The 55,526-nt window shown below is 62.8% G+C and carries 54 protein-coding genes and 5 pseudogenes (1 of these 59 running past the window's edge); 38 read left to right on the forward strand and 21 right to left on the reverse strand.

Annotated elements, in window-relative coordinates; all coding sequences use genetic code 11:
- Positions 1–316, forward strand: a 316-nt coding sequence (locus BUE39_RS26050) for a transposase (protein ID WP_200799515.1), incomplete at its 5' end; no start/stop codon positions are given.
- A 110-nt stretch (positions 317–426) separates the two neighbouring features.
- On the opposite strand, the gene BUE39_RS26055 is transcribed toward BUE39_RS26050, so the two are convergent.
- Positions 427–1,392, reverse strand: coding sequence for an alpha/beta fold hydrolase (locus BUE39_RS26055; RefSeq protein WP_083086173.1), 966 nt, complete (start codon positions 1,390–1,392; stop codon positions 427–429).
- Positions 1,393–1,474: 82 nt separating this feature from the next.
- The gene (locus BUE39_RS26060) at positions 1,475–2,119 is read right to left on the reverse strand and encodes a glutathione S-transferase (RefSeq protein WP_073431595.1); all 645 of its coding nucleotides are present in this window, start codon (positions 2,117–2,119) and stop codon (positions 1,475–1,477) included.
- Positions 2,120–2,233: 114 nt separating this feature from the next.
- On the opposite strand from BUE39_RS26060, the gene BUE39_RS26065 reads away from it, so the two are divergent.
- On the forward strand, positions 2,234–2,797 hold the full coding sequence (locus BUE39_RS26065) for a TetR/AcrR family transcriptional regulator (protein WP_073431596.1): 564 nt from the start codon (positions 2,234–2,236) through the stop codon (positions 2,795–2,797).
- Positions 2,798–4,095: 1,298 nt separating this feature from the next.
- Here BUE39_RS26065 and BUE39_RS26075 read toward each other — a convergent pair.
- A complete protein-coding gene (locus BUE39_RS26075) occupies positions 4,096–5,079 on the reverse strand; it encodes a GlxA family transcriptional regulator (protein ID WP_073431597.1) in 984 nt (327 codons plus the stop codon).
- 110 nt (positions 5,080–5,189) lie between these two features.
- On the opposite strand from BUE39_RS26075, the gene BUE39_RS26080 reads away from it, so the two are divergent.
- Positions 5,190–5,828, forward strand: a complete 639-nt coding sequence (locus BUE39_RS26080) for an HD domain-containing protein (protein ID WP_073431598.1) — start codon at positions 5,190–5,192, stop codon at positions 5,826–5,828.
- 840 nt (positions 5,829–6,668) lie between these two features.
- On the opposite strand, the gene BUE39_RS35245 is transcribed toward BUE39_RS26080, so the two are convergent.
- Together BUE39_RS35245 and BUE39_RS26090 are read right to left on the reverse strand one after the other, a co-directional pair.
- On the reverse strand, positions 6,669–6,953 hold the full coding sequence (locus tag BUE39_RS35245; protein ID WP_073431599.1) for a hypothetical protein: 285 nt from the start codon (positions 6,951–6,953) through the stop codon (positions 6,669–6,671).
- Between the two features lie 21 nt (positions 6,954–6,974).
- A pseudogene (locus tag BUE39_RS26090) lies at positions 6,975–7,166 on the reverse strand (SDR family oxidoreductase); the annotation flags it as partial.
- On the opposite strand from BUE39_RS26090, the pseudogene BUE39_RS35670 reads away from it, so the two are divergent.
- Positions 7,113–7,359: pseudogene (locus tag BUE39_RS35670) on the forward strand (MFS transporter); the annotation flags it as partial. The pseudogenes BUE39_RS26090 and BUE39_RS35670 overlap by 54 nt on opposite strands.
- On the opposite strand, the gene BUE39_RS34480 reads toward BUE39_RS35670, so the two are convergent.
- The gene (locus tag BUE39_RS34480) at positions 7,318–7,668 is read right to left on the reverse strand and encodes a hypothetical protein (protein ID WP_073431600.1); all 351 of its coding nucleotides are present in this window, start codon (positions 7,666–7,668) and stop codon (positions 7,318–7,320) included. The pseudogene BUE39_RS35670 and the gene BUE39_RS34480 sit on opposite strands and share 42 nt — an antisense overlap.
- 541 nt (positions 7,669–8,209) lie before the next feature.
- Here BUE39_RS34480 and BUE39_RS26100 point away from each other — a divergent pair.
- From BUE39_RS26100 to BUE39_RS26120, 5 genes and pseudogenes are all read left to right on the forward strand, one after another.
- The gene (locus BUE39_RS26100; protein WP_073431601.1) at positions 8,210–8,482 is read left to right on the forward strand and encodes a hypothetical protein; all 273 of its coding nucleotides are present in this window, start codon (positions 8,210–8,212) and stop codon (positions 8,480–8,482) included.
- A gap of 417 nt (positions 8,483–8,899) precedes the next feature.
- Positions 8,900–9,469, forward strand: a pseudogene (locus BUE39_RS26105) (conjugal transfer protein TraC); the annotation flags it as partial.
- The gene (locus BUE39_RS26110) at positions 9,462–10,265 is read left to right on the forward strand and encodes a TrbJ/VirB5 family protein (RefSeq protein WP_227470926.1); all 804 of its coding nucleotides are present in this window, start codon (positions 9,462–9,464) and stop codon (positions 10,263–10,265) included. The pseudogene BUE39_RS26105 and the gene BUE39_RS26110, both read left to right, overlap by 8 nt.
- A gap of 13 nt (positions 10,266–10,278) precedes the next feature.
- Positions 10,279–10,563: a hypothetical protein gene (locus tag BUE39_RS26115; protein ID WP_073431602.1), complete on the forward strand. Its 285-nt coding sequence runs from the start codon at positions 10,279–10,281 to the stop codon at positions 10,561–10,563.
- An 18-nt stretch (positions 10,564–10,581) separates the two neighbouring features.
- Positions 10,582–11,610, forward strand: a complete 1,029-nt coding sequence (locus BUE39_RS26120; protein WP_073431603.1) for a type IV secretion system protein — start codon at positions 10,582–10,584, stop codon at positions 11,608–11,610.
- 2 nt (positions 11,611–11,612) lie between these two features.
- Here the strand turns inward: BUE39_RS26120 and BUE39_RS26125 are convergent, their stop codons facing one another.
- Positions 11,613–11,879: a hypothetical protein gene (locus BUE39_RS26125; RefSeq protein WP_073431604.1), complete on the reverse strand. Its 267-nt coding sequence runs from the start codon at positions 11,877–11,879 to the stop codon at positions 11,613–11,615.
- A 75-nt stretch (positions 11,880–11,954) separates the two neighbouring features.
- Here BUE39_RS26125 and BUE39_RS26130 point away from each other — a divergent pair, with 75 nt between their 5' ends.
- From BUE39_RS26130 to BUE39_RS26155, 6 genes are all read left to right on the forward strand, one after another.
- The gene (locus tag BUE39_RS26130; protein ID WP_073431605.1) at positions 11,955–12,710 is read left to right on the forward strand and encodes a VirB8/TrbF family protein; all 756 of its coding nucleotides are present in this window, start codon (positions 11,955–11,957) and stop codon (positions 12,708–12,710) included.
- Positions 12,707–13,738 carry a TrbG/VirB9 family P-type conjugative transfer protein gene (locus BUE39_RS26135; RefSeq protein WP_073431606.1) on the forward strand — a complete coding sequence of 344 codons (1,032 nt, stop codon included), beginning with the start codon at positions 12,707–12,709 and terminating at the stop codon, positions 13,736–13,738. The genes BUE39_RS26130 and BUE39_RS26135 overlap by 4 nt, the downstream gene beginning before the upstream one ends.
- A gap of 2 nt (positions 13,739–13,740) precedes the next feature.
- Complete coding sequence (locus BUE39_RS26140) at positions 13,741–15,081, forward strand: TraB/TrbI/VirB10 family type IV secretion system protein (protein WP_073431607.1); 1,341 nt, start codon at positions 13,741–13,743, stop codon at positions 15,079–15,081.
- On the forward strand, positions 15,078–15,548 hold the full coding sequence (locus BUE39_RS26145) for a TrbG/VirB9 family P-type conjugative transfer protein (RefSeq protein WP_073431608.1): 471 nt from the start codon (positions 15,078–15,080) through the stop codon (positions 15,546–15,548). The genes BUE39_RS26140 and BUE39_RS26145 overlap by 4 nt, the downstream gene beginning before the upstream one ends.
- A 197-nt stretch (positions 15,549–15,745) precedes the next feature.
- Positions 15,746–16,768 carry a type IV toxin-antitoxin system AbiEi family antitoxin gene (locus BUE39_RS26150; protein ID WP_073431609.1) on the forward strand — a complete coding sequence of 341 codons (1,023 nt, stop codon included), beginning with the start codon at positions 15,746–15,748 and terminating at the stop codon, positions 16,766–16,768.
- A gap of 31 nt (positions 16,769–16,799) precedes the next feature.
- Positions 16,800–17,648, forward strand: coding sequence for a nucleotidyl transferase AbiEii/AbiGii toxin family protein (locus BUE39_RS26155; protein ID WP_073431610.1), 849 nt, complete (start codon positions 16,800–16,802; stop codon positions 17,646–17,648).
- Positions 17,649–17,687: 39 nt separating this feature from the next.
- Here BUE39_RS26155 and BUE39_RS26160 read toward each other — a convergent pair whose 3' ends face one another.
- Positions 17,688–18,107 carry an ACT domain-containing protein gene (locus tag BUE39_RS26160; protein WP_073431611.1) on the reverse strand — a complete coding sequence of 140 codons (420 nt, stop codon included), beginning with the start codon at positions 18,105–18,107 and terminating at the stop codon, positions 17,688–17,690.
- A gap of 191 nt (positions 18,108–18,298) precedes the next feature.
- Between BUE39_RS26160 and BUE39_RS26165 the strand changes: the two genes are divergently transcribed.
- From BUE39_RS26165 to BUE39_RS26180, 4 genes and pseudogenes are all read left to right on the forward strand, one after another.
- Positions 18,299–18,523, forward strand: a complete 225-nt coding sequence (locus BUE39_RS26165) for a helix-turn-helix domain-containing protein (protein WP_073431612.1) — start codon at positions 18,299–18,301, stop codon at positions 18,521–18,523.
- Positions 18,524–18,926: 403 nt separating this feature from the next.
- The gene (locus tag BUE39_RS26170) at positions 18,927–19,607 is read left to right on the forward strand and encodes a DUF3577 domain-containing protein (RefSeq protein ID WP_073431613.1); all 681 of its coding nucleotides are present in this window, start codon (positions 18,927–18,929) and stop codon (positions 19,605–19,607) included.
- Between the two features lie 382 nt (positions 19,608–19,989).
- Positions 19,990–20,493 (forward strand): annotated as a pseudogene (locus BUE39_RS26175) (helicase); the annotation flags it as partial.
- A gap of 374 nt (positions 20,494–20,867) precedes the next feature.
- A pseudogene (locus BUE39_RS26180) lies at positions 20,868–21,200 on the forward strand (tyrosine-type recombinase/integrase); the annotation flags it as partial.
- Here the strand turns inward: BUE39_RS26180 and BUE39_RS26185 are convergent.
- A complete protein-coding gene (locus tag BUE39_RS26185; protein ID WP_327083070.1) occupies positions 21,142–21,546 on the reverse strand; it encodes a helix-turn-helix transcriptional regulator in 405 nt (134 codons plus the stop codon). The pseudogene BUE39_RS26180 and the gene BUE39_RS26185 sit on opposite strands and share 59 nt — an antisense overlap.
- Before the next feature lie 884 nt (positions 21,547–22,430).
- On the opposite strand from BUE39_RS26185, the gene BUE39_RS26190 reads away from it, so the two are divergent.
- Entirely contained in the window at positions 22,431–22,772 is a 342-nt protein-coding gene (locus BUE39_RS26190) for a hypothetical protein (protein WP_073431614.1), read from the forward strand.
- Positions 22,773–22,782: 10 nt separating this feature from the next.
- Here the strand turns inward: BUE39_RS26190 and BUE39_RS26195 are convergent, their stop codons facing one another.
- Positions 22,783–23,772 (reverse strand): tyrosine-type recombinase/integrase, encoded by a 990-nt coding sequence (locus tag BUE39_RS26195; protein WP_143031999.1) that lies wholly within the window; start codon positions 23,770–23,772, stop codon positions 22,783–22,785.
- A gap of 221 nt (positions 23,773–23,993) precedes the next feature.
- Positions 23,994–24,644, reverse strand: coding sequence for a GTP cyclohydrolase II (ribA, locus tag BUE39_RS26200; protein ID WP_073431615.1), 651 nt, complete (start codon positions 24,642–24,644; stop codon positions 23,994–23,996).
- A 268-nt stretch (positions 24,645–24,912) separates the two neighbouring features.
- Here ribA and BUE39_RS26205 point away from each other — a divergent pair, with 268 nt between their 5' ends.
- Positions 24,913–25,356, forward strand: coding sequence for a CBS domain-containing protein (locus tag BUE39_RS26205; protein ID WP_073431616.1), 444 nt, complete (start codon positions 24,913–24,915; stop codon positions 25,354–25,356).
- 259 nt (positions 25,357–25,615) lie between these two features.
- On the opposite strand, the gene BUE39_RS26210 is transcribed toward BUE39_RS26205, so the two are convergent.
- Both BUE39_RS26210 and BUE39_RS26215 read right to left on the reverse strand, forming a co-directional pair.
- Positions 25,616–25,960: a DUF4148 domain-containing protein gene (locus BUE39_RS26210; protein WP_073431617.1), complete on the reverse strand. Its 345-nt coding sequence runs from the start codon at positions 25,958–25,960 to the stop codon at positions 25,616–25,618.
- A gap of 273 nt (positions 25,961–26,233) precedes the next feature.
- Positions 26,234–26,881 (reverse strand): DNA-3-methyladenine glycosylase, encoded by a 648-nt coding sequence (locus BUE39_RS26215; RefSeq protein WP_073431654.1) that lies wholly within the window; start codon positions 26,879–26,881, stop codon positions 26,234–26,236.
- A 365-nt stretch (positions 26,882–27,246) separates the two neighbouring features.
- Between BUE39_RS26215 and BUE39_RS26220 the strand changes: the two genes are divergently transcribed.
- Both BUE39_RS26220 and BUE39_RS26225 read left to right on the forward strand, forming a co-directional pair.
- Positions 27,247–27,612 carry a BON domain-containing protein gene (locus BUE39_RS26220; protein WP_073431618.1) on the forward strand — a complete coding sequence of 122 codons (366 nt, stop codon included), beginning with the start codon at positions 27,247–27,249 and terminating at the stop codon, positions 27,610–27,612.
- A gap of 379 nt (positions 27,613–27,991) precedes the next feature.
- The gene (locus BUE39_RS26225; protein WP_073431619.1) at positions 27,992–29,074 is read left to right on the forward strand and encodes a calcium:cation antiporter; all 1,083 of its coding nucleotides are present in this window, start codon (positions 27,992–27,994) and stop codon (positions 29,072–29,074) included.
- Between the two features lie 16 nt (positions 29,075–29,090).
- Here the strand turns inward: BUE39_RS26225 and BUE39_RS26230 are convergent, their stop codons facing one another.
- Positions 29,091–29,984: a LysR substrate-binding domain-containing protein gene (locus BUE39_RS26230; RefSeq protein ID WP_073431620.1), complete on the reverse strand. Its 894-nt coding sequence runs from the start codon at positions 29,982–29,984 to the stop codon at positions 29,091–29,093.
- A 566-nt stretch (positions 29,985–30,550) separates the two neighbouring features.
- Here BUE39_RS26230 and BUE39_RS26235 point away from each other — a divergent pair.
- The 7 genes from BUE39_RS26235 (at position 30,551) to BUE39_RS26265 (ending at position 37,078) form a co-directional block, all read left to right on the forward strand.
- Positions 30,551–31,645 carry an ABC transporter substrate-binding protein gene (locus tag BUE39_RS26235; protein WP_073431621.1) on the forward strand — a complete coding sequence of 365 codons (1,095 nt, stop codon included), beginning with the start codon at positions 30,551–30,553 and terminating at the stop codon, positions 31,643–31,645.
- On the forward strand, positions 31,642–32,643 hold the full coding sequence (locus tag BUE39_RS26240; RefSeq protein WP_073431622.1) for an ABC transporter permease: 1,002 nt from the start codon (positions 31,642–31,644) through the stop codon (positions 32,641–32,643). Before BUE39_RS26235 ends, BUE39_RS26240 begins: the two co-directional genes overlap by 4 nt.
- Positions 32,640–33,521 carry an ABC transporter permease gene (locus BUE39_RS26245; RefSeq protein WP_073431623.1) on the forward strand — a complete coding sequence of 294 codons (882 nt, stop codon included), beginning with the start codon at positions 32,640–32,642 and terminating at the stop codon, positions 33,519–33,521. Before BUE39_RS26240 ends, BUE39_RS26245 begins: the two co-directional genes overlap by 4 nt.
- A gap of 34 nt (positions 33,522–33,555) precedes the next feature.
- Complete coding sequence (locus BUE39_RS26250; protein WP_073431624.1) at positions 33,556–34,629, forward strand: ABC transporter ATP-binding protein; 1,074 nt, start codon at positions 33,556–33,558, stop codon at positions 34,627–34,629.
- Positions 34,630–34,781: 152 nt separating this feature from the next.
- Entirely contained in the window at positions 34,782–35,606 is an 825-nt protein-coding gene (locus BUE39_RS26255; protein WP_073431625.1) for a transporter substrate-binding domain-containing protein, read from the forward strand.
- A 66-nt stretch (positions 35,607–35,672) separates the two neighbouring features.
- Positions 35,673–36,419 carry an amino acid ABC transporter permease gene (locus BUE39_RS26260; RefSeq protein ID WP_073431626.1) on the forward strand — a complete coding sequence of 249 codons (747 nt, stop codon included), beginning with the start codon at positions 35,673–35,675 and terminating at the stop codon, positions 36,417–36,419.
- Between the two features lie 2 nt (positions 36,420–36,421).
- Complete coding sequence (locus BUE39_RS26265; protein WP_073431627.1) at positions 36,422–37,078, forward strand: amino acid ABC transporter permease; 657 nt, start codon at positions 36,422–36,424, stop codon at positions 37,076–37,078.
- Between the two features lie 118 nt (positions 37,079–37,196).
- Here the strand turns inward: BUE39_RS26265 and BUE39_RS26270 are convergent, their stop codons facing one another.
- From BUE39_RS26270 to BUE39_RS26280, 3 genes are read right to left on the reverse strand one after another with little or no spacing between them, the layout of a single operon-like run.
- Positions 37,197–38,477: a c-type cytochrome gene (locus BUE39_RS26270; RefSeq protein WP_073431628.1), complete on the reverse strand. Its 1,281-nt coding sequence runs from the start codon at positions 38,475–38,477 to the stop codon at positions 37,197–37,199.
- Positions 38,478–38,489: 12 nt separating this feature from the next.
- Complete coding sequence (locus tag BUE39_RS26275) at positions 38,490–40,745, reverse strand: xanthine dehydrogenase family protein molybdopterin-binding subunit (protein ID WP_073431629.1); 2,256 nt, start codon at positions 40,743–40,745, stop codon at positions 38,490–38,492.
- A 1-nt stretch (position 40,746) separates the two neighbouring features.
- Positions 40,747–41,202, reverse strand: a complete 456-nt coding sequence (locus BUE39_RS26280) for a (2Fe-2S)-binding protein (protein ID WP_073431630.1) — start codon at positions 41,200–41,202, stop codon at positions 40,747–40,749.
- A 360-nt stretch (positions 41,203–41,562) separates the two neighbouring features.
- On the opposite strand from BUE39_RS26280, the gene BUE39_RS26285 reads away from it, so the two are divergent.
- Positions 41,563–41,961 carry a hypothetical protein gene (locus BUE39_RS26285; RefSeq protein WP_073431631.1) on the forward strand — a complete coding sequence of 133 codons (399 nt, stop codon included), beginning with the start codon at positions 41,563–41,565 and terminating at the stop codon, positions 41,959–41,961.
- Between the two features lie 358 nt (positions 41,962–42,319).
- Complete coding sequence (locus BUE39_RS26290; protein WP_073431655.1) at positions 42,320–43,138, forward strand: alpha/beta fold hydrolase; 819 nt, start codon at positions 42,320–42,322, stop codon at positions 43,136–43,138.
- A 64-nt stretch (positions 43,139–43,202) separates the two neighbouring features.
- Here BUE39_RS26290 and BUE39_RS26295 read toward each other — a convergent pair whose 3' ends face one another.
- Positions 43,203–44,150: a peptidoglycan DD-metalloendopeptidase family protein gene (locus BUE39_RS26295; RefSeq protein ID WP_073431632.1), complete on the reverse strand. Its 948-nt coding sequence runs from the start codon at positions 44,148–44,150 to the stop codon at positions 43,203–43,205.
- Between the two features lie 693 nt (positions 44,151–44,843).
- Here BUE39_RS26295 and BUE39_RS26300 point away from each other — a divergent pair.
- Entirely contained in the window at positions 44,844–45,182 is a 339-nt protein-coding gene (locus BUE39_RS26300; protein ID WP_073431633.1) for a hypothetical protein, read from the forward strand.
- A gap of 114 nt (positions 45,183–45,296) precedes the next feature.
- On the opposite strand, the gene BUE39_RS26305 is transcribed toward BUE39_RS26300, so the two are convergent.
- Positions 45,297–46,298 (reverse strand): aldo/keto reductase, encoded by a 1,002-nt coding sequence (locus BUE39_RS26305; protein WP_073431634.1) that lies wholly within the window; start codon positions 46,296–46,298, stop codon positions 45,297–45,299.
- Positions 46,299–46,533: 235 nt separating this feature from the next.
- Between BUE39_RS26305 and BUE39_RS26310 the strand changes: the two genes are divergently transcribed.
- Positions 46,534–47,481 (forward strand): LysR family transcriptional regulator, encoded by a 948-nt coding sequence (locus tag BUE39_RS26310; protein ID WP_073431635.1) that lies wholly within the window; start codon positions 46,534–46,536, stop codon positions 47,479–47,481.
- Positions 47,482–47,592: 111 nt separating this feature from the next.
- On the opposite strand, the gene BUE39_RS26315 is transcribed toward BUE39_RS26310, so the two are convergent.
- Positions 47,593–48,753, reverse strand: a complete 1,161-nt coding sequence (locus tag BUE39_RS26315; protein ID WP_073431636.1) for a porin — start codon at positions 48,751–48,753, stop codon at positions 47,593–47,595.
- Positions 48,754–49,262: 509 nt separating this feature from the next.
- On the opposite strand from BUE39_RS26315, the gene BUE39_RS26320 reads away from it, so the two are divergent.
- Positions 49,263–50,372: an OpgC domain-containing protein gene (locus BUE39_RS26320; RefSeq protein WP_073431637.1), complete on the forward strand. Its 1,110-nt coding sequence runs from the start codon at positions 49,263–49,265 to the stop codon at positions 50,370–50,372.
- A 72-nt stretch (positions 50,373–50,444) separates the two neighbouring features.
- Positions 50,445–51,320, forward strand: coding sequence for an alpha/beta hydrolase (locus BUE39_RS26325; RefSeq protein WP_073431638.1), 876 nt, complete (start codon positions 50,445–50,447; stop codon positions 51,318–51,320).
- A 78-nt stretch (positions 51,321–51,398) separates the two neighbouring features.
- Here the strand turns inward: BUE39_RS26325 and BUE39_RS26330 are convergent, their stop codons facing one another.
- Complete coding sequence (locus tag BUE39_RS26330; protein WP_073431639.1) at positions 51,399–52,526, reverse strand: AI-2E family transporter; 1,128 nt, start codon at positions 52,524–52,526, stop codon at positions 51,399–51,401.
- A gap of 347 nt (positions 52,527–52,873) precedes the next feature.
- Here BUE39_RS26330 and BUE39_RS26335 point away from each other — a divergent pair, with 347 nt between their 5' ends.
- Positions 52,874–53,158, forward strand: a complete 285-nt coding sequence (locus BUE39_RS26335) for a DUF3331 domain-containing protein (protein WP_073431656.1) — start codon at positions 52,874–52,876, stop codon at positions 53,156–53,158.
- 256 nt (positions 53,159–53,414) lie between these two features.
- Positions 53,415–55,526, forward strand: partial view of an adenosylcobalamin-dependent ribonucleoside-diphosphate reductase gene (locus BUE39_RS26340; RefSeq protein ID WP_073431640.1) — the 5' portion only. The gene runs 459 nt beyond the window's last position; 2,112 of the gene's 2,571 nt are visible here — the first part of the coding sequence; the start codon lies at positions 53,415–53,417; its stop codon lies off the right edge, out of view.

Genomic DNA, 55,526 nt, shown 5'->3' on the forward strand with positions numbered 1-55,526 from the left:
TGAGACGCTGAAGAAGGACCGGGAGAGTCTGCTGGCCTTTTACGACTTTCCGGCCGAACACTGGCAGCACCTGCGCACGACGAATGCGATTGAGTCGACGTTCGCGACCGTGCGTCATCGCACCACGCGCACGCGCAACTGCGTGTCGCGACCGACCTTCCTCGGTCTGGCATTCAAGCTGATCGAGGAAGCCGAGAAAACCTGGCGCCGCATCAACGGCCCTGAGCAGATCAAGCTGTTGCTGGAGGGCATTGCCTTCAGGGACGGCGAGCCGGTGCAAGGCGACCAACCGGTTCAGCAGAAACTCGCCGCTTGACGTCGCCGGCCATCAACCGCCCATACACCAGACTTGACCTTATCTCTTCTCCGTGGCTACCAGCTATGAGACGACGAACAGAAGCGCGCATCGGCTGCTGCATGAAGGTTTTAGTCTTCGCGATCGAGAAAGGCCGTGACATCGGCCACGAAGCGCTTGGGATACTGATACTGCGCCCCATGACTCGAGTCAGGGTACAGAATCAGCTGAGCGTTCGGCAGCTGCTCCTCCAAGGCAAACGAATTCACCGGATAGTGAACGATGTCGTGATTGCCGCCAACGATGAGCACAGGCTGCTTGATGTTTTTCAGGTATGTATCCGCATCAGCGTGAGGCGCGCCCCATGCCGCGAACGCCGCTACCTGCGCCGGTGCGACCTTATCATTCACGTCCGGGTCACGATCTCTCGAACGAGCATGAAGGCGATTGAGGAATTCACGCCCCGCAGCGCGACTCGCGTCTGATTGCGTGAAGAACACATCGAGCAGCAGTTGATCGTTGTTTCCGCTGTCCTTCTTGATCATTTCCTGGAACTCTGGCGTAAGCGTGGCCATTCCAGCCCCGCCGCGAGGTCCACTCCCCACCAACACCAGATGTCGAACAACTTCAGGGCGCTCAACGGCAACTTCCTGTACGACGAGACTTCCCAGAGAGAATCCGAGAAGATCAGCCCTTTTGATGTTGAGTGCGTGAAGCAAGTCGATGGCATGTCGTGCCATCCCCTCGACAGTGCTGGGAACTTCTCCCTCTGAACTGGCGACGCCTGCGTTGTCGAACAGAATTACCTCTCGATTTTTAGCAAAACCGTCGATGACCGCAGGATCCCAGTTGTCCATGTTGCCAACAAAATGCTGGAAAAAGACCAGCGGCACATTGCCGGGTTTTCCGAAACGCCGATAGGCGAGCTTCGTACCGTTTGCATCGATAAACCTCGTCGGCGCTGTCTGATGCGTGTAGACGGCGCGCAGGTTCTGCCCTTCCCCTGCTGCATTAGATGGCGTAGTTGCGAAAGCGGCAGCTGTAGCAAGTACTAGCACCCCCGCTTTGACCGTCGCGATTTTCATCGTTTTTCGCACTTCAGCACTCCTGAATTCAACACATTAAAAAATGTTCGTACTGCGTTCCGAGAACCGGCGTGGTTTTGCGGAGGAACGCTGCTTACGCCGGATTCTTGACGGAAGAGCGCTCGTCAACCGTCTGCCGCCAATTGAGCAGCGCGGTGCAATCCTCGGGGACCGGAATGTTTGCAAAACCAGCGAAGACAAGTCCCGCCCAAACTGTGATATCCGCCATTGAGAAGAATTCGCCTGCAACGTACGGTTGGGCCGCGACCACCTTGTCAAAGTAGCGCATCCCGGCAATAGCCTTGTCGCGTGAGCGTTCACCCCATTCTCGGCGGCCCTCCCAATCAGGGCTCTTGAACGCCTGAAGCGCCGGTCCAAGACCGGGTGTCGCATGGTGAAAGTAGATCCCTACCGCATCGATCAGTTCTGACTCAGCCCGCTTCTGCATCATATGAACCAACGCCTTCTCTTTGGGCGACTTGCCCGTCAGCACCGGATTGCCGTCAAGAGTGTCAAGATACTCAGTGATGGCCGTGCACTCCGAGATGTACGTTCCGTCATCCAACTGCAAAACAGGCACAGTCCCGGTGGGGTTGATGGCGAGGAAAGCGGCTTGCCTGTGTTCCGCAGCGGGGAGATCAACTTTGATGAACTCAACCTGGGAAGCGAGACTTTTCTCCGCCAGCACGATCCGAATGCGAAGCGGGTTGGGAAAACCTGGAATGTCGAAAATTTTCATGGTCGGCCTCAAAAAGGGTCATTACCTATCGATAGGTAGGTGACACGACTTTATCGAGGCGCCCTGTCCTTGTCAACACTTACTTATCGATAGGTAGCGTGTTATAGTCTCCCAATGACAACGGACACCAAACAGCGCATCCTTGCCGCCGCTCGACGTATGGTGCAGGCGCGTGGATACAACGCACTGAGTTTCAGGGATATCGCCAAAGAGGTCGGCATCAAGAGCGCAGGCGTGCATCACCACTTTCCTACAAAGGGTGATCTAGGCGCGGCTTTAGCGCGCCAGTACACGGAGGAAGCGGTCACTTTACTGCATGACCTGCTCGAAAGGTTCGATAACGAGCAGCTGACGCTGGAGCGCTATGCGAGCATCTTTCGTTCAGCACTCGTGCAAGACAATCGAATGTGTCTTTGCGGCATCATGGCGGCAGAGCATCATGACCTTCCCGCCGACGTCCGGGTAGAAGTCGATCGCTTCACAGAGGTGAACGTTGACTGGCTTTGTAAGGTTCTGTCTTTCAGGGAAGACGGAAGGGATGCCGAGTCTATCAAGCGCCAGGCACTTGCAATTTTCGCGGCTATTGAAGGCGCTCAACTGGTCGCTCGTGGACGCGGCGACGTGTCGGTGTTCGACGATACGGTCCAGGCATATCGAAGTGCCGGCCTTTTTGCGTGAACACTCCAGGCAGTCCGACTACATGAGGCCGTATCTGGGTTCATGGTGATATTGCCGGATCGGTGGGCGTTAAAAAGCCCCGAGTAGCGACTCGGACACCGTTCGGAAACTATTCGAAGGAATCAGCGAAGTCGATGGCGATTCCTTCCACGCGTCGCCCCAAAAGCGGCGGTCAGCCGTTTCCCGCACTCTCACACATCCCGCCTAATCTCGCCTCCTCTCGGACCGTAGACCGCATTAAATGTGCCACCGTCCGTACGTTGATAATTCGGGCGGAGGAACCGCAGTAGTGACTGCTTTGCTTGCAGTCCGAACGAAATAAAACCGGCAATTCGCAAAATCCGCGTTAAATTTGTCACTTCGCGTCATATACTTCGAAGCCCGTCCGTAAGACCCTTGAACTTATGGAAAATTCTCTGCGCATCGCAGAGCCGGTCGCGCTTGCTCGCCCGCGCGGCGCACACCGTCGCGCCAGCTTCAGTCCGAAGCTGCCGCGACGGCTGACGTCCTACAGACGCGACCTGCTTGAGCAGTGGATTCTGTTCGAGGCGGATCTCCTGCGGTGATCGTCTTCGAGCGGCCCGGTTGTGTGAATGTTAGCGGGAAGGAGCGTCTTGCCGACTTTTGGGTGCGTTACGTTGACCGCCAAACGTTAACTATCCCTGGTGATACGATTGATGGCGGACAAGCAAGCACATCCCATCGTCATCTCGATGGAGCAGCACTGCCCATCCGGAAAGTGTCGCCGGCTGCCCTCGCAGCTGCGCGGGTGTGGATCGACAACTGGCAGCGCATGCTGGCGTGCATCGTGGCGAACAAGAACCTTGTTTCGCCGTCCTTGCAGCGTGCGATCGAGCGCTTTCTGGTTCGTCCCCGGACGTTGCTTGTTGAGATCGAGCGGAATGTCTCCATGGGGACCCGGTTCTCGTCCGCACAGCCGTATTCCGCATGTTGTATGCCGGCCGGCTCAATGCGCCGGATCTGCATACGCAGGCGCTATCACTGCTCACTTCGTTTACCACTGCGGAGACGAACCCATGAACCACCGCAGGCCGGAGTTTCAGGCTATTGATCTCGCTGCATGGCCGACGGTTGCCTACACCGGATCGATCATCAGGCGCGGCGCGCTTTTGAAGCGCGGACGCAAGCGCTGGTACGCTACCCTCGCGGAGAATCGGAGAATCGCTCAAACAGATTGAACAATCGTTTGTTCGGCAAACGCCGGCGTTGCCAATCTGGTTCGTTGCCTGTCGGTTGAATGGAGCAAAGAAGGCATCCGCTGCAGATCCTGCGCCCGGTTATTGCTGAGGCACGAACGTCGCGAACCGTTTGCGGTATTCCGCTGGCGTCACGCCTACGTGTCGCGAAAATGCCCGCCGAAACACATCTGCATCGGCGAACCCGCAACACGCAGCGACCTGCTTCGGTGCTGCTTGCCCTTGCTCCAGCAAGCGACGCGCCGCGTTCACCCGTGCCTCCTCAACCCAGTTTGCGGGCGTGATGCCTATCTCGCTGCGAAAGAGCCGCGAAAAGTGCCGCCGACTGAGGTTCATGCGCTCGGCGAGGCTTGCGACGCTGTGGTCAAGCTCGGGATTGGCAGCGACCCAGCGCTGAAGCTCCTGCAACGCCGCTCGGCCTGCAGGTGCGGCTTCGCTCTTGCGGCTGAACTGCAGTTGGCCGCCGGGCCGCTTGAAGAACATGACGAGTTGGCCTGCGACTTTGAGGGCGATCTCACGCCCGAGATCTTCCTCCACCAAAGAAAGTGCCAGGTCGAGGCCGGCTGTCACGCCCGCAGCGGTACGCAGCGGCCCGTCCCTGACCTGAATCGCGTCCTCGTCGACCGTCACGTCTGGGAACTGTTGGGCGAGCCGCTCGGCAACCGCCCAGTGAGTCGTGACCCGTTTGCCACTCAGCAACCCTGCTGCTGCAAGAAAGAACGCCCCGCTGCACACGGACCCGAAGCGCCTCGCCTTTGGAGCGCGTTGCCTAAGCCAGTCGACCACCACGCTGCGAGCCGGTACCTCAGCCGCGTTCGGGCAGCCGGCGACGAGAAGTGTGTCGATAGTTTCGTCCATGTCACGGTCGATGATTCGGTCGGCCATCAACCGGACTCCGGATGAGCTGCGAATCGGACCGGGCCCGCCCGCTGCGACGAGCAGTCGATACACCTCACGCCCGGCCTGCACGTTCGCTTCGGCGAAGACGTCCAGCGGACCGGATACATCGAGTAGCTGCACACCTGGCAGCGCCATAACCACGATCGTTTTGACCTTACTGCGCATCGATGGCCGCCTTAATCTTTAAATGTCCTGAATCGACGTGTTACGCCTATTGAAGACATGCTATCACGGTCCTATCCTTGATAAATCTAACCCACCGAAGGAAGAACCCTATGTCCGTCATCCGCGAGGCCGCCATTCCCGATTCGAAGCTGGCGCGTGCCATCACTGAGTACATTCGCGACACCGAGACGCAACTGCTCTTCAACCATTCGAGCCGCGTCTATCATTTCGGCGCTTTGGCCGGCGTGAAGCGCGGCCTGAAGTTCGACCGCGAGCTTCTCTATGCCGGCGCAATGTTCCACGACATCGGGCTTATGCCGAGCCATAGCAGCAAGGACGAGCGCTTTGAGGTCGACGGCGCGCACGCCGCCCGCGCCTTCCTCAGGAGCCACGGAATCTCGGAAGAGGACGCTTACACGGTGTGGACCGCGATCGCGCTCCACACCACGCCCGGCGTGCCGCAGCACATGCACCCCGTCGTCGCCCTCGTGACCGCTGGCGTCGAGATGGACGTGCTTGGCCTCACCTACAACCAATACCCGGACGCAGAACGCGAGGCCGTCGTTCGTGCTTTCCCACGCACGACTCAGTTCAAGGAAGACATCATCCAGGCGTTCTATGACGGCATCAAGCACAAGCCGGACACTACCTTCGGCAACGTTAAGGCCGACGTGATCGCCGACAAGGAGCCGCACTTCCACCGCGGCAACTTCTGCAGCGTCATCCGTTGCTCGCACTGGCAGGGCTGAGCTGCTCGCCATCGCCCCCCGCGCTACCACCACTTCGTCAAGGTAGCGCCCTCGACAGGAATCTCGACGATGACCGACAAACTGACACATCTACCCGGAAGGCACTGCCTGGAGCTTCACACGCTTTTACGTGCCCGAGGCGTTTGACGCCGGCTATGGCATGGCGAGCGACACCCACCAGTTATGGCAGACGTTTGAGGCTGCACATCACAAGGCGAGCTTGCCCGGCAACCTCGATCATGCTCTTCGGCTTTCGATACGCCCGAAGGCCGGGATTATTTGATCGCCTTACGCCAAAAGAGCAAGTATGCGGATGCGCAGGATACGGCGAGCAAAATTGCCCACATGGGAGCCAAACTGATCAGGACAGCGGTGACGGATAGCATCTGGATTCCTAAAGCCAACGATTAACGATTTCGAACACGCGTCCGCTTCGCCCGGAATGACGATCTAACCGAACTTTGGGTGCCGGGTAGCGATGAATTAATGCTACATCGCTACCTGGGGCAAATCTGTGGCTTCCTGTCTCACCGCCATTGATTCATGTCAAGGATGAGTCACTACCGAATCTGAAGGCCCTGGGGCCTCTGATACCGAGACCATCGCTGGCAGCCACCGATCAATGTTTGGGTGGTTGAGGCACTGTGCAACACGCGAACAACCCATCATGGTGACAAGCGTCTGCCCAATGCCGCGAACCGCGGTCAGGAGCGCGTAGTCCGCGCGTAGCGCAAACTTTTCCTGAAGACGCTTTTCCATGATGGCGATCTGTGCGGAGAGCATCGTGATGACCGCAACGTTCGCGCGGGCCGCGAGCGCTATGTCGTCGGGGAGATGCAGCTAGTCGATAAGGGCCCGGTCCGGATGCTTGACCTGATTGCTCGTGATTCGCAAGCCGGACCGACGCGCCGTTGTGTTCTCGACGGCGAGGATATGGCTGGTACCGCTGCGCGCCAGTGACATGCGTTTGCGGGCCAGGCCGCGCACCTCACGGTGCTTCGCCGGCAGGTTGGCGCCGGTAGGAAGGATGCCCAGGCGTAGCAGACGGGCTAGGTAGCGCGCGTCGGTCTCGTCACCACTGTGCTTGAGCTCGTCGTATTTTTTGATCGCCGCGGTGTTGACCATCCTACGGGGCGATCTAGCACGTTACAGCGACGCTCCGCCGCAAACCACGATCTGTTGACCGGTGATCGATCCGCCATCCGGTCCGAGCAGGAACGCGGTCAAGCCGGCCACTTCAGACGGCTGAACGAAGCGGCCGAGCGGCGGTATTCTCGGCGGTGTGCCCGCCCGCGCGGGATCGCGCAGCAAGGGCGTATCGGTCGCATCGGACGCAAGGCCACGCTGATCGTGACGCTGTTACTGATGGGACTCGCCACGTTTGCCGTGGCCTTCGTTCCGACCTATGCGGCGATCGGCATCTGGGGCGCCGTCGCGCTGACGGTGCTGCGTTTCACGAGCCTCGGCCCTGTCAGTTGGCCGGGCCGCGTCAGGCTCCGTCGTACTCGCCCAGTTCTGGGTGCAAGTGAACGTACAGTAGTGCAAGCCAGCGGCCGGGAAAGGTCGGACAAATCCAGGTTATGTGGGGCGGGCTACCCTCCAGAACCAGATGGCGCTTTCTGACCGCTGCGCCAAATGCCCTGCGCGCGTCGAAAACAGTCCATCCGTAGACAAGTAATACCGCCGCCGCGCCATACAGAACCAGCGCGGTCGGAGAAACGGCGCCCGCGTTCAGGTCGGCAGTGACTGAAAGCAGCAGCGCGCTGGTCTGTGCGATGGCGCCTGCAATGAGGGCTACCGTCAACTGAGCCTTGAGTTTGACTATGAGAGATGATTTCAAATCGAGCCTCGCTGCCGCTTAACGAATTCACCGTTTGCGGTGTGCCCCCAACGCCAGAACGATTCGCAGCCTCAAAGCCGGTGAGAACACTGACATTTTTCTTCAGACGCGCATCGGCTAGACAGGCCGACGACGAGCATGCGTCTGCCGGCATCGCGCGCCTTTTTAAGATTGTCCCCTCAAAATGCTCGCTACACAGGAGTTATTTCGCATTTGACGGCAACGTCAAATCTGACCGTGAAGTTTCGAACGCGGACGAAATTGAACGACTCACTCGCGATGAGTCTTGCCTCCGGCTGCATCGCAAGAGCCGGCATGCGCCGCTGAACCGGTACCGAGCGCGCGCGAGTTCATTTTGCCTGGGGGCAACTTGCGCGATTCAGCACTGGATGTTGGGAACTGTGCTGGGTCCGTCTACCTTGAAATATTCCGTTTCAGAAGTCTGAAGCCTTGGGTCAACATTGCGGGCGTCTGGGGCGTTAAGGAGATGAGCGGTGAGAAACCGTCCCGTTAGCTGAGCGGGAACCTGATGGAGCGGAGCATGAAACACTCGAACGGGCAGTCCCTGCGCTGTCAGGTCGAAAAGTGGCTGGCCCCGACGACCACGACGGTCGTACACGTAACCAGGTTCAGTCGCACCGGGAAGCATGGGCGCCGCTACGTATGCGTCGAGGCGCGGTCACCGGCCGGAGCGCGCGCATTGTTCTTCTTCAGGCACGACGACGGCAACTGGTGCGTGTTCCCGCCGACTGCCAGCGAGCGCAAGTCAACCGCACGGGACCCGCTCGCGCAGACGACCGTCGCCACCTGTTGAGGGCAGTCGCAGTCCTCTGCGCTGAATCACCGCCCTCACGATTCAACCTGGCAGGTGGGCTCCTCAGGTGGCTGGCCAATGAGTCACGTTCATCTCATCGCTTTACAGTTTGAAGGTCACTGCGCGAACTTCCACGTCCGCATCGTATGGCGCCGCGATTTCTTCAACGGTCTGGGTCACATGCACTCAGGTGTCGGCTCCCGAGGTGACACACAAGCCCAAACGTTTGCCTGAAACCAACATCGAGCCGTCCTTTCGTCTGCTCGCGCCGGGCATCATCAAGGCAGGTGCCCGTTCATGGCCAAGGGAACACTGACTCCATTGGCACGGTCGTTGCAACTGATGGCTGGGCCAACCGGAGTTGCCATCATGAACCTCTTGCACGGTATCCGTGGTTCCAGTCCGACACGTGCGTTTTCACTTGAGCAGCGCCGCGCGAACGGCGTGATCGGCCCGACGCTCGTCATGCTGCCCGAGATCTGGAACCTGCTTGACGACGAATCGTTCGCCAGACAGATCGGCAACTGGATCGTCACGATGCGCAAGAAACTCGGCTGCGTGTGGATGGATGCGCAGTCGCCCGAGCAGGTGTCGTCCTCGGCGATCTGGCCGCAGATTCGCGACAACGTGCTCGTGCGCGTCTTTGTGCCCGTCGAGAACTTCACACCGTCCGCAAAGACCGCCTATCAGCGCGATTTCGGACTTTCCGACGGTCAGATCCGCACGATCCAGAAGCTCGTTGCAAAGCGCGACTATTTCATCGCCGAGCAGGGCGACGCGTCGCGGCGCATCTCGGTGCCCCTCGACCCCCGCACGATTGCAATCCTGCGCTCGGAAATGAGCGCGCAGATCATGTTCGACCGGCATCTGCATTCGGGGCTTCCGGACTGGAAGGAGCGTTACATCGAGGAAGCGACAGCGCAGGCGCGCGGCGATCCGGTTCCTGCGGTCGCTCCTGATGCCCATCCTGAAGTCGATCATGCGTGACACCCTGCTCTGGCGCGCTCGCGCTTTGCTCGCCGTCGGCGTGCTTTTGTCCATCAGCACCGCCCGGGCTGGTGGCGGCATGACCGGCGGCGCCACGGAGATCACGCAACTCCTGAACCATGCGGAGCTTGTCTCGTCGGTGGCCCAGCAAGCACAGATGGTGGAGCAGAATGTCCAGGCGCAGATCACGCGCCTGCAGCAGTACGTGACAATGGTCCAGAACCTGAAACAGGTACCGGCCTCCCTCATCGACCAGACGATCGCCCCCTACCGCACGCAGATTTCGAACTTCCAGTCGCTGTTCACGGCAATCACGCAGTTGCAGCAGGCGGCGAACGCCACGAGCGGCCTCTTCGGGCGCAGCCTGTCGGAGATGAACACAACCGGCATGTCACCCGCGCAGTGGCTGTCGGCCTACACGTCGCTTGCCTCGACGCGCAGAGGCATCTATCAGCAGCAGCTTACGCAGGACATGCAGAACCTCGACGCGCTCGCCGGGCGCGCGCAGAACCTGCAACAGATTCAGTCGCAGATTCCGGATGTCACCGGCACCGTGCAGGGCCTGCAGATACTGAACCAGCAATCCAACGTCCTGGCTGGCGAAATGGTCGACCTGCATGCCTTGATGCAGCGTCAGGTCGCGCAGCAAATGCAGGACCGCGTCTCCCAGGCGCAGGCCCAAGGTAATGCCGCGCAACTCGCTGCCGCGCGCGCCGCGGCGATGGGGCAAACCAACCAGCAGGAGCAGCAGACAACGCAGGGTGCGCCTGACTTTGACCTGCTGCAGGACCAGTAGCCCGGAGGCGACGATGCTGTTGCGCTGGATGATCCGTTCCCTCTGCATGACACCGGCCGAACTGCGCGTCGTGCTCAAGGGCATCCGTGCGTATCGCGAGCACGGCCTGAGCATCGACGACGAGCGCAACGAAATGTGGCGCTTTGACCGGCGGATCACGCGGAGCATCCGGCTGTCGCTGCTGACCGGACTGCTGATCGTGCAGGCGGACAGCCCACAGGTCTTCGCGGCCGGCTGGCTCGCCGTGCCACTGGCCACGGTGCTGGCAATGGCGCGGGTTGCCGGTGGCCTGCGCTGAACGCCAGGAAGCAGCGTCATGAACGATGTGATCTCTGTCCTCAACACCCTGTTCGCAATGATGCAGGCGAAGGGCATGAGTCTGCAGACGCTGTTTCTCTCCGATGGCTTTGACCTGCTTGCTGCATTGGGACTCGTCATGGCCACCTGGCACGTGTTCCTGTGGCTGCTCGAGGGCGACTTCCCCGGCTTCTTCTCGAACCTGTTCCGCCATCTGATCAGGTGCGCAGTCATTCTGGTGTTGCTCACCGCGTGGAGCAGCACGGTTCACAGCTATTTCGTCGACAACATGCAGACGATGGCATCACGGGTGTCCGGCGGCGACGGCAATCCGGGCGACCTGCTGCGTGCGCTCGTCAATGCAGCATCGACCATCATGCAGGGCGTGCGCACCGAAGCGGCGCAGATCTGCGAGGAAGTGCCCGACGTCACGCCTGAAGGCGTCGTGATTCCGAACGCCGAGCATCAGGAATGCGGCACGGCCAGTGACGCGGGCGCAAACTCGGCGGGCCTGAGCTCGGTCTGGACGCTCATCAGAAACCTGCCGCTAATTCTGCTCGCCTTCCTTGCGAAGGCGCTCGCGATCATCGCAATCACGCTGATGACATTGATCTTCGTCGTGGTTGTGCAGTTTGGCTCGTTCCTGCTGGACATTGCGTTTTGCCTCGGACCGGTCCTGATTCCCTGGTACGTGCTGCCTGCCGGCGAATTCCTCTTCGATGGATGGCTATGCTTCACGATTTCGGCTGGCCTCTTCAAGGTCGTGGCCTGGCTGATGATGGCGATCGTCTATAGCGGCGTGCTGCCCGGTATCCAGGGGCTCGTCCAGCAGACGGCGACGCAAAGCGGCGCGAACAGCGACGCCTATTACGCGACGAACTACCTCGCGATGCTGGCGCTTGCGCTGGTCTGCGGGGTCGGGGCTTTCATGATGTGGCAGGTACCCGACATTGCGAAATCGCTTGTGTCTGGCGGTGCCGGCGGCGGATTACGTGGCTTCGGAAAGGGTGTCATGGGGAACAAATTGACGCCCAACATTCTGAAATGAGGTCAGTGATGTTGACGCTCGTTGTGCTGACTCGCGAAGTACGCATTCCACGACGCATCGGCGTCCCGATAGTGCTGTTCATCGGCTTCGCGCGATTGCCCCCGATCCTTAGGCGTCCGGCTAAGCGCGGCACACGCGAGAAACACGACTGCGCCCACGAGCATCATTGCCACGCCGAAATGCTGCGCGCCAACCTGATACAGCACGAACGCCGCAAACAGGAAAATCGGCAGCACGAAATACAGCAGGATGATTTTGAGTCTGGCCATGGCTGCACCCTCGCAGCAGGTGAACTGCGTTTCAGTGTAGCACCGCACGAGTGCACCTGCGCGGAGGCATGAGCGATGGATAAAGAAACGCCACCCTCGCTTCCACCGCGTGCCGTTGCGGCCGCCGCTGCCGGCACTCATCTCTGCGCGCCGCCCAACACCGGAGAAGCCGTGGCCGCATGGTTCGCCGCATTCCAGCGCCCGTTGTGGGAAAAGCGTCTCGCGATCAAGATCGCCGCTGCCTTCGCGCTGATTGCCGCCGGCGAATGCGCGGCATTGATCGTTCAGAGCACGCACAGCGGTCCGCGCCCCTATTTTGTCGAGCATGACGAAAAGAGCGGCGCAGTGTGGGTCTCGGACCGTTACGCCGAAACGTATTCGGCGACTGCGGCGAACAAGCGCTATTTCCTGGTGAAATGGGCCTCGCGTGTTTTCACGATCGAGGCCGATAGCCAGGACACGCTCGCGCGGCAGATTCCGGCTGCGTTCGGATGGACGTCGGGTGCCGCGACGCGGGAACTCGAGACCTACATCACGGTGACTGATCCCGTCGCTCAACGTGTTGTGCAGACGCCCGGACTCACCCGCGAGTTCGTCGAGAACTCCACCTCATTTTCACCCGACGGCCAGGTCGCGTACCTGATCTTCACGCTGGTCGAGAGCGTGAACGGCAAGCCGTCGCGACCGAAACAGATGCTGCTCACGATCAGCTTCCTGCTCGCGCCCGAGACCCTCAAACCCGGCGAAGAGAAGGACAACCCGATCGGCCTGCGCATCACTCATTTCAGTCTCACGCCCTATCTCGGCGTCAATCCGGGAGCCACGCAATGAAGGTCATTGCATCCGCCACATGCGTCGCGATGCTGCTCGGTGCCAGCATGGTGAGCGCCCACGGGCAATCCGCATCGTCGGCCCCCCTTGCTTCGTCGCCCCTGCCGCCCAGCCTACCGTCCATGGCGCAGAAGCAGCCGGACGTGGCACCCCCACATCCTGCTCTTTCGTCAACACGCCACCGGCGCCCCACTGCACAGCGCGCCGCGATCAATGGTCCCTACGCCGCACCCGATGACGCGTCTCTCGTCGTGTACGACTACGATCCGGACTACTCCTACCCGGTGCTCGTGCGAACCAGTCAGGAAACACACCTCGTGTTCGCGCCGGATGAGGAAGTCGTCGGCGTCTATCTGTCCGATACCGGCAAGCGCTGGCTCGAACACACAGCCCTCACGAAGCGGGACGTATTCATCGAAGCGCGTCTGCCCGGCCTCGAGAATGCCACCACGATCATCACGACACGCCGCCGATACGAGCTCGACCTGCGCTCGTCGGACGACGGCAAGGTGTACCACCGCGTCGTGTGGCACTACCTGGATGGCGGGGCGCAGACAACGGCAGGAGAAGTCTCGCCATTCGGCATCGAATACCCTAAAAACGTGCCTGCGAACAACACTGCCGGAGGTTCGGACAGTGCAGCGGGCGGCGGGCAACCGGTAACGGTCATAGCCAGCTCGGTCGGCCCTCACATCGCACTCGATCATGCGAACTTCGACTACCGCGTCGAGGGGCATGCGCCGTTCGCCCCCATAATCGTGTTCGATGACGGGCGGTTCACTTACCTTCAGCTTCCGCATCAGGCGGAACTGCCTGCCATCCTGCTGATGGACGACAAGGGCGAAGCGGAGATTGCGAGCTTCATTCCGCTCGGCAACGACTTTTACGAAGTCCAGCAAACCGTTCCGTACGGTCTCCTGCTCAAGCGTGGGAAGCAGGAGGTGCGGGTCTTCAATGGCCAGGGCAAAGGCTGCGGGCTGTTCGGCTGCGATTCGGCGCGCATGAAGAACATCTACGGGAACCCCTGATCATGGCCGCCCCCGAAAACAGCGGTCACAGCAGTTCCCCGCTCACGCCCAATCCCGAGCGCCTGACCCGTGTGCGGCGCGATCTCGCGAAAATACTGCTGGTCGCGCTAGGCTCCGCACTGGTCGCGATTGTGCTCGTCCACGCACTGTCTCACCCGCACGAGACCGCCGCCGAACGACGCGCGAGGGAGCAACTCGATGCTGAGGCCCGGCAGCCCAGGGCATCACCGGATGCGCTCCGCAAACGGCTGGAGGACCAACGCAATCTCGCGATGGCTCGTGCGGGACGCGAAACGGCCAGCGCCCCGCTCGGGGGCACGCCGCTTGACGGTATCCCCAAGGGTGTGCCCGGCGATGACGCAGCTCCACTTCCTCCCAGGGATCACGCTTCCGGTCAGTCGTCGGCGAACCGCGATGCCGATCGCCTTGCCCTGCAACGGCAAATCGAAGCGATGCAAAGCCAGTCGCTCGTCGCGTACGAAGACACAACGCGCGACACCCGGGGCGCATCGGGACAGACATCCAACGTCCAGGATCCGAATCGAATTGCGGGGAGTCTCCCGAACCTCCCGGAGACGGCCCCCGAGGCCGCCACAACGGCCAACGGCGCGCCTGGTACAGCGTCGCCTCCATTACAGCAGGCGGGTGTCGCGAGCGCCATCGACCGGCGCAACGCCGACTGGCTGAATCAGCAAGGCAATGAGGCCGACGATGAAAAACCACTGGTTCCAGTCCCGCTCAAGTCACCGTATATGGTACTGGGCGGCACGCCAGTTCCGACCGTCATCCTGCAGGGCGCGAAAAGCGATATGCCCGGTAGCTTCCGCGCGATGGTTGACCGCGACATCTATGACAGCATCGATGGGCGCTGCAAGCTCATCCCGAAGGGCACGCGCATTCTCGGTCGGACGAACAACGATGTGGCGATCGGCCAGGACCTGATGCTGATGGCCGCCACCCGAATGACCTTCCGTCATGCGACGATGCGACTCGACGGACTGACGGGCAACGACCCTGACGGCGAGGCCGGTGTCAGTGCGGACGTCGACAACCACTTCTTCCGGATCTTCGGCTCGACGTTCCTTATCGCGGGCGTCGCCGCCTGGATCGGCCACAATCAGAGTCAGTCGAACGGTACGACGATCAACGTCAACGGCGGTGTGGCCACTGACCTGTCGTCGGCTGCGGCTCAATCACTGTCGCAGACAACGCAAACCATCCTCCAGCGCAACATGAATATCCAGCCGACGCTCAGGCTGGAGCCGGGTCAACGCATCACGTTCATCACGCAACGAGACATGATGCTGCCACCTGGCGTCACTGACGGGATCTGCCATCGATGAAACATGCGACCACCCTGCTTTCCGTGCCCGTCCTGTTCGCCAGTTGCCTGCTTCAGTCGGCCTGCGCCGAACCGCCCGTCGTGACGGGACCGGTCTACAACTTCGACTGGCGTCTGACCGGCGCCGCCGAAATCGAGCCATACCAGGTGTTCGACGACGGACAGAAGATCTATCTGCAATTCGCCGATCCAAAACACGTCCCCGCCGTTTTCGCCGACACCCCGGGTGGGCTCGTGCTCCTGCACTGGCGTCCCGATCCGCCGTACATCGTTGTCAACCAGATGGAAAACGCACTGGTGTTTCGCGCCGCTGGTGGGGAAGCCCGGGCTGTTCGGGCCGAGCCCGGCGGTCCGCCGCGGATGGCACGCTTCGGGGCAGCCCGACCATCCGAGGAAAGCGCGGTCAGCCCGCCCCAAGTCGTCGGCGGTGTTCGCACCGGCGTCAACCCAGGTTCCGGGGATAAATAGGGAGGGACAAGATGGACACCGGCAGTCGTGGTTCCTCGTGCGAATCATCCATTCGCACACAGCTATGTCCAAATAATAAGGTTGTCCACGTTACGTGAACACAGAATTTTTCTGGACAAGTATCCGGCTATATCCAAAATCTCTTCGTGTCCACGGAACGTGTACAATCAGAATAACTGGACAAACTTGGACACGCCATGCCCACCGCCGCTCAAGATTTGTCTGCTCTGGTGCAAGCTGCCGCGACGGCATTTGGCGAGGCGACCGGCATTCCTGCCCATGCGCGCAAGGCACCAGCCGGGTCAGGAGCCGATGCCGCACTGGAATTTCACGTCGGCGCGCGCCGCTTCAAACGTCCGGCGCACGTCAAGCAGACGATCGACCGGTACGGCACGGTCGCCGCATTTCGCGCGCACGCCGCGCCCGGCAATGACGAGAGGCTGTTGCTCGTCACGTCGTATCTGTCGCCGAACATGATCAACGCGTGCCGCGACATGCAGGTCGATGCGCTCGATCTGGCCGGCAATGCCAGCCTCCTTCTCGGCGACAATGTCATTCTCGTCTCTGGCCGGCCGCGCCTCGACAGTGCGCCCATGCAGAGATCGTCCTGGACCCGGTCGACGCTGCGGGTTGCCCTCGCGCTGCTCATGGATCCTTCGTTGCTGGTAAAGACCTATCGTGACATTGCACAGGTCGCGGGCGTCAGTCACGGAACCGTGCAGAATGCCATTCACGGCATGCGGGAGCGTCGCGATCTCATTGAACGGCGCGGCGAGCCTGGCTTGCAGTTCACAGACAAAGACAGGATGATCGACGAATGGACCACGCTGTACCCGTCGCTCCTGCGCGGATCACTTGAGCTGGGGCGATTCCGCACCGACATGGCCGACTGGTGGCAAGACGTTCCGGACATGCGCGACCGGTGCTGGTTTGGAGGAGAGCCGGCGGCAGCGATGCTCACCGGTTACCTGAAACCAGCCACGTTCACCCTATACTGCGCGAACGAGGTACCGAGGGAGTGGATCGCCAAGGCTCGCCTGCGCCCTGATCGGGATGGCAACATCGAATTCCTGAAGTCTCCGATCCGGTTCACGACTGCGGCCGGGTACCCGCAGAACGTTGTACCTCCGCTGCTCGTCTACGCCGATCTCGTCGCGAGTGGTGATTCCCGCAACCTCGAAACCGCCCGGTTACTGCGTGAACAATATCTCTCCGCTTGATCCGCGTCCCCATCGCGCCTTTCCACCGGAAATGATCGCGCTTCTGCGAGAGGTGGCCGTTGCGGCCACTGCCAGGGGCATCCCCTGGTTCGTCGGCGGGGCAAGCGCGCGTGACATGCTGTTCACGCATGTTCACGACATTGAACCGACGCGGGCCACGGCGGACGTCGATATCGGTATCTCCATCGAAAGCTGGGCCGGGCATGAGGCGCTCAGAGCGGAACTGCTTGCGTCAGGTCACTTCGAGCAGCGGGGTAACGCGACGCACCGGCTCCATTACCGCGTACCGGCCACAGGCGTCAGGACATGGCTCGACGTCGTCCCATTCGGGGGCATCGCGGACGGCAGCGGCGAGATAGCCTGGCCTCCGGACCAGGCGATCCGCATGAACGTAGCTGGCTTTAAAGAAGCGCTACGCGCGGCGGTGCCGGTGCGCATGGATGCCGACCTCGTCGTGCCCGTCGCTTCGCTCCCGGCCCAGGCGATGCTCAAGGTCATCGCCTGGCAGGATCGTCACGGCGTCGATCGCAAGGACGCGAGCGATCTGCTTTTTCTGCTTGCGTGGTACGGCGAAGCGGGAAACCTCGAAAGGCTGTACGCCGACGATGGCTTCGATCTGATCGAACAGCATGACCATGACCCCGACATCGCAGGTGCAGCGCTCCTCGGTCGGGACATGGCAGATATCGTTACGCCGGAAGTGAACGCGCAGATCCTCGCCGTTCTCGCGCCGGACAACCCGTCACCGCTGATACTCACGCACATGATGGCAAGCCGCATGCGGATTCCCGGAGGCGATTCGGCTGAGCGGACCGGTCAGCTGTTCGATGCGTTCCGCCAGGAATTTCTCGCGGCGGTTCAGCGCCGCAGCGGCGCATGACCGCCGGAGACCACGGCAGACCTCCCTGCCCGTGCGCGGCTAACCGGCCGCGCCCTGTGCTGCCCTCGACTGGAGGTCCGTTAATTGAGCAATCGCATCCGTTGCGCGCTCGACGGGCACAAAAATGTGATCGTGGAAGGCCGCAGCAACGACGTTGCAACTGATACTGGCCTTCGTCAGCGCCTCAGCCACCGCAGCAGTGAGCCCCACTGCCTGCAGGTCCGAGTGAACGCTCAACGTGATCCACGCCGCCCGGAAAAGCACCGGCAGATCCTCACGCACGGCCGTCGGCTCATCGATGATGACGGTCAGCCCTTCGCGCTCTCGAAACGTTGCCAGCGGTGCGAGCTGCGACACATCTCTATCCGCCCGCACGCACGAGAAGACATAGGCACCTTCATTCAGTTCTGGCTGCATGGACGCAAGCAGCTCTGCGAGATCCGAAACCGGTTGGCTCACTGGGTTTCCTGTCGGAGAGAAGTCAATCGGGCAGGACACCGGCAACTACGATTGCGAGCGGCGCCCGCGTCGCTTTCACAGCGCCATTGTGACTGACGCGAAAATTGTCACTCATAGTGCGTCCTATCATAGAGCGTGGTCTCAAACAGGTCAAATCCGTACGCTTCGATATCCTTCCGCTTGAGATATTGATGCAGTACGACCCGCTTGCCCTGTTTGGAAAACGCCTGATTGCGCTTCGCAAGGCGCGCGGCTGGTCGCAGGAGCGCCTGGCGCTCGAAAGTGGCCTCGCCCGGTCATACATCGGCGGCATCGAGCGGGGCCAGCGCAACATCGCCCTCTATAACATCTGCGTGCTGGCCTCCACACTCGGGGTTTCACCCGCTTCAATGCTCGAATTTGATGAGCTTGCGTGACGGCTCGAATTCCTTCGCGGCTGTTCACGAAGCCATCGTGGCCGATCGTTGGTGACCGTGTATCGACCGCGGCGACAATGTGCAGATCGTGAGACATCGTGACGCGTCGTGAGCTCAACATTAATCCCGTTATACCGGCCTCGTACGAAAAAAATATGGCACGGTTATCGACTTGATTTTTGGATTTCGCCGACTATGATTCGCGATTGAAGTTGCCCGCTGGAGCCCTTCCAGCATCCTTGCAACAACGTCGCCCTGCGACACCTTTCGCGGTCGTGCTTCGTCCCACTGTCTGGACCACCGCAGGTCGTTTGACCGGAAGCTTCCTTTGTGCCCGTCTGGGGAATTGCCATTCCCCGCCACGGGCCCTGGCGATTCCCCTTTTTCGTTCTGGAGAATCGTCATGAATCAGGCTGTCGAATCCCGTAAGTATTTCGATCTTCATCTGCGCGGTCTCGGGTATCTGTCCCGTGTACGTGATGTCACCACCAAAGGCAATGGTCGCAGCAAAGCCAGGCCTTTCCTCGCATGCGCCATCTCCGCGTTCCATGGCGACCCGAATGTCGAGAACGGCATCGTCTATCTCCCGCTCGATCTGATCGTCGCTGGCGAAAAGGCCAGAGAAGCGGTCCGTTCCGTGATGGACGACGCGAACGATCCCGATGTGAAAGTCCTCGTTTCATTCCGCGCGGGTGATCACTACATCCGGACGTTCGAGCGCACCGGCAACCGCGCTGGCGAAACCGGCGCAGTGCTCAAGGGGCGCCTGCTGAAGCTCTTCTGGATCAAGGTTGACGGCCAGGAGGTCTACCGTGACGCAGGCGACGAAAGCGAAGAACGCGACGACGCCGACGCCGGAAACGACCAGGCGCCGGAGCGTGTCAACGGACAGGTGCCGTCGACAGACGGTCGTGATCAGCACGACACGAACGGCGTCGATGAGCCCGACAGCGGTCGCAACACACCGGAACCACGCAAAGTTTCAGCTTTGCCTGAGCGCACTGGGCCGCGTACCAATCGCTATCCGCCACTGCGCCGTCACGGCAACGCGAATACCCGTCGAACCGATACCAGCGCCGAGTGAACGGCGATCTCTCGTCCCCCGCCACGCGCGGGGGGTCTTCTCGCATGACTGGTTTACCGGTTTTCCCGAGCGACGCACACGAAACGCTCTGGAAAGCCGGCACCGGCCACACTGCGCCCTGGGTTCACGGTGGCCCGACCACGCCGTGCCGTTTGTGCCGGAATGATTTCCCCGGCCCAGACACGCGCCTGGCAGATTCAACTGCCAGGCGTCATGCGTCATTCGCTTCTCATGGGCAGCCACGGCCAATGAAGGCCAATGACGCATGACGGTTTCACTGCTGGCCTGCCAGTTTGCAGGCCCGTCCGTCGCCGCGCGAGGCGACACCTTTACAGCCCCCTTCCGGTGTCACTGTCTGCACGGCTGTTCCCGCGTCACGTGACGCGGGCTCCGGAATCACCTCCTGTCACGCCTTCGGACCTCACCTTGTCCAACCCTCGCGGGGATGAAGAATCTTCTCGATGCAATGGGCGTCAAGGCATCGGTTCTTCGTGCGAGCGTCCCTGCGGAAAAGCGCGAGGACTGGGTCGCCGACCAACTCGAACGCGGTGCCGAGGTCATCATCACGAACCCGGAACTCGTCAAGACCGGACTCGATCTGCTCGAATTCCCGACGATTGCGTTTCTTCAGTCGGGCTTTAACACCTACACGCTGCAACAGGCTGCACGCCGTAGCTGGCGTATTGGTCAGACGCACGACGTCACGGTGCGATTTCTTGCTTACGAGGCCACCACGCAGATGCGGTGTCTGAAGCTGATGGGACAGAAGATCGCCGTCTCGCAGTCCACTTCCGGCGATATGCCGGACTCCGGTCTCGACATCCTGAACCAGGGCGGAGAAAGCATCGAAGTCGCGCTCGCGCGACAACTCGTGAATCAGGAGTAGCCCGGAATGATCAGTTGGACTCCTGATCGCTTGTTCAGACCGCGTCCATCACATCGGATGGCGGAGCTGCCAATGCCCGCTCTTTGGGTCGGCAACCCAACTTCGCATTTTCCTGAAACCTATGGAGGTATATACCATGATTCAGTTTCTTGCTTCGGACTTACGCCCGGTGCTCGTTGAAGCCCGCCTGCACGCCTGCCACGTCCTGCTGGTCATCCGCTCGCGGCTTCGACCTCGATGGTTTCCTTCGTTCAGGTGCCGAAGCGCGGCCATGGGTACTCCAACAGACGCGTACTTTGCGGAAAGTCGCTGCCCGATTCCGGTAGCCGATACAAACGTGTAACGGTCACTTTCATCGCCTCTTCCGGGGATCGTTTCCTTCGTCGCGCGGAACGTCGATGAATCAGACCGTGATACAGCACGGCGTCTACTATCATCAGCCGTATTGCAAGATCGCTCCGAAGCATGACCGGCCGCGATTGCCGGTTACGCACTGGTCAGCCCACGATCTTAGACGCACGACCCGGACGCTGCTGGCAACGCTGGGATGTCCCAATGATATCGCCGAGGCAGTCCTCGGCCATGTACAGCCTGGAATCGTCGGCATCTACAACCGTCACACGTACGACAGGGAACGGCGCGAGTGGCTCACGAAGCTGTCGCATCGCCTTGAGGAGATCGCTGCGACGTATCCGGCGAAGAAGTAGGCCGGCGACGCCGATTGCTGTGGCCAGTGTTCGGCGGTGGGAGCAGATCCGATATGGGGCGCTTCTCAGCCCAGTCCTCAACCTCGCGTGTGAGCCATGCGACGCGTCGGCCGGACAGCATCCGGGGCTTAGGGAACTGGTTCTCGCGAACTAGCTTCTGGACGCTCGCCTCGGAGAGGGAGACAGTTGCCGCCACGGTCGGAAGATCTAGGTAGAGCGGTTTCATACTCGTCGGTGCGGGCATGCTGCGGTCCTCTAGTTTGAAGGTGGCGCTGACCAGTGAACCTCTTTTAGTTGGGTTTCCTGCGAACCGCATCATTGGCGCCGGCTGCGCCCCCCGGATCATGATGCTCCGTCGAAGAGTTCTCTGCTTGTTCGAGGCGTCGCCCTGTGCGACACGACACTGATTCGACAGGCGAAACCGTCAGTATCAGTGGGCTTGTCGGAAGTTAGTCCTCGGTAGCCAGTACGAGACGACCGCTACCATGTGCGGTACGTTGCCGACAGCTTGTGGTGCGTCGTCAGGCCAAGAGTAATCGCCCGGGGCAACCCCGGTTTCTCAGGGCGGGAAGGAAAGAACGCTTCCGGTCAAAAAAGACCCGCGGTGGTCCAGACACAGAGACGAAGCATGACCGCGAAAGCTACCGAATGAGCGCCGGTACTGAAACGAGAATGGACACGCTTAAGCATGCGGCTCCAACCGCTTATGATAGCGGCTCGATTCGGAAAGACAAGGAACAATACGCACACTGATTTTTCGGATGACCGAAGCAAACTGGTTGAATGCAAGATCCAAGTTCACGGCATTTCACGATACCTCACGATTTAAAATAGGACGCTTTGTATTGCCAGTCGGGTTATTGGCGTAGCCCCTCGAGCAGGGCATCGATAGTTTGTCGGTCTGCGAGTGCTAGGCGAGTACCGTTCTTGACCTCGAACTTTCGGTGTACTCGCAAAGGTGCTCACCGGCACACGGCTCGCCTTATTCCGGGATAGACGCCAACGGACAAAAAGCTCGGCAAGTTTCGGTCGTCGATTTTGGCTATTTGATTCCTTTGTACCGCTGTGGTCAATACTTCGAGGACCAGGAGAGGACTCGAATGGAAATCATAACCGTATGATCTACAAAACAAGTATGAAGTTTTTGTCCGGTGAGTGTACTCATTAACGTACTCAGCTGTGGCGCGTTTTAAAATTTTCGTTTGGCCGTCGCGAAAACGCGACGTTTGCTTGCGCGACTTCTGCTTTCTCCAAAAATATATGGATAGGGCGAAGGTGGCTGGAGGCTCAAATCCTCTCGCCTGGACCGAAGAAATCAAGGCCTCATGGATGGTGGCCTCAAGCAAAGTGCAACACCAACCAGCGCCGGGGGACCTGGCCGCAGTCGAGACCCGACTGCGCGACGAGCTGGAGGTATGGACGTGCGCCTGGTATGACGAAGCCGTGGCAGCGAATTTCGTGCGCCCGCCGTATCACCCGGACGCGACGATCATAAAACGTCTCCAGGGCTACTTCCACGCCGGCCTGGCGCCGGCTGAAGCTGCAGTGGCATGCTTCGGAAGAAACCACTGAAACGGCGCGGTCATTGCGTCCTCGCTGGGCACGGATAAATCATGCGCAAGGCAGGCAACAGGAATGTTCCCTTGGCCTGATCGAGGCGTCGTCGAACAACGACCTCAGCTCGGCCTATGAGCGGTACACGCAGATCCGTCGCTCTCTCGTTATGAAGCCCCTTGGTCTTTTGCTTCGGGATCGTCCACCAGAGGCCATCGGCTTCCTCCGCAATCTCCGTGTTCTCCATAGTGACGATCTCGCCGCCCCTCGTGCCGGTCCAGAGGTAGAGCGTCAACGCGTCAGCAACAGTCAAACTGAAGTTTGGCGACCAGCGGATCAATGTGCCAAGTTCCTCTACCGAGAGGACGCGCTTCTGAGTCCCGGTGTATTTCCCCTCTACCTTGCGCCCTTTACTTTTCAGCCGCCCCCGGAGAACCTCCCTCCACCAGTTTGCGGTCTGTTCCGGCAGGCGACCAGCATCAAGCGCGTAATGCCATGCACTACCAAGCTCCATGCGGAGCCGCGCCGCTAGCATAGGCGTCGCCCGATATGATTCGAGGAAATCGAACGCCTGGGCGCGTGTGATCGTGGCCGCCGGCACGTCGGCAATTGGCTCCAGCATTGCCTTGAATATACGTCTGACTTCCACCGCGCCCTTCGTCTTCCGGGTAACGTCCACGTAACCCTCGAGGTAGTCGCGGCAGAGTTGCCTAACGGTGTAATCGGCGGGCGACGGGCGCGCATCTGGCTTTTCCCTTTTTCGGCGCAGCGCTGAGGGTTCGGCGCCAGAATCCCGCGAGACCCGATGCTTTTCCCATGCGGCGATCGCTGCCGCAAACGCCATCGCCGGCCACTCCCCGAGCTTGATCTGCCGCATACGGCCGTCGACGGGCGACTTGTAGCGATACGTCCAAGACTTGCGGCTCATCGAAGCCTGCAGGCGAAGTCCCGGAAATCCCTCAAAGGTCATGTGCTCGCCGCTCGGCAGCTTGGCCGCGACACGTGCATCAAAGCGCATTCTTCTCTCGGCGTAGGTTTTTCCGAAAGAAGAATACACGGCGTAGGTTTTCGGCACAACGCCACGAAAACCTACGCCGACTCACTAAGTTTAGGCAAGTGACGACAAGCGGAGATCGGCAAGGCGAGGAGGCAGGGATCGTTAAATTTCAATTAAAATTCAGTGACTTACGACCACTACTAGACTAGTTCGGACGACTCCAGATAGGTTTGGAAATTCCACTATTCGTTCTCGTCGAAGTAATGACCGAACTTCAACTGCTTGGTGCGGATGTAGCGCTCGTTTTCCTCGCGCATCGGAATCGCCAGCGCAACCCGCTCGCACACCGGAATGCCGTGCTTGGAGAGCGTGTCGAACTTCTCCGGATTGTTGCTCATCAGACGCACCGAGGTCACCTTCAGCGTGCGCAAAATGCCCGCCGCCGAATCGTATTCGCGCGAGTCGTCGGGCAAGCCGAGGTCGAGATTGGCCTCGACGGTATCGCGCCCCTGCTCCTGCAGCGCATACGCGCGGATCTTGTTCGACAGGCCGATGCCGCGCCCTTCGTGGCCGCGCAGATACAACAGCACGCCGCAGCCTTCGGCTGCGATATAGCGCAGTGCGAGATCGAGCTGCTCGCCGCAATCGCAGCGATAGGAGCCAAGCACGTCGCCCGTGAGGCATTCCGAATGCAGGCGCGTGAGTACCGACGACTGGTTCGCGACCTCGCCCATCACGAGCGCGAGATGTTCGGCGCCACTGTCGACCACGCGAAACACATAGGACGTGAACGTGCCGTAGCGCGTGGGAAGCGTGGCGGTAGCGTCGAGAACGACGCATTCTTCGCTGATGGCGCCGTCTGCCGTGGGCGACGGATCGTGAGACGTGAGCATGGCGTTGGACAGTGGTGCTGACATGAACCCGATCAAACCGGGGATAAGGTACGGACTGGGAGTTTACCGCTAATCGGCACGGTGCACCCGATGCCCTTGCGCGGTGCATGGAGCCGCCCGGTGCCGCGCCGCTACCCGAACTCGGCTTGCGGCGCGCCCCAGGTATTCCCGAAGTACCGCGGCGGCGCGTCGCGCCTATACTGGAATGGCCTGTCCCTCACGACAACGCGCCGTGCCGGCGCGCCGCATAGCGAAACGGAGCCGCTCCATGACAAGCGTTGCACAGCTTCTTAAAACGAAACCGAACAACACCACCGTCTATACGATCGGGGTCGACGATTCCGTCTACGAGGCGATCCGGCTGATGGCCGAAAAAGGCATCGGCGCGCTCGTGGTGACGGATGGCGACAGCATCGCCGGCATCGTCACGGAGCGCGACTACGCGCGCAAGGTCGTGCTGATGGACCGTTCGTCCAAGGCCACGCCGGTGCGCGACATCATGAGCAAGGCCGTGCGCTTCGTGCGCCCCGATCAGAGCACCGACGACTGCATGGCCCTCATGACCGAACGCCGCATGCGCCATTTGCCGGTCATCGAAAACGACAGGCTGGTGGGCATGGTGTCGATCGGCGACCTGGTGAAGAACATCATCGCTGAACAGCAGTTCACCATTCAGCAACTCGAGTTCTATATTCACGGCGAGCGTCCTTGACGCACGGCGGCGCCTCGCGCGCCGCGCGATTCGACGCGAACACGCAGACGCAAAAAAAGCCCAATCCTTGACCGGGCTGGGCGAAGCTACCTTGCGGCAGCGGAGGTTCCTTGTATCGTGGACCGGGACCGCGCCGCGGCGGGCTGGCTACCCAGCGTGCCGCGCACGAGTCTCACGCCGGAACAAAGACACCGTGTCGTGATGCGTGCCGCATCGAGCGGCGCGCGGATTTCTGCTTTTCCAATACCGCGCTACCGCGTTAGTTACCGAAATAAACCGACTTCGGACCCGAGGTCGGCTGGACCGTGCCGCCCGACTGCGACGAACCGCTCATCGGCGCGCCGTAACCACTGGTGTCGGCGACCGGCTGCTGGGTTTGTGCGATGGCCGGGTTCTGTTCCTGCACGCGGCGCTCGGCGGCCTGGATATCGGCCGGATAAGCCGGATCGCTGGCGGTGGCCGGGTTATAGCCGGCGCGCTCCAACTGAATCAGTTCGTTACGGACTTCCGCGCGGGTCACGGGTTGCTGGCTCGATTGAGCGAACGAGGCGACCGGGGCCGCGAGAACGGCTGCGAGGGCAACTGCCTTGATAAACGAGTTCATGATGACTTACCTCCAGATTGGTTTTTTGCTTCGCTTGCCACACACCGTGAGCAGCGAGTGATTCCAGTCTAGTCACCGGCACGCCAAGGGAAAACCCTTAATTGAGAGATACATAATTGCCCTAATCGCAACAGTGCAGCGGAATTTACCGTCGCATGCGAATTGGGTCGAGGGTTCCCCGTAATAATGCGCGGCTTCGTAAGCCTTTGTGTCTGAGGTTTCCAAAACGCATCCTGTCCCGGCGGATTTTGCCGGCGCCCGTGCGCTTGCCGGTCAGATTTTCGCGCGAGCCTCGGGTCCGGCATGCGCGCTCAACAACAGCTTTCGCGGTCCGCTCACGAACGCGCTGCCCGGTTCGAAAAATCGCAACGGTCGATGCATTTCGCGCGACAGACCGATGCGCGTCGTCACGCCGACCGGCAACTCGCCTCGTTCGATCACGCCGATCCAAAGACCACGCCCAGTGCAAAGATCGCGGCCGTCGAACGCCTGGCCGATGCCGAGCGCGGTGGTCAAGCGGCCGGGTCCACGCGCGAGATCGCGCAGCGGCACGCCGGGGCGCCGCGCTTCCATCAACGGCAAACCTTCGAGCGGCTCGATCGCGCGAAACAGAATGCCCGCGCCGACCTCCTCCGCTTCCGCCGACATGTTCAGCATGTAGGACAAGCCATACGTGAGGCGCACATAGGCGTGACCTCGCGCGAGAAACATCGAGCCGTTATGCGGACGTCGGCCGATAAACGCATGGCTGGTCGAATCGCCGACCGGATACGCCTCGGTCTCGACGATCCGTCCGCTGATGCGGCCTTCGGGCAGATCGTGCACGAGGTACTTGCCGATCATGAAGCGCGCCAGGCCGATCGTATCGACCGGCAAATCGTCACGATGCAACGGCAGGATGGGAAGCAACGGTTCGGGCATGCGTTCGGCCTTTTTTAAAGCGCGCAGCGCGCGGTTCGATGGATGCGCCATGCCACGCGGTATCGCGACATGGGTCGGTTGTCATCGGCCGATGCGTTGTAGCCACGCCTCATTTCGTGGCACCGTCGCAGTCGCCGCGGCATCGATTGGAGTATCGTGTGTTTCCGGTCCGCGGCACAGCCTTTGCCGGCTCGCATGCGCCTCGGCCCGCTCGTATCGCATCACCTCGCCTCGATCAGCAGTCAGCTTGCATGCACTCGCACGACCCGCGGCACAGTCCCGTTCAGATTCGTCCCGAAGTACCGCAGTTGCATTAAAGCGTCCCCACCCGGGGACCGAAGTATTCACGACAACAGGAGAGTTCAATGAAAGCATTCACGGCAATCAAGATGGTCGGCGGCGCGCTGATCGTTCTGGCATCGCTCAACGCCTACGCGCAAAGCAGCGATGCGGCGACCACGGCGGCCCCCGAGGCAGCCTCCGCGGCGCCGACCGCCAAGCAGGCCAAGGCCGCCAATCGTGCCTTGGGCCGCAAGGTGCGCAGCGCGCTGACGAAAACCAAAGGGCTGAGCGTGGCCAATATCTCGGTGCGTGCCCGTGGCGGCGCGGTGACGTTGGCCGGCTCCGTGCCGGAGCAGCCGCAAGTCGATCTGGCGACTCAGGCCGCGCAAAGCGTCGCCGGCGTGACTTCAGTGAAGAACGCGCTGACGATCCGCCCGGTCGGACAGTAATTCGGTCGGCCACGACCGTAGCGGCAGATCCGGGCGTCGCTGGGTTCGACAACGCAGCGACGCCCGACTATCAGATCACTCAGGTTCAACCGGCTCGCTCCGGCGCCGCGCGCCGCCCATTCTCGCGAAGCCGCACTACACTGCAATCCACCTGTTTCCCGCGCAAGCCCGCTTGACCGATCGTTCTGGTCAAGCGTCGCCGCTTGTACGGTGACCTGCGGGACGCCGTCTGCGAAAATCTCGGCCGCGGTCAAGTATCCCTTATAATTTAATACGTTAGAACGCATTTATGAGAAGCCGCATGAGCTTCCGCGCTCACTTCTAGCCCACGTGGAACCCCTCCGCGCCAGTCAAAACAAGCAACAAAAAGGAAGCCCGAATGACCTCGACCGCGACCGTTCTACCCCGCTGGACCATTGCCGCGCCGTTCGTCGCCTGGATCGTGCTGGGCGCCGCCTATCTGCTGCCGGGCAACGGGCTGCTGCTCGCGTTGGTCGGCGCGGCGCTGTGCGCGGCGGTGTTTACGGCCGTGCACCATGCGGAAGTGGTCGCGCATCGCGTCGGCGAGCCGTTCGGCACCCTGGTGCTGGCGGTGGCCGTCACCGTGATCGAGGTCGCGCTGATCGTCTCGGTGATGCTGACCTCCGGCCCCGAAAAGGCCGGCCTCGCGCGCGACACCGTGTTCGCCGCGGTCATGATCGTCTGCAACGGCATCGTGGGCATTTGCCTGCTGGTGGGCGGCATCCGGCATCGCGAGCAGGACTTTCAAAGCCGTGGCGCGGCCGCGGCGCTGGCGGTGCTCGCCTCGCTGTCCGTGCTCACGCTCGTCATGCCGAACTACACGACCACCCGCGCCGGCCCGGTGCTGTCGCCGTCGCAACTGGCGTTCGCGGGCGTTTCGTCATTGGTGCTGTACGGCGTGTTCGTGTTCGTGCAGACCGTGCGGCATCGCGATTACTTTCTCGCCGACGTGCCCGACGAAGACGTGCATGCCGCCCCGCCGAGCAGCCGCGTGGCGCTCGCGGCCGGCGGTTTGCTGCTGGTGTGCCTCGTCGCCGTGGTGCTGCTGGCGAAGGTGCTGTCGCCGGTCGTCGAAACCGCGGTGCAGAACGCGGGCGCGCCGGCGGCGGTGGTCGGCATCATCATCGCCGCGCTCGTTCTGCTGCCCGAGGGTCTCGCGGCGGTGCGCGCGGCCCGCGCCGATCGCTTGCAGAACAGCATGAATCTCGCGCTGGGTTCCGCGCTCGCCAGTATCGGGCTGACCATTCCGACCGTCGCCGCGGTGTTTCTCGCGACCGGTCAGTCGCTCGTGCTCGGCATCGACGGCAAGCAAACGGTGCTGTTGATCCTCACGCTGCTGGTCGGCACGCTCACGCTGAGCAGCGGGCGCACCACGATTCTGCAGGGCGCCGTGCACCTGTCGCTGTTCGCGGCGTATCTGTTTCTGTCGTTCGCGCCGTGACGCGAAGTTCGCGGCCTCACTCCTGCCAATGCGCGGCGATCCAGTCGCGAAACAGATTGAGCTTTTGCTGATGCGCGGCTGAATCCGGATAGATGAAGTAATAACGCCAGCCGGTCATGAGCACCGTATCGAACGGCCGCACCAGGCGCCTCGCCGCGACGTCCTCGTCGATCAGCGCAAGGTCGCTGATCGCCACGCCGAAGCCCTGCAACGCGGCGTTGGTCGCCATGTCGAGCGTGTCGAAACTCGGCCCGTGCTCGGCGTCGATCGCCTGGGCGTTCGCGGCATCCGCCTCGCTCACCTTGGCGAGCCACATTTTCCAGTCGCGATGATCGCGCGTGGGATGCAGCAACGTGTGGCGCGCCAGGTCCGCGATCTCGTCCAACGGCTTGTCTTTCAGAAGATCGGGCGCGCACACCGGCGTCAGACGCTCCTCGAACAAGGGCACCGCCTGCACGTCCGCACCCGGCGACGAACCGTAGATGATCGCCGCGTCGAACGGCTCCATCTGGAAGTCGACGTCATGCTGCCAGGTCGTGGTGATCTGCACGTGCAGATCGGGATACTCGGCCTGAAAGCGCATGATCTTCGGCAGCATCCAGCGCATCACGCAGGTCGGCACCTTCAGCGCGAGATCGGTGCGCTGCCGCGTGAGGCGCAGCGAAATCTCCTCGATGCGCGCGAAGCTTTCCTTCACGGCCGGCAGCAGCAGTTCGCCTTCGGCGGTAAGCGTCAAGCCCTTCGCGTGACGCTTGAAGAGCGGGAACTTGTAGTAATCCTCGAGCGCGATGATTTGCCGGCTCACCGCGCCTTGCGTCAGGCAAAGATGGTCCGCGGCGCGCGTGAAGCTGCGATGCCGCGCGACGGTTTCGAAAATCTGCAGCGCGTTGAGCGGCGGGAGACGGCGCATCGAAAGAAGTCCAGTAGGGTCCAGTAAGGATCAGAAAAACTCATTGCGCGAGCGTGAAGCAATGGGCGTCGCGCAGCGCATGCGGCCCATCTGGCCGATAGGATACGCCATCGAAAATTCTCACAGGCGCTCGAACCTCGCTTGAACCCATGCGTGTTGCTCATGGCATGGCGCAGGACGCCGGGCTCGACCGCCGGTTTGCACCGGCACAGGGCGCGTACCGTTCGCAACCGCACCAGAACCGAGCTTTCCTCATACCTCCCCGCGCAGCCCGAGCGCGGAAAAAACGTGGACGTTAACCCGCACGCGCCACCGTCTCGGCGCTCCCGCTTGCCCGATCAATGCCGCCGGCACCACTACCTCAATGCCGACGCATGAGATTAGCTCATGCGCTCCATGCGCATATTTCGTTTGTTGAGGGATTTTGGCAAACCTAGAGTGCATCCACCGCGGCGCATCGGGCAACGCGCCCGGTCATGCCAGGCGGGCAGCGCCAACGAGCGATGCAGCGGCAGCGGTCACAGCGAATATCACCCAGCAACAGGCGCTCAACACAGGAGACCGCCATGCAAGACATCAAACGGGGTAGAAGGCAGGCCATCAAGACGATCGGCGCGGCGCTCGCGGCGTCCGCATTGCCGATGCCGTTCGTCAATCTCAAGGCTGAGGAGCACAACTTCTCCGGCAAAACGCTGCGCCTCCTGACATGGTCCGACGACACCGGCGCCGCAGCCTTGCGCAACATCGCCGCCACCTTCACGGCGAAGACCGGCGCGAAGGTGATCGCCGATCGCGCCGACGGCACCTCCGGCATGGTCGCCAAGGTCAAGGCCGCGGGCGAGCGGCCGACCTACGACGTGATCACGCTGGCGGGCGTGGGCGCGGCGGGTCTCGGCGACGCCGGCCTGCTGATGAAGCCCGATCTCGACAAGCTGCCGAATCTCAAGGACGTGGCCCCGCAATACCGCACCGGAGCGAACGGTTTCGGCATCGGCTATCTGCTGTGGTCGGACGGCCTGATCTACAACACGTCGACGTTCAAGGAAGCGCCGTCGTCGTATGAAGCGTTGTGGGACTCGAAGTACGCCGGCCGCCTGTTCCTGCCGCCGCCGGAATGGGCCGAAGCGGTGGACCTCGCGATCATCGCCGCGAAGATGAACGGCGGCTCGCAGCAGAACATCGAGCCGGGCTTCAGGAAACTGATGCAACTGAAAGACCACGTGATGACGCTCGGGGAGAACCCGAACCAGGTGGCCGACCTGTTCCGCACCGGCTCGCTCGATATCGGCGGCATCTATTCGCCGGCCTTTTTCCCCGCGCAGATCCGCAAGCCCGAGTACAAGATGGGCGTGACCTACGGCATGAAGGAAGGCTTCGCCACGCAACTCATGTTCACGGTGATCCCGAAGTCGCATCCCGGCGACAGCGATCTGATCCACGCCTTCATCAACCATTCGCTCGATGCCGGCGTGCAAGGCCGCATGGCGGCGGACGTGCTGAACGGCCCGGTCAATTCGAAAGCGGTGATTCCCGCCGAGAGCCGCGCGTTCGTACCGAGCCCGCGGCAGATCGCCGAAAAGGCCGTATTGCACGACGACAAGGCGCTCGCCGTCGTGCAGCCGGCGTGGATCAAGCGCTACACCGAAATTTTCTCGGCATGACGGCGATGCTCGCGCGCTTTTCGCGGCGAGCCGGATCGGCGTCGAATGCGGCGCGGGGTTCGGCCGCGGCATCCGGCAGCGCGGCGGGCGCGGTGGGTGGCACGCCCAGTCCCGCATCCGCCGCGCCGGACCAACCCGCCGCAAGCGCGTTGGACAAAGCGCGCCCCTGGCTCCTGCTCGCGCCGATCCTGACGTTTCTCGCGGTGCTCGGCGCGGCGGCGCTCGTCGTGCTGCGCATGAGCTTCGGCACGCAAGGCGACGAGTGGCGCGGCTTCACGCTGCAAAATTACGCGGACCTGCTCGACGGCTACTTCCTCAAGTCTTTATGGCTCACGCTGAAGCTGGCGTTTCAAAGCATGATCTGCGCGATCGTGCTGGCGATTCCCGTCGCGCTCGCGATGGCTCGCACGCAATCGCGGCTCGCGCGGCGTCTGCTGCTCGCGGGTGTGCTTCTGCCGCTGCTCGTCAATTTGCTGCTGCAAGGTTATGGCTGGCTGATCATTCTCGGTCCGGCCGGTTTGCTCAATCATGCCCTGCTCGGCAGCGGGCTCGTGCAACGCCCGGTGATGTGGCTGTATCGCGAGCATGGCGTGTTGCTCGGCTTGATCCAGACGGCGTTTCCGCTCGCCGTGCTGCCGTTGTCGAGCGCGATGCGCGCGGTCTCGCGCTCGTATGAAGAGGCTGCGGCGACGCTCGGCGCGACGCGCTGGCAAACGCTGCGTCACATTCTGTTGCCGCTGGCGCTGCCCGGTCTCGTGTCGGGCGCGTTGCTGGTGTTCGCGTACAACGCCAGCGCGTTCGCCGTGCCTTTGCTGCTCGGCGGACGCCGCGTGCCGATGCTCGCCGTGCTGGTCCACGATCAGGTGGCGCCCTTGCTGAACTGGCCGGCGGCGTCCGCATCGGGCGTCGTGCTGATGCTCGCCACGCTCACGGTGATGGCGCTCTCGCAGCGCCTCGTGCGCCGCACGCAACGTCTTGCCGAGGAGCCGCGCGCATGAGCACGCCGATTCAAACCGCGCGGCTCGCGCGTTTGCCCCGTGTTTCCCGTTGGCCGGTCACGATGCCCGGCCGGCTCGGCAAGGCCGCCGCGCTGCTGGCCGCGCTCGTCCTGTTTCTCGCCGCGCTGCCGATCATCACGATGATCGTGATGTCGTTCAGCGCGGCCGATACGCTCGAATTCCCGCCGCACGCCTACGGCTTGCACTGGTATCGCGCCGCGTGGCACAGCTTCGTCGCGCCGGATGCGAGCGACTCGCTGTCGATGGGCGCGGCGTTGAGCACGAGCCTGATCGTCGCGCTTTGCACGATGGTCATCGCCACGCTCGTTTCGGTGCCCGCCGCCTATGCGCTCTGCCGCTACCGTTTTCGCGGCAAGCCCGCGGTCGAGCAACTGGTGGCGTTGCCGCTCGTCTATCCGCTCGTGATGCTCGGGCTCTCGCTGCTGCTGGTGTTCAACGTGCTGCCGGTCGAGCTCGGCGTGTTCCGCCTGATCATCGCGCATGTGATTCTGGCGCTGCCGTTTACCGTGAAGAATTGCGCGGCGTCGGTGGCCTCGATCGGCCCCGAGTTCGAGGAAGCCGCCGGCGTGATGGGCGCAAGTCCTGGCCGCGCGCTCGTCGACGTGATCCTGCCGCTGATGCGCCCCGGCATTCTCGCCGGCATGCTGTTCGCGTTCATCGTCTCGTTCAACGAATTCACGGTGACCTTCTTCCTGTACGGCATCGACACGATGACCCTGCCGGTGTGGCTGTACAGCCGCACGGTGTCGTCGCTCGATCCGACCGTGTTCTGTTTCGCCGTATTCATCGTCGCGATCGACTTCGCGCTGATCTGGCTGCTGGAAAAGCTGATCGGCGACGAAGGCGTTGCGCTTTGACCGCGCTTCTCACGCGTTGCCGCCGGAGCATTCGATGACCCATCTCACCTTGCAGGCCGTGACCCGGCGCTTCAACGCGGCGCATGCCGTCGACGGCGTCGATCTGAGCGTGCCCGACGGCAAGCTGGTCTGCTTTCTCGGCCCGTCCGGCTGCGGCAAGACCACGCTGCTGCGAATGATCGCCGGGCTCGAAACGCCGAGTTCGGGCAGCATCCACTTTGCCGGCCGCGACATCACGCGGCTGCCGGCGAACCAGCGCGACTTCGGCATGGTGTTCCAGTCGCTCGCGCTGTTCCCGCATATGACGGTCGCGCAGAACGTCGCCTATCCGCTGAAGCTGCGCAAGACCGTGAAGCACGAACAGGCGCGCCGCGTCGCCGAACTGCTCGACCTGATCCAGTTGCCGCACATGGCGAACCGGCCGGTCACGCAACTCTCCGGCGGTCAGCGCCAGCGCGTGGCGATTGCGCGCGCGATCGCCTCGCAACCGAAACTGCTGCTGCTCGACGAACCGCTCTCCGCACTCGACGCCAAGCTGCGCGAAGCGATGCAGGTCGAGATCCGTCTGCTGCAACAGCGCCTCGGCATCACGACGATCATGGTCACGCACGATCAGCGCGAAGCGATGACGATGGCCGACGAGATCGTCGTGATGGAGAAGGGCCGCATCGCGCAGGTGGGCAAGCCGCTCGATATCTATCGCGATCCGGTCAGCGAGTTCGTCGCCGACTTCATCGGCCTCGGCAATATCCTGCCGGTGACTTACGACGGCGCGCTCGGCGTGAGCCTGCCGGGCGGGCGGCGCATCGCCGTCGCTCAAACGGCGCGCGTGCCGGATTCGGGCGGCGACATCCGCCTGCTGATCCGCCCTGAGGACGTGTGCGTGAAACCCGCTTCGGCCGAAGCCGGCGCGAATCGGCTCGCGGGCACCGTCACGTTTATCCGTGACGTGGGGGCCTCGCTGGAAGCGACGATCGATTGCGCCGGCTTCACGCTGACCGCCACCACCACGCCCCGCGAAACGCCGGGGCTCACGCTCGGCATGCCGGTGCTCGCGGAATTGCCGCCGCACGCCTGCAAGCTGATCGCCGCGCGCGCCGCGCACTGAGCCGCCGAACCGAGTCACCGCACCGAACTACCGAACCGAGCTACCGAACTACCGAACCGAGCCACCTACCGAACCGCGCGACCACCGCGAGCGACATTCCAGCCAACCCCCAAAGCCATTCCAATACCACCGTTCTCGACAGAGGAAAGACCATGCACCAGCCGCAAGTTTCGAAATCGACCACCCGCCGCGGGTTCGCGGCGCTCGCCGCCGCCCTCGCCTTCACGAGCCTCGGCGCGCTATGCGCCTTTTCGTCCGCCGCGCGAGCCGACGCGCTCGACGACATCGCGAAGTCGGGCACGGTGCGCATCGGCGTGTTCATGGACTATCCGCCGTTCGGCTCGATCGGCCCGGACATGAAGCCGATGGGCTACGACATCGACGTCGCCGATCTGATCGGCAAGTCGCTCAACGTGAAAGTGGAACTCGTGCCGGTGACGGGCGACAACCGCATGGCCTACCTCGCCGGCCACAAAACCGACATGCTGCTTTCGGTGGGCCAGACGCCGGAGCGCGAAAAGGTGATCGACTTCTCGCAGCCTTACGCGCCCTACTACCTCGCCGTGTTCGGCCCGAAAGCGCTGCCCGTCAAGAACGCCGGCGACCTCGCGGGCAAGTCAGTGTCGGTCGCGCGCGGCACGCTGGAGGACCTGAGCGTCAGCAAAATCGCGCCGCCCACGGCGATCATAAAAAGATTCGACGATCCTAACGGCGCAATTTCGGCGTTCCTTTCTGGTCAGGTACAGTTGATGGTCGTCGGCAACGACGTCGGCGCCACGATTCTCGCGCGTCATCCCGCGAACGATCCCGAGCAGAAGTTTTCGCTCTTCAGCTCGCCGGATCACGTGGGTTTGAACAAGAACGAGCCGCGTCTGAAGCAGAAAGTCGACGAAACCATTGCCAAGGCCCGCAAGGACGGCACCATGAACGCGATTTCGCAGAAGTGGTTGCGCGCGCCGCTGCCGGCCGATCTCTGAACCTTGTTTGAGCGCGCCGGCATGCCGGTGCGCGCCGGAGTTTGACCTCACGATGAGCGCCACGCCATGACCTATGCGTTCGATTTCAGCGGCTTCGGCCTCTATGCGGGGATGCTCGCGCGCGGCGTCGCCGTGACCTTGGGGCTGACGGCCGTGTCCACCGTGCTGGGCGGTCTCGTCGGCATTGGCGGCGCGAGCGTCGCGGTGGCCGGGCCGAAATGGGCGCGCTGGGTGATCGCGAGCTATGTGGAGTTGATCCGCAATACGCCGTTCATCGTGCAGTTGTTCTTCATCTTCTTCGGCTTGCCGAGCCTCGGCATTCATATCGACGAAATACAGGCCGCGATTCTGGCCATGACCGTCAATCTCGGCGCGTACGCGATCGAGATCGTGCGCGCCGGCATCGATTCGATTCCGCGCGGCCAGGTGCAGGCGGCGCAGGCGCTGGGCCTGCATGGGCGGCAAGTGTTCCGCTACGTGGTGCTGCCGCAGGCGGTCGCCGCCGTGTTTCCCGCGCTGCTGAGCCAGGTGCTGATCGTGATGCTCGGCTCGGCGGTCGTCTCGCAGATCTCGGTGCCCGATCTCACGTATGCGGCGAACTTCATCCAGTCGCGCAACTTCCGGTCGTTCGAGAGCTACGCGATCATCACGGCCACTTATCTGTTGATGTCGATCCTGTTGCGGCAATTGCTGAACCGCTTCGGCCGTGGTCTGTTCGCCGGCCGCGCGGCGCGCGGCGCCGACAGCGCGCCGCGTGGCTGGCGCACTCGCCTGATGTGGCGCGCCCCGCGCACCCTGCCCACGGAGCGTTGATCATGGTCGAATTCACCCTGTGGGACATCGCCCGCAATCTGCTGCTCGCCGCACGCTGGACGGTGCTGTTGTCGCTGATCGCGTTTGTCGGCGGGGGCATGGTCGGGCTGATCTTGCTGGCGATGCGCGTCTCGCCGCTGCCGTGGCTGCGCCGGATCGTGGTCGTGTATGTGGAAGTGTTCCAGGGCACGCCGCTGCTGATGCAACTGTTTCTCGCGTTCTTCGGTTTGCCGTTGATGGGCGTCGAAGTATCGCCGTGGGTCGCGGCAGCCGTCACGTTGACGCTTTACACGAGCGCGTATCTGGTCGACATCTGGCGCGGCTGCGTCGAAGCCGTGCCGCGCGGTCAATGGGCGGCGGGCGCGAGTCTCGGCATGACGTTCGGCCAGCAACTGCGCTATATCGTGTGGCCGCAGGCGCTGAAAATCGCCGTCGCGCCGACGGTCGGTTTTCTCGTGCAGGTGGTGAAAAGCACCGCGCTCGCGTCGATCATCGGCTTCGTCGAGTTGACCAAGACCGGCACGATGATCACCAACGCCGCGTTCCGTCCGTTCCCGATCTACGGCATGGTCGCGATGATCTACTTCGCGATGTGCTTCCCGTTGACGTGGTACGCGCGTGTGCTGGAGAAGCGGCAGAAGGTCGGGCAGCATCGCTAGCTCGCGTTCGCAGCGAGCGTTTTGGCCGGGCGTTTTGGTTTGGACTTGCGTCCACGAATGAAAAAGCGGCAACCGTGAACAACAACGGTTGCCGCTTTTTTTGTGCCGCCCCGTATGACTAGCGAGCCGCCTGCGTCGACTTGCGGAGCTTCGCCACCTCCGCCGCGCTGACCGCCGGCGCACCGTTATTCCAGCCGGCCCGCACGAAGCTCAGCACGTCGGCGATCTGCTGGTCGTTCAACACCGGCGCGTACTTCGGCATCGGATACGGCGCGGGAATGCCGCCGATCACCAGATCCTCGGTGCCGTTCAAGGTCACGTTGATCAGCGACGACGGATTCGTCTCGAGCACATTCGGATTGCCCGCCAACGGCGCAAGCATCGGCGCGAAACCGCGTCCGTCGACGCCATGACAGTGCATGCAATACGCCGTGTACACGCGCGCGCCGGCATCGTTCGCGGGACGGTTCAACGACACCTTCGTCGCTTGCGGATCGAACGTATAAGGCGGCGCGCCATTGCCGCCCGCCGGCGGCAGCGACTTCAGATACGTCGTCATCGCCGCGATGTCGGTGTCGTTCATGGCCTGCGTGCTGTTGTTGATCACGCTGGTCATCGAGCCGAACGCCGAGGCGTGGCGATTCGCGCCGGTCTTGAGGAAGGTCTGCAGATCCTGATCGTTCCAGCGGCCCAGGCCGACGTTGTGCGCGCCGGTCAGATTCGCCGCGAACCAGCCGTCGAGCAGGCCGCCCGTGAGGAATGCGCTGCCGCTTTCATCGAGCGCCTTCTCCTGGAACGCGATGCCGCGCGGCGTATGACACGAGCCGCAGTGCCCGAGGCCTTGAATGAGGTATGCGCCGCGATTCCAGGCGACGTCCTTGCCCGGCTTGTCCTGATAGACGCCCTTCTCCAGGAAGACCATGTTCCAGAGCTTCAACGGCCAGCGCATGTTCAACGGCCACTTGATGTCAGGTTCGCGATTGGCCTGCTGCACCGGCGCGACGCCGCTCATGAAATACGCATACAGCGCTTTCATGTCGTCGTTGTTGACCTTCGCATACGACGGATACGGCATCGCCGGATACAGGTTGTGGCCGTCTCTCGCGACGCCTTCACGCATCGCGCGGGCAAAGTCCTCCTCGGTATAGCCGCCGATGCCGGTTTGCCGGTCGGGCGTGATGTTGGTGGTGTAGATGTGGCCCATCGGCGTGCTCATCGGCAGGCCGCCCGCGAACGGCTTGCCGCGCGGCGCCGTATGGCAGGCGGCGCAATCGCCGACCTTCGCCAGATACGCGCCGCGCTGCACCAGCGTTTGATCGGCGGCCTGCGCCGGCGCTTGCGTGACGAACGGCAGCGCGAGGCACAGCGCCGCGCCGAAACCCTTCAGTGTGTTTTTCATGTCGGGCTCCGGTCAGGCGGTTTGCAGTTGACTGCCGACCGGCAATTGCCGCAGCCGCTTGCCGGTGGCCGCGTAAATGGCGTTGGTCAGCGCGGGCGCGAGCGCCGCGGTGCCGGGTTCGCCGATGCCGCCCGGCGCCTCGCTGCTCTTCACGATATGCACGTTGATGGGCGGCGTCTGATCGATGCGCAGCATCCGGTAGTCGGTGAAGTTGTTCTGCTCGACGCGGCCGTTCTTGATCGTGATCTCGCTGTAGAGCGCGGCCGTGATGCCGAAGATGATGCCGCCCTGCACTTGCGCTTCGATCGTGTTCGGATTCACGACCATGCCGCAGTCGACCGCGCACACCACGCGCTTGACCGCGACCTCGCCCTGGTCCACCGCCACGTCGACGACGATCGCGAAGAAACTGCCGAACGCGTGCATCACCGAGACGCCGCGCCCCTGCCCCTTCGGCACCGCGCTGCCCCAGTTCGCCGCCTGCGCGGCGGTGTTGAGTACGTTCAGCGCGCGCGGCGTCTTGCCGAGCAGCTCCTGGCGATATTTGACCGGATCGATCTTGGCCTGCGCGGCGAGTTCGTCGATGAAACTCTCCACCACGAAGGTGCCGCGCGTCGGTCCTACGCCGCGCCAGAACGCGGTGGGGACCGCATGCGGCTCCTGGCGCACGTAGTCGACCAGTTGATTCGGCAAGTCGTACGGCAGGTCCGCGGCAACCTCCACCGCGTCGGGATCGATGCCGTTTCTGAACGCGGGCGGCGCGAAACGCGCCAGGATCGACGAGCCGACAATCCGATGCTGCCACGCGACCGGCTTGCCGTTCGCGTCGAGCCCCGCGGAAAGCTTGTCATAGTAGTACGGCCGGTACATGTCGTGCTGAATGTCCTCCTCGCGCGTCCACAGCACCTTGACCGGCGCGGACACCTGCTTGGCGACCTTGACCGCCTGCGTGACCATGTCGAATTCCAGCCGCCGTCCGAAGCCGCCGCCGATCAGATGGTTATGCACGACGATCTTGTCGGCGGGCAAGCCGGTCTCTTTCATCGCGGCGTCCCGCACGCGCGTCGGCACTTGCGAGCCGATCCAGACGTCGCACGCGTCGGGGCGCACGTGCACGGTGCAATTGATCGGCTCCATCGTGGCGTGCGCGAGGAACGGCTGCTGATAGACGGCATCCACGCGCGTCTTCGCATTCGAAAAGGCGTTGCCGACGTCGCCTTCCTTGCGCGCGACCGCGCCGTTGCGCTGCGCGGCGTTGGCGAGATCGTCGACGATCTGCTTCATCGAAAGATTCGCGCCCGCGCCTTCGTTCCACTTGATGTCGAGCGCCTGCACGCCGCGTTTCGCGGCCCACGTGTGGTCGGCGATCACGGCGACCGCGTTGTCAATCTTGACCACCTGGCGCACGCCCGGGATCTTCTTCGCGTGGGTGTCGTCCACGCTCGCGAGCGTGCCGCCGAACACCGGGCAATTGGCGATGGCCGCGTAGACCATGCCGGGTACGCGCACGTCGAGGCCGAACACGGCGGTGCCGTCCACCTTCTCCGGCGAGTCGAGGCGCTTGACGGCGGTGCCGATCAGCTTGAAATCCTTCGGGTCTTTCAGCTTGACGTTTTCCGGCGCGGGCAGTTTGGCCGCCGCGTCCGCCAGTTGTCCATAGCCGATGCTGCGCTTGCTGGCCGCATGAATCACCTGGCCGGCTTGCGCATGACAGGTTGACGGATCGACCTGCCATTGCTGCGCGGCCGCGTTGACCAGCGCCACGCGCGCCGTCGCGCCGGCGCGGCGCATCGGCTCCCACGCATAGCGGATCGACGTGGAACCGCCGGTGAGCTGGCCGCCGAGCAGCGGGTCCGTGAAGAGCTTTTCGTTCGGCGGCGCGTGGTCGAGCGTGACTGAATCCAGCGGCACTTCGAGTTCTTCGGCGATCAGCATCGGGATCGACGTATAGACGCCCTGACCCATTTCCACCTTTGGAATCACGAGCGTGACCTTGCCCGCGGTGTCGATCTGAATGAACGCGTTCGGCGCGAACACGCCGTTTTGCGGCGCCTCGTCGGCGTCGCCGCCGATCACCGATTTGCCGGCCTTCTGATCCTGGCTCGCGGCCGGCATGCTGAAGCCGAGCAGCAAGCCGCCGCCGGCCGCCGCGCCCACCGTCACGCCGAACTTGAGAAACGTGCGGCGGCTGACGCGGCCCTTGCCGCTGTCGGACGGCTGCGCGCCGTGGTGTGCGCCGTTGTGTGCATCGAGCAATCCCTGGGACATATCAGGCTCCCTTCGCGGCTTGCTTGATCGCCGCGCGGATGCGGTTGTACGTGCCGCAGCGGCAGATGTTGCCGGCCATCGCGGCGTCGATGTCCGCATCGGTGGGATTGGCATTGCTCGCGAGCAGCGAGGCGGCCGACATCACCTGGCCCGACTGGCAGTAGCCGCACTGCACCACGTCGAGTTGACGCCATGCCTGCTGCACCTTCTGTCCGGCCGGCGTGCTGCCGACCGCTTCGATCGTGGTGATCTTCTTGTCGCCGACCGCCGCCGCGGGCAACACGCACGAGCGCACCGCGACGCCGTCGAGATGCACCGTGCACGCGCCGCATTGCGCGATGCCGCAGCCGAACTTCGTGCCGGTCAAGCCGACGAGGTCGCGTAAGACCCACAACAGGGGCATGTCGGGCGGTGCATCGACGGTATGGGTTTGGCCGTTGATGTTGAACGTGGTCATGGGCGGCTCCGAGTGGGGATTATTGTTTGTCAGTCTGTTTAGACGGGACGTCGAACCAAAGCAGGAAAGCTTGCCGCGTTTATTCGGTAAGCGCTGCTAATACGCGATGAGGCCGACGTGCAGTTGAATCGAAGATGATGCGCGGCGCGAATGCGGCGCAACAGTCCGGCAAATTGTAGTCGCGCACAAAGAATTTCGCCGCGACCCCTGGCGCGCTGACGCAACAGGAGAGCCGCTGCCGGCGCGCCTGGCACGGAACGAACGACATCCGGATCAATGCGTTACCATCGCTTGATTGAGCTCGCCCGACTCGAACCGGCCTTACCGTCTGACTGCCTGACCATCCGAAGGAGCCGCACGATGAACGACCAGCAATGCACTCAATTCCTCTCGGAGATTCGCAGACCGCTATTGGCGCTGCATAAATCCATTCTCGATCACGAGCGCGCATCGTATGAAAAGGAATTCGGCCCGGTCACGCCCGCCGCCTTCCTGCAAGTGCTGATCAACGGCTCGGGGTTTCGCTGGCTCACGCCGCTGTCGACCTTGATTGCGAACGTCGACGAAATTCTCGACGACAAGGAAGCCGAGCCCGCCGACCGGCTCGCCGCGGCCGAAGCGATCGTGGGTCTCTTTTCAGCCGATCAGCCGAATAATGCTTTTCTGCCGCGTTATCTGCCGCTGTTGCAGGCCGATCCGGCGATCCTGCATCTGCATGGCCAGGTCTCGCAACTGCTGCGCGGCGCGGCGGCGAAATAGCGTCGGCTCCCGAATTTCCTCACCGTTGAAAAACAGGTTTTCGGTTGGTCGGGTGTCGGCGAGTTGAAGGGTGAAGTCGCTCGCGATTAGCCGATTACCTGGCCTTCCGAATCGCGCCGACATGAAAACACCTTATTTGAAGGCGATTCATGCGCGATTCGCAAAGGTATGCGGTGCAGACTGCCGCGTTCGGACCGACGAGGAGTCCGCGAGCGGACGTCTCGATGAATTTGCCTGGCGTTGCAGACTAAAACAAAGGTGAGGTTTTCCGGGAGCGATTCACAGCAGGCTACGAAACACCGGGCATCAGGCTTCACGCAACCCGTTAAGGCAAGCAGACTTTCTCGCGACGCTCATGATGCAAAACTGGCCGCTTCCCCAAAGCTATACGTTCCGCGATCAAACCGTGCGCTTTAACGTGACCGGCAACGGTCCGCCGCTGGTGCTGGTTCACGGCACGCCGTTCTCTTCGTATGTGTGGCATCGCATCGCGCCGCATCTCGCGCAAATCCGCACCGTTTACTACTACGACCTGCTCGGCTACGGCCAGTCGCAACAGTGCGACGGCCAAGACGTTTCGCTCGGCGTGCAGAACGTGCTGCTCGCGCAATTGCTCGTGCATTGGCAACTGAAGAGCCCGGACGTGATCGCCCATGATTTTGGCGGCGCGACTTCATTGCGCGCGCATCTCATCGACGGCTGCGAGTATCGCAGTCTCACACTGATCGATCCGGTTGCGGTTGCGCCCTGGGGTTCGCCGTTCGTGCGGCACGTGCGCGAACACGGCGACGCGTTCGCCGGCTTGCCGCCGTATATTCATGAAGCCGTGGTGAAGGCCTACGTGCGCGGCGCCATCGCCCGCGAGATCCCCGATGACGAACTCGCGCCCTACGTGACGCCGTGGCTCGGCGCGACGGGACAAGCCGCGTTCTACCGGCAGATCGCGCAGATGGACCAGCGCTATACCGATGAAGTGGAAGCGCGCTATCCGCGGATGCGCTGTCCGACGCAGATTCTGTGGGGCGAACAGGACCAGTGGATTGCACCGGAGCGCGGCCGTCTACTGGCCGCGGCCATACCGGAGGCGCGTTTTCAGACCGTCCCGAAGGCCGGCCATCTGATGCAGGAAGATGCGCCCGAAGCGATCGTCGCGGCGACGCTGCGCTGGCTGGATTAAAGGTGCGTGCCTGGCGCTCCTGAAGGGGCGCATGCCTCGGCGCTAAAGGCGCGCGCCTCGCCCCCTAACCGCGGCCTTGCGGCAGATAAGGCATGGGATCGATTGGCTTGCCGTCGCGCCGCAATTCGAAACCCACGGAAACGCGTGAGTTGTTTTCGTCGCCCATCTCGGCGATCTGCTGTCCCTGCTTGACGATGTCGCCGGTCTTCACGAGCAGCTTGCGGTTGTGCGAGTAGGCGGTCAAAAAGTCCTTGTTGTGCTGGACGATGATGAGGCTGCCGTAGCTGTTCAAACCCGTGCCGGCGTACATCACCTTGCCGTCGGCCGCGGCCCGCACCGGATCGCCCGGTTTGCCGCCGATCTCGATGCCGCGCGTCTCGCCCGGCTGGAAACTTTCGACGACGCGTCCGCCCGCGGGCCACGCCAGCGAAACGCCGTTCGCGCGCCGCGTGGTTTGCTGCGCGACTTCACGCGCCTCCTCGGCGCTCAGTGCGGCTGATTGCGCCGTGGACTGCGCGGCGGTTGTCGACGCCGACGATGGCTGCCCCGCAAGCGGCGCTGCCGGCGCGGACGAAGTCTTCGCGGAAGCCGCGGCCGCGTTGGCCGCATTCACCGCCCGCACCGTTTCCGGCGACGCGACGCGCAGCACCTGCCCCGACTTCAAACGCGACGACGCCTTCAAGCCGTTCCACGTCTGCAACTGCCTGACGCTGCAATGATGCTGCTGCGCGATGCGCGCGAGCGTGTCGCCGCGTTTGACGCGATACACCAGCGGCGGCGCCTTCAACGGCGTGCCCTGGTCGGCGGCGTTGATCTTGTTGGCCGGCATGCTCGCCGCCGTATCCGGCGTGGGCGCCGCGGCCGCCTGGACTCCGGACGCCGCCGCCGCGCTCGGTGCCGCGCCCGTCTGCGCGTCCTGCTGTCCGACATTCGCGCAACCGTTGAGAGCCAGCGCGATCCACACGCCGGCCAGACCGGCCATCATTGTTCGGTCGAAACGCTTTCCTACCATGTTCGACTCTCCTGCTGAATTCATTGGCGGGCGGAATGCCGCCGTCTCGCGTGATGCGCGCGTACTCACGCCGCGCCGACTTTCTCCGCGAGACGGGCAAGCCGCCTCGTGCGGTGCTTATCCGTGACCTGCCGAAGCCATCCAATCTTCCGCGCGCTCGCCGCGCGTCCATGCGGACGCGAACCCGCTGATCTTTCGCGAACAGGACCGGATGGCTGATTAAAAATCAAGCGGAATTGTAAGACGCGTTTTAAACAAAAAGCGTCGTCCCACACACTCTGATACAAAGTTGCGCGCCCGGTTGCACATCCCGTTGCGCGTGGCGCCGCCTAAGCGGAAGCGACTAGCCCCCGACGGACGGACGAAGACCAACGGGTTAACGGCAGGATGCCGCCAGAACTTGAATTGCCATCGCGCTCCGTTCGTCGCGACGATGGTCGTCGCTGTCCGGGCACTGGCAGGTGCCCTCTCGCCGCCTATTTCACCGGCTTCCTTTTAAGACTCGTCTCAGCAAGCGTTAGGAATAGGACGATATGTGGACGAACGTAAAGCAAATATTCTTACGCGTCCCTTTGAGGCTTGCCGGCGATGCAGTCAATACATCGCGGATTGAGCGAAGGCCAAACCCATAGCACCGGTATTTTTTTACTTCGTGAGCTTTGATAGCCGCGACGAGTTAAGTTAAGGCATTAAATGGACTCTCTCAGTTCAGCAAATAGATTCATAGGTGGTTTTTTCTTCGGGACCCTGGTCGCCGCCGTGATTATGGTGCTGCTATGCAATGCAGGCGAGCTTTCTCCGCTTTTTCCTTTTGTCGCCAAACTGCATGCGTTGGAACAGATCGTCTTGACCGCACTGCTTTCCATCGTCATCGTGGATGCGAAGCCGCTGGCCTTTAAAACCGTTTGGCGTGAGCGCCGTTCAGCCTTCGTACTCGACGAGGATTTGAGCGCCACGCTGAGCGGCCGAACTTTCGGCATTCCAGCCGGCATACTCGTTGGCATTCTGTTTCAGCACTACGTCCTGAACTGAAAGCGACTACGCCGTCCGATATTCGTTAATCACAAAAACGCGCCTTGGGAATCGGTTTCCCAAGGCGCGTTTTCATTCCCGCGTTTCAACCCAATCGCTCGATCGATTATTCGATCAATGCCCGGCGCGCTCGCTGTCCAGATGCGCCATTTGCACCTCGTTATAACGCGTGCCGGCCACGGCTTCCTGCGGAATGGCGGCTTCGATCAGCGCCAGTTCGTCGGCGCTCAACTTCAACGCCGTGGCGGCGAGCGCGTCGGTCAACTGCGCGCGTCGGCGCGCGCCGACGAGCGGCACGATGTCGTCGCCGCGTGACAACGCCCAGGCCACCGCCAGTTGCGCCGGGTTCGCGTTGCGCGCTTCGGCAAGCGTGCGCAAGGTGTCGACGAGCGCGAGATTGCGCTCCAGGTTCTCGCACTGAAACCGCGGGCTGACGCTGCGGAAATCCTTCTGCGCGCCGCGCTCTTTCGACCACTTGCCGCTCAGCAACCCGCGCGAGAGCACACCGTAGGCGGTAATCCCGATGCCGAGTTCCCGGCACACGGGCAAGATGCCGGCTTCGATCCCGCGCGACATCAGCGAGTATTCGATTTGCAGATCCGCGATCGGCGCGACCGCTCGCGCGCGGCGCAGCGTGTCCGCGCCCACTTCCGAGAGCCCGATGTGGCGCACGTAGCCTTCCTTCACGAGATCGGCGATCGCGCCGACGGTATCCTCGACCGGCACCGACGGGTCGAGTCGCGCCGGCCGGTAAATGTCGATATAGTCGGTGCCGAGCCGCCGCAGCGTGTAGGCGAGGAAGTTGCGCACGGCCTGTGGCCGGGCGTCGTAGCCGATCCAGTTGCCCGCCGGATCGCGCAACGCGCCGAATTTCACGCTGACCGCCACGTTCTCGCGCTGGCGCCCTTGCAGCGCGTCGCGGATCAGCATTTCGTTGTGGCCCATGCCGTAGAAGTCTCCGGTGTCGAGCAGCGTGATGCCGGCGTCGAGCGCCGAATGAAGCGTGGCGATGCTTTCGTCGCGGTCGGCCGGGCCGTACAGATCGGACATGCCCATGCAGCCGAGGCCGATGGCGGAGACTCGCGGGCCCTGGCGGCCCAGTTGACGTGTGTTCATTGCGTGCGTTCCCAAGGTCGGTTGATCCGGTTGAGGAAGGTGGCGAGGCGGCCGAACGGTTACCGGCTTCGGTGCGCGGCTTGCCATGCTCGAAGGGCATTCTGCGCCTTGCCAACACGCGGATAAAGGCATGGCCGTCAATCAGATTGGTCGGCGGCGCCTAACAATCCATGCCATCGATTGGCAATCAAAACCCGAACCAACGCGGTTGACTATTTGACGGAGAGCAGTATCGATGGATCACTTGCAGGCCATGAGAATCTTTGCCCGCGTCGCGCAGTTGCGCAGTTTCACCAAGGCCGCCGAGCAGATGCAGTTGCCGCGCCCGAGCGTCAGCGGCGCGATCCAGTATCTCGAGACGCACTTGCGGGTGCGGCTTCTCCAGCGCACCACCCGGCGAGTCGCGCTCACGCCCGAAGGCGCCGCCTATCATGAGCGCTGCATGCAGGTGCTAGCCGATATCGACGACGCCGAAGCGCTGTTCGCCGACGTCGCCGCCGGCCCGCGCGGCGTGGTGCGCGTCGATCTGCCGGAGCGGTTGGCCTTGCACGTGGTGATACCCGCGCTGCCCGCCTTTTTCGCGCGCTACCCCGACATTCGCGTCGTGCTGAGCGCGACCGACCGCATGATCGATCTGATCGAGGAAGGCGTCGATTGCGCGGTGCGCGTCGGCAATCTAGGCGACACGACGCTGGTGGCGCGGCGCATCGGCGAGTTCGAGCAGCTCAATTGCGCTTCGCGCGGCTACATCGAAAAGCATGGCCTGCCGCGCACGCCGGCCGACCTGACCGATCATCTCGCCGTCGGTTTCTTTTCCAGCCGCAGCGGGCGCGATCTCGATTGGGAATACGAGGAGCACGGCGAACTCAAGACGCTGGCGATGCGCAGCGCCGTCTCCGTCAATAGCGCGCATGCCTATATCGGCTGCTGCCTCGCGGGTCTCGGCTTGATGCAGGGGCCGATCGGCAAGGGCGAGGCGCCGCTCCTCGAAAGCGGCGAGCTCGTCGAAGTGCTGAAGGACTGGAAGGCGCCGCCGCTGCCGGTGTCGGTGGTGTTTCCGCATGGGCGTCATCTGGCGCCGCGCGTGCGGATTTTCGTCGACTGGATCGCGCAGCTGATCGCCGCCACCACGCCCACCGCCACCGCGCCTGCAAGAAAACGGACGCGCCAAACCGCGAAGTGAAACGACGCAGCGAACGGCCGAATGAGAGCGGCCGAATGAAGCAGCGAAGTCAAGCCGCCAGGTCAAGCGCGCAAACAAAGCGGCCCAGCGAAGCGGCCAGCCGCAGCGCCACTAAAACTTATGCCGGATCGCCGCCCGCACCACGACCTGCCTCGACGTGGACGACGGCGCCTGGGTGCCGGGCGTGAAGGCATCATCCAGGATCGAATAGGTGGGGTCGCCGGTCACCTGCTGATACTCGCCCTGAATGTAGACGTCGGTCCGTTTGGACAGGTTGTAGTCCGCCATCAAGCCGAACGAGTGAATCTTCGGCTTCACGCCGCCGTTCGAGGCGTCGTAGTTTTCCATCGTGTACACGTACTGCGCGCCGACGAACAGCATCGGCGAGATCTGATACTTGCCGTTCACCTCGAAGTTCTGATACTTCAGCGAGTTCAGCAGGACGCCCGGCGGCGCGAGCGGCGTCACGCCGAGGTAGCCGTTGCCGGTCGGGGCGAGATATTTCGAGTTGGTGTAGACGAAGCCCGCCGTGGCCGGGCCGAACGTATAGGTGATGCCGCCGCCGAACACCCGCATGCGCGCCGCGATGAAACTGGCGTCGTTCGCCGTGATCGCGCCGTTCGCGCCGTTGCCGGGGTGGTTGGCCTGCATCCAGGCGGCCGTCACGAGCAGACCGCCATACGCGTACTGGCCGCCGACGCTGTACGCGCGGTTGTTTGCGAAGTTCGTGTCGTTGCTGAAGCTGTAGGTGCCGCCGAACTGGAAGCCGGAAATCGACGGACTGGTGTACTTGACCGTGTTGTCGAGGCGAAACGAGTTGTCGGTGTTGTCGTTGTCGTAGGGGTGCGAGAACAGCAGGCCGGCCCAACTGCCGTTGGCCGTGGTCTGTGCCAGATAATCGACCACCGAATCGTACTGGCGGCCGAACGTCAATGCGCCGTAGCGCTCCGCGCTCAAGCCGACGAAGGCCTGGCGGCCGAACATCCGGCCACCTTGATTGAGCCGCCCCGAACTCAGGTCGAAACCGTTTTCCAGCTGGAAGATCGCTTTCAGGCCGCCGCCCAGTTCCTCGGCGCCTTTCAGGCCCCAGCGGCTGCCTTGCGCGTAGCCGCTCGTGAGCTCGTAGACATGCCCGCGGCCGGCATTGTTGGTGTAATTGATGCCTTCGTCGAGAACGCCGTACAGCGTGACGCTCGTCTGAGCCGACGCCGACGCGGCGAAAGTGGCGGACACAGCGGTGGAGACAGCCAGCGCGAACACTTGCTTGTTCATGAATATCTCCCAGCACACGAGGAATGGGAAACCTCGACCCGACCGCTTATGTTTTAACGCCTCGCCACGCTTTCCCAGGATTTCCTGGGCCCGGCGTTTTCGGGAAATCGTCACACGCCTTTAGCCGGCCGTCCATCGGCTGTCGCTCCCGCATCTCAAAACGTTGCTAAATCTCCACTGCGTGCGACGGCCGCTTTTTTCATCGCGAGTATTGGAGTAGACGGCGGGGCCAGGCGGCACCTCATGACCCCGGACGCGGCGCGGCTCCGTCGTATTTGTCAGAAAGCAATATAATCCACGGTCTTTGCGGCGCCGCAGCGGAACTCCGGCGCCGCCGAACGGGTCACTTCAAAGCCCTTGCAACCGACCTGGCCGAGCCGGCCGGTTGAAAGCGGCGACGCGGGTCACGCATCCGCCGCATCACCCAATCCAATTTCAAAAAGCCTTGTGAGACGCCTGCCGCGCTGGACTAGCGCGCCGTCGCACGGGGCTGCTTTTGGCGCCAAATAATGCAAAAGTCGCAATCCCGCTTGATCGAGCTTGATTTCTTCCGTGGACTGGTCCTTCTGATCATCGTCGTCGACCACATCGGCGGCAGTATCCTGTCGCGCATCACGCTGCACGCCTACGCGTTGTGCGACGCCGCCGAAATCTTCGTGTTCCTCGGCGGCTTCGCCACCGCCACGGCCTACGCCGCACTCGCCGCGCGGCGCAACGAGGCCACCGCACGCAGCCGCTTCCTGCGCCGCGCGCTCGAAATCTATCGCGCATTTCTCGTCACCGCCGGGTTGATGCTGCTGGTCAGCGCGGTGCTGAGCGCGTTCAGCATCGACGGACCGAATCTCGCCACCACCGATCTCGACGATCTGATGGACGCCCCCGCCGCCGCGCTGCGCGACATCCTGCTGTTCCGGCGCCAACCCTATCTGGCTTCCGTGCTGCCGATGTATGCGTTCTTCGCGCTGCTGGTTCCCATGATCCTGCCGCTCGCGCGCAGCAAGCCCTGGCTGCTGCTGGCCGGCAGCGTCGCGCTGTGGGCGGGCGCGCCCGCCATCGGCGCTTATCTGCCCGCCGCACCCGACATGCACTGGGATTTCAACCCGTTCGCCTGGCAACTGCTGTTCGTGCTCGGCGTGCTGGCGCGCTGCCAGCCGGTCTATCAGCGGATGAGCGAGCACCGCCTGGGCTGGCTCGTCAGCGTGCTGGCGTTCGCCGTCGTGATGGCCGCCGCTTACTACAAGCTCTTTATCGAGCGCGAGCCGCTCGATGCCGGCTTCAAGCAGAATCTCTCCTCTCTGCGCGCGGTCAATTTCCTCGCGATCGCGTGGCTGGTCGCGAATCTGATCCAGTTGGGCTGGGCGAGGAAACTCGCTCAATGGTGGCCGTGGGTTGGCGTGATCGGCCGCAAGGGACTGCTGTGCTTTGTCGCCGGCGCCGTGATCTCGCTGGTGGTCGATTCGGTGCTGTATGCGGCGACCGACGGCTATCTGAACTACCCGCTCGGCCTGATCGCGGACGCCTGCGCGCTTGGCGCGCTGTTTGCGGTTGCCCTGGCGACCGAACCGCTCAAGCGCTTCGCCGCCCGTCTTGTCAGCATGCGCCTGGGCATCGCACCCTGAGCGCTGCCCGGCTGGGCGACAGTGATAGCATGACGGCCGCGCGCGACTTGCGCGGCGGCCTCCTACTCTGACATGCGCGCATTCCTACATTCCGCACTCCTCGTGCTGTGCGCCGCCGCCGGCGCGCCGACGGCTCTCGCCAGCACCGTCGTCAGCCGAAGCTTCCACTCCAGCGCGCTCGGCCGCGATTGGGCTTACACCATCTATCTGCCTACCGGCTATCGCGCGGACGCCGCCCGTATCCCGGTGCTCTACCTCCTTCACGGCAACAACGGCGACGCCAACGACTGGATCACGCAAGGCCGCCTGCAAACCACTGCGGACACGCTGATCGAGCACAAGGACATGCCGCCGGTGGCGATCGTGATGCCGCAAGGCGGCACGGACTGGTACGTCGACCGCAAGGAGAAAATGGAGACCGCGTTCTTCGACGATCTGCTGCCCGAGATCGAAACGCACTACGCGGTCTCCACACAGCGTGGCGCACGGATGATAGGCGGCGTATCGATGGGCGGCTTCGGCGCGTTGCGCTACGCGATGACGCAACCCGAGCGCTTCTGCGGCGCGCTGCTGCTCAGCCCCGCGATCTATGCGAACGAGCCGCCGCGCGGTTCGGCCGCGCGCCGCGTCGGCGTGTTCGGCGAGCGGCAGTTCGATCCGCGCGTGTGGCATGAGCTCAATTATCCGGCGCAATGGGAGCGCTACCTGAGCGGGCCGTATCGCGTGCCGATGTTCATCGCCGCCGGCGACGACGACCTCACGATCCAGGCCGAGGCGTCATCGCTGTACACGCACCTTCGGATGGCGGGCAATCCGGCGGCGCTGCGCATCATCGACGGCGGGCACACATGGGATGTGTGGCGCGCGCTGCTGCCGGCCGCGCTGAAATACACGCTCGCCTGCGTGAAACCGCCCGCGGACGACCATCCGTCGAATCAGCGGCCCTGATCACGCGCGAGCCTCGCGCCCTGTTCCCGCTCTTTTCCGTTTCGTGCCCAAAACCAGCACCCGAAGCCAGCGCGCTGGCTATTGCACGAACTCGGTCCACAACACCATCAGCACGGTCATGAGCGCGGGCCCGATGAACAGCCCGAGCAAACCGAACGTCTCCGCGCCGCCGAGAATGCCGAACAGCACCAGCAGGAACGGCAGGCGCGTCGAATTGCCGATCAGCGCCGGCCGCACGAAATGCTCCGCGACGAACACCACGACGGACCCGAACACCACCAACCCGACCGCCCCGGCCACCGAGCCTTGCGAAAACAGCCACAAGGCCGCGAGCCCAAAGGTGATGGGCGCGCAGAACGGCAGCATCGCGGCGATCGCGGTGACGAGCGCGAGCAACGCGACATGCGGCAAGCCCGTGACGAAATAGGCGACGCCCAGCAACGCGCCCTCGCCCAGTCCGACCACCACCAATCCCGACACCGTGCCGCGCACCGCCGCGGCCATGCGTTGCACGAGCAGCGCGCCGTCGTCGCCGAAAGCGCGCCGCACGCCTTTGATCAACGAGCCCGACAAGCGCGGCCCCGCCTGAAAAATCACGAACAGCGTGACCAGCATGAACGCGAACACCATCACCGCGTGCACCGCGCGTGCGCCGAAATGGCGGCCCAGCGTCATCACCGTGGTGCTGTGCAGACCCTTCATCGCCGCCGAGTCGCGCAGCGGTTGAGCCAGATTGGCCTGCCACCATGCCGATATCGGGTGCACGCCGAACGGCAGACGCTGAATGAAATCCGGCATCGCAATGCCGTTTTCCTGCGCGGACCTGAACCACTCGTTGACGTCGTGCGCCTCGCGCAACGCCTGGGCGATGCCGATGCCGATCGGCAACACCACCAGCAATGCGATCGCGAGCGTCAGCGCCGCGGCGATCAGCGTCGTGCGGCCAGTGAACCAGCGGCTGCCTTCGACCTTGCGCAACAGCGGCCACAGCGCGATCGCAATCACGCCGGCCCACGCGACCACCGCGATGAAATCGCGCACGACCCACAATGCCAGCAGCACGAGTCCGACATAAAGCACGAGTGAGGCCGGCTTCTGCTTTTTCACACCAGCAGGCGGCGACTGCGAGTCGGGCGATTCGGGCGATCCAGGCGTTTGCGGCGCTTCGGGAGAAACGGCCGGCCGGACGGGTGGGCGTGAAATCATGTGAACTCGTTGGTTATGCGGCGGGTGTGCGCGAGCCGACCGGAAAAATACAAACCCATTACACTGGCGTCGCGCGGTCGCTCATCGCTAAACCACATCTTAAAGGAAGCGCCGCAGCCCTTTACAGGCGGGCGTTTTCGTCTCACGGGGAACAACACTGCGTTGCAAAAAATCGCCCTATCCGAAATTCATATTGGATATCCCTCGCGAAGCCCCGCCATTTCGAGACAGCCGGAATGTCAAGTTTCATTGTTGCTGTTTGGAGAACAGTGTTTCAACGGCGGCACAATGGCTATCCCACGCCCACGGGACTACATTCGGCACACCACAATACGGAGCCGATGATGATGACCCTGGAGTCCATCCCCCTTGACGGTACCAATGGCGTACGCATCGAGATTCTCGAGCGCTCCGACACGACGGTGGTGATCCGTTGGGTCGAACCGGGGCGATGTCATTATGGCGAGCAACGGTGGCGGCGCAGATCCGCGCATACGTCCGGCACGTGCGCGGTGACGCGGCGCAAGATTCGCCGCGGCGACGCGGTGTTCAAGCCGGCCGAACGCCCCGCGCCTTCAAACGCTTCCGCGATGATCTGCGCCGAAGTGTTCTGCGAACTCGCCGAGGCTTGACGCGTTAGTCTTGTTGCCGATCGTTTTGGCCCGTTCGTTTGCCCCGTTTATACAGGCGCCCTGCGCAACCGGGCGCACCGCTCGACCCGCCGCGCGCCGCGGGTGAAAAACTCCCCCCGATTGCAGCCCTTCGCCACGTGCGTTAAGGTGGTTCCACATTGCGCCAGGTCATTTGTCCGCCGCATGCACGGCGCTATAGTGACCCGCATTTCCACCACCTCGCCGTGCCCGTCACGGCGCCGTTTGAGGGCATGACATGGCAGAAGACACGCCGGATACCCGCGCGCCGGCCGCATCCCCCACTGCGCTGGTTGCACCGCAACAGTTCTCCCTCGACGTCCTGATCGAAAAATACGCGAAAGGCGACGAGCAATCCGCCGACGACGTCTACCAGCGTGTCGCCCACGGCGTGGCGCAGGCCGAACCGGGAGCGCTGCGCGAATCGGTGGAAGCCCTTTTTGCCGACAATCTGCGGCACGGCGCGCTCGGCGCCGGGCGCATCATGAGCGCGGCGGGCACCGGCATCGCCGCCACGCTCATCAATTGCTTCGTGCAGCCGGTCGGCGACGCGATTCAAGGCGTCGACGACCAGGGCCTGCCCGGCATCTACGTCGCCTTGCTGCAAGCCGCCGAAACCATGCGGCGCGGCGGCGGGGTCGGCTACAACTTTTCCGCGATCCGGCCCAAGGGCGCGCGCGTTCGCACCACCAGTTCGTCGGCATCCGGTCCGTGCAGCTATATGGACGTGTTCGATGCGTCGTGCCGCACCGTCGAAAGCGCGGGCTCGCGGCGCGGCGCGCAGATGGCCGTGCTCGATTGCAACCACCCCGATCTGCTGGAGTTCATCGAGGCGAAGCATTCGAAAGGCCGCTGGAACAACTTCAACGTTTCGGTCGGCGTCACGGACGAATTCATGCGCGCCGTCGAGGAAGACCAGCCCTGGCAACTCGTTCATTGCGCCGAGCCGTCGCCGGCGCTGCGCGCGGCGGGCGATGTGCGGCAGCGCGAGGACGGCTTGTGGGTCTACAGCGAACGCCCGGCCCGCGAGATCTGGGATCGCATCATGCGCTCCACTTACGACGTCGCGGAGCCCGGCATCGTGTTCATTTCGCGCATGAACGAGGACAACAATCTGCGCGCCGTCGAAACGATCCGCGCCACCAACCCGTGCGGCGAACAACCGCTGCCCGCCTATGGCTGTTGCAATCTCGGACCGCTGAACCTCACGCGTTTCGTGATCGATCCGTTCGCGCAAATCAAAGGCCGCAAGCCTTCGTTCGACTGGGACGGGCTCGCCAAACGCACTCGCACGCAAGTGCGCTTTCTCGACAACGTGCTCGACGTCACGCTGTGGCCGCTGCCGCAGCAATACGACGAGTCGCGCGCCAAGCGGCGCATCGGCGTGGGCTTCACGGGCCTGGGCGACACGCTCGTGATGCTCGGCTTGCGCTACAACTCGCAGGAAGGCCGCGACTTCGCGGTGCGCATCGCGCAACTGATGCGCGACGAGGCCTATCGCGCGTCGGTGGAACTGGCGCGCGAGCGCGGCGCGTTTCCGCTGTTCGACGCCAAGCGCTATCTGGAACCGGGCACCTTCGCCTCGCGCCTGCCCGACGACATCCAGCAGGCGATTCGCCGCGACGGCATCCGCAACAGCCATCTGCTGTCCATCGCGCCGACCGGCACCGTGAGCCTCGCGTTCGCGGACAACGCGTCGAACGGCATCGAACCGGCGTTCTCGTGGACCTATACGCGCATGAAGGTCATGGCCGACGGCAGCCGCGAATCGTTCGACGTGGAGGACTACGCGTATCGCCTCTATCGCGAACTGGGCGGCGACGTCAAAAAGCTGCCGGACTATTTCGTCAGCGCGCTGGAAATGTCGGCGCGCGACCACCTCGACATGATGGCCGCCGTGCAGCCCTACGTGGACACGTCGATCTCGAAGACGGTGAACGTGCCCGCCGACTATCCGTTCGACGCGTTCGAAAGCCTCTATTTCGACGCATGGAAAAGCGGTCTCAAGGGACTCGCCACTTACCGGCCGAACGAAACGCTCGGCGCGGTGTTGAGCGTCAGCCCGCCGCAAGCGGACGACACGCTGGCCGAGTCCGACCTCGATCCGCTGCGCATCGCGATCGACCATCGTCCGAAGGGTGAATTGCCGGCGATCATCGAGAAGGTCGAGTATCTGACCCAGGCCGGGAAAAAATCGCTGTACGTCGCGGTCTCGTTCATCGAGGTCACGGGGCGTCTCGGCGGCGAAGACGTCACCATCGAGCGTCCGATCGAGTTCTTCATTCCGACCGGCCAGCGCGACGAATCGCAGCAATGGATCACGGCGACCATGCGTTCGCTGTCGCTCGCC

Origin of the sequence: Paraburkholderia terricola, from assembly GCF_900142195.1 — a bacterium.
Lineage (GTDB): Bacteria > Pseudomonadota > Gammaproteobacteria > Burkholderiales > Burkholderiaceae > Paraburkholderia > Paraburkholderia terricola.

Excerpts from the sequence above, each read along its gene's own strand:
- BUE39_RS26060 (WP_073431595.1), bottom strand. The coding sequence starts at position 2,119 with ATGAAAATTTTCGACATTCCAGGTTTTCCCAACCCGCTTCGCATTCGG.
- BUE39_RS26065 (WP_073431596.1), top strand. The coding sequence starts at position 2,234 with ATGACAACGGACACCAAACAGCGCATCCTTGCCGCCGCTCGACGTATG.
- BUE39_RS26075 (WP_073431597.1), bottom strand. The coding sequence starts at position 5,079 with ATGCGCAGTAAGGTCAAAACGATCGTGGTTATGGCGCTGCCAGGTGTG.
- BUE39_RS26080 (WP_073431598.1), top strand. The coding sequence starts at position 5,190 with ATGTCCGTCATCCGCGAGGCCGCCATTCCCGATTCGAAGCTGGCGCGT.
- BUE39_RS35245 (WP_073431599.1), bottom strand. The coding sequence starts at position 6,953 with ATGGTCAACACCGCGGCGATCAAAAAATACGACGAGCTCAAGCACAGT.
- BUE39_RS26100 (WP_073431601.1), top strand. The coding sequence starts at position 8,210 with ATGAAACACTCGAACGGGCAGTCCCTGCGCTGTCAGGTCGAAAAGTGG.
- BUE39_RS26110 (WP_227470926.1), top strand. The coding sequence starts at position 9,462 with ATGCGTGACACCCTGCTCTGGCGCGCTCGCGCTTTGCTCGCCGTCGGC.
- BUE39_RS26115 (WP_073431602.1), top strand. The coding sequence starts at position 10,279 with ATGCTGTTGCGCTGGATGATCCGTTCCCTCTGCATGACACCGGCCGAA.
- BUE39_RS26120 (WP_073431603.1), top strand. The coding sequence starts at position 10,582 with ATGAACGATGTGATCTCTGTCCTCAACACCCTGTTCGCAATGATGCAG.
- BUE39_RS26125 (WP_073431604.1), bottom strand. The coding sequence starts at position 11,879 with ATGGCCAGACTCAAAATCATCCTGCTGTATTTCGTGCTGCCGATTTTC.
- BUE39_RS26130 (WP_073431605.1), top strand. The coding sequence starts at position 11,955 with ATGGATAAAGAAACGCCACCCTCGCTTCCACCGCGTGCCGTTGCGGCC.
- BUE39_RS26135 (WP_073431606.1), top strand. The coding sequence starts at position 12,707 with ATGAAGGTCATTGCATCCGCCACATGCGTCGCGATGCTGCTCGGTGCC.
- BUE39_RS26140 (WP_073431607.1), top strand. The coding sequence starts at position 13,741 with ATGGCCGCCCCCGAAAACAGCGGTCACAGCAGTTCCCCGCTCACGCCC.
- BUE39_RS26145 (WP_073431608.1), top strand. The coding sequence starts at position 15,078 with ATGAAACATGCGACCACCCTGCTTTCCGTGCCCGTCCTGTTCGCCAGT.
- BUE39_RS26150 (WP_073431609.1), top strand. The coding sequence starts at position 15,746 with ATGCCCACCGCCGCTCAAGATTTGTCTGCTCTGGTGCAAGCTGCCGCG.
- BUE39_RS26155 (WP_073431610.1), top strand. The coding sequence starts at position 16,800 with ATGATCGCGCTTCTGCGAGAGGTGGCCGTTGCGGCCACTGCCAGGGGC.
- BUE39_RS26165 (WP_073431612.1), top strand. The coding sequence starts at position 18,299 with ATGCAGTACGACCCGCTTGCCCTGTTTGGAAAACGCCTGATTGCGCTT.
- BUE39_RS26170 (WP_073431613.1), top strand. The coding sequence starts at position 18,927 with ATGAATCAGGCTGTCGAATCCCGTAAGTATTTCGATCTTCATCTGCGC.
- BUE39_RS26185 (WP_327083070.1), bottom strand. The coding sequence starts at position 21,546 with ATGATCCGGGGGGCGCAGCCGGCGCCAATGATGCGGTTCGCAGGAAAC.
- BUE39_RS26195 (WP_143031999.1), bottom strand. The coding sequence starts at position 23,772 with ATGCGCTTTGATGCACGTGTCGCGGCCAAGCTGCCGAGCGGCGAGCAC.
- ribA (WP_073431615.1), bottom strand. The coding sequence starts at position 24,644 with ATGCTCACGTCTCACGATCCGTCGCCCACGGCAGACGGCGCCATCAGC.
- BUE39_RS26205 (WP_073431616.1), top strand. The coding sequence starts at position 24,913 with ATGACAAGCGTTGCACAGCTTCTTAAAACGAAACCGAACAACACCACC.
- BUE39_RS26210 (WP_073431617.1), bottom strand. The coding sequence starts at position 25,960 with ATGAACTCGTTTATCAAGGCAGTTGCCCTCGCAGCCGTTCTCGCGGCC.
- BUE39_RS26215 (WP_073431654.1), bottom strand. The coding sequence starts at position 26,881 with ATGCCCGAACCGTTGCTTCCCATCCTGCCGTTGCATCGTGACGATTTG.
- BUE39_RS26220 (WP_073431618.1), top strand. The coding sequence starts at position 27,247 with ATGAAAGCATTCACGGCAATCAAGATGGTCGGCGGCGCGCTGATCGTT.
- BUE39_RS26225 (WP_073431619.1), top strand. The coding sequence starts at position 27,992 with ATGACCTCGACCGCGACCGTTCTACCCCGCTGGACCATTGCCGCGCCG.
- BUE39_RS26230 (WP_073431620.1), bottom strand. The coding sequence starts at position 29,984 with ATGCGCCGTCTCCCGCCGCTCAACGCGCTGCAGATTTTCGAAACCGTC.
- BUE39_RS26235 (WP_073431621.1), top strand. The coding sequence starts at position 30,551 with ATGCAAGACATCAAACGGGGTAGAAGGCAGGCCATCAAGACGATCGGC.
- BUE39_RS26240 (WP_073431622.1), top strand. The coding sequence starts at position 31,642 with ATGACGGCGATGCTCGCGCGCTTTTCGCGGCGAGCCGGATCGGCGTCG.
- BUE39_RS26245 (WP_073431623.1), top strand. The coding sequence starts at position 32,640 with ATGAGCACGCCGATTCAAACCGCGCGGCTCGCGCGTTTGCCCCGTGTT.
- BUE39_RS26250 (WP_073431624.1), top strand. The coding sequence starts at position 33,556 with ATGACCCATCTCACCTTGCAGGCCGTGACCCGGCGCTTCAACGCGGCG.
- BUE39_RS26255 (WP_073431625.1), top strand. The coding sequence starts at position 34,782 with ATGCACCAGCCGCAAGTTTCGAAATCGACCACCCGCCGCGGGTTCGCG.
- BUE39_RS26260 (WP_073431626.1), top strand. The coding sequence starts at position 35,673 with ATGACCTATGCGTTCGATTTCAGCGGCTTCGGCCTCTATGCGGGGATG.
- BUE39_RS26265 (WP_073431627.1), top strand. The coding sequence starts at position 36,422 with ATGGTCGAATTCACCCTGTGGGACATCGCCCGCAATCTGCTGCTCGCC.
- BUE39_RS26270 (WP_073431628.1), bottom strand. The coding sequence starts at position 38,477 with ATGAAAAACACACTGAAGGGTTTCGGCGCGGCGCTGTGCCTCGCGCTG.
- BUE39_RS26275 (WP_073431629.1), bottom strand. The coding sequence starts at position 40,745 with ATGTCCCAGGGATTGCTCGATGCACACAACGGCGCACACCACGGCGCG.
- BUE39_RS26280 (WP_073431630.1), bottom strand. The coding sequence starts at position 41,202 with ATGACCACGTTCAACATCAACGGCCAAACCCATACCGTCGATGCACCG.
- BUE39_RS26285 (WP_073431631.1), top strand. The coding sequence starts at position 41,563 with ATGAACGACCAGCAATGCACTCAATTCCTCTCGGAGATTCGCAGACCG.
- BUE39_RS26290 (WP_073431655.1), top strand. The coding sequence starts at position 42,320 with ATGCAAAACTGGCCGCTTCCCCAAAGCTATACGTTCCGCGATCAAACC.
- BUE39_RS26295 (WP_073431632.1), bottom strand. The coding sequence starts at position 44,150 with ATGGTAGGAAAGCGTTTCGACCGAACAATGATGGCCGGTCTGGCCGGC.
- BUE39_RS26300 (WP_073431633.1), top strand. The coding sequence starts at position 44,844 with ATGGACTCTCTCAGTTCAGCAAATAGATTCATAGGTGGTTTTTTCTTC.
- BUE39_RS26305 (WP_073431634.1), bottom strand. The coding sequence starts at position 46,298 with ATGAACACACGTCAACTGGGCCGCCAGGGCCCGCGAGTCTCCGCCATC.
- BUE39_RS26310 (WP_073431635.1), top strand. The coding sequence starts at position 46,534 with ATGGATCACTTGCAGGCCATGAGAATCTTTGCCCGCGTCGCGCAGTTG.
- BUE39_RS26315 (WP_073431636.1), bottom strand. The coding sequence starts at position 48,753 with ATGAACAAGCAAGTGTTCGCGCTGGCTGTCTCCACCGCTGTGTCCGCC.
- BUE39_RS26320 (WP_073431637.1), top strand. The coding sequence starts at position 49,263 with ATGCAAAAGTCGCAATCCCGCTTGATCGAGCTTGATTTCTTCCGTGGA.
- BUE39_RS26325 (WP_073431638.1), top strand. The coding sequence starts at position 50,445 with ATGCGCGCATTCCTACATTCCGCACTCCTCGTGCTGTGCGCCGCCGCC.
- BUE39_RS26330 (WP_073431639.1), bottom strand. The coding sequence starts at position 52,526 with ATGATTTCACGCCCACCCGTCCGGCCGGCCGTTTCTCCCGAAGCGCCG.
- BUE39_RS26335 (WP_073431656.1), top strand. The coding sequence starts at position 52,874 with ATGACCCTGGAGTCCATCCCCCTTGACGGTACCAATGGCGTACGCATC.